Annotated in this window: 59 protein-coding genes and 1 rRNA gene (1 of these 60 only partly in view); 25 read left to right on the top strand and 35 right to left on the bottom strand. The window is 71.4% G+C overall.

What is annotated here, in order from left to right:
* The 8 genes from ACFY4A_RS13795 to ACFY4A_RS13760 all read right to left on the bottom strand — a co-directional run.
* Positions 1-197, bottom strand: partial view of a DUF2516 family protein gene (locus tag ACFY4A_RS13795; RefSeq protein WP_390829755.1) — the 5' portion only. It extends 148 nt beyond the left edge of the window; only the first 197 of its 345 coding nucleotides appear in the window; its start codon is at positions 195-197; its stop codon lies beyond the left edge, outside the window.
* A 144-nt stretch (positions 198-341) separates the two neighbouring features.
* The gene (locus tag ACFY4A_RS13790) at positions 342-1,019 is read right to left on the bottom strand and encodes a hypothetical protein (protein ID WP_390829638.1); all 678 of its coding nucleotides are present in this window, start codon (positions 1,017-1,019) and stop codon (positions 342-344) included.
* A gap of 104 nt (positions 1,020-1,123) precedes the next feature.
* Positions 1,124-1,702, bottom strand: coding sequence for a helix-turn-helix domain-containing protein (locus ACFY4A_RS13785; protein WP_390829637.1), 579 nt, complete (start codon positions 1,700-1,702; stop codon positions 1,124-1,126).
* Between the two features lie 87 nt (positions 1,703-1,789).
* Positions 1,790-2,212: a hypothetical protein gene (locus ACFY4A_RS13780; protein ID WP_390829636.1), complete on the bottom strand. Its 423-nt coding sequence runs from the start codon at positions 2,210-2,212 to the stop codon at positions 1,790-1,792.
* Between the two features lie 380 nt (positions 2,213-2,592).
* Entirely contained in the window at positions 2,593-4,746 is a 2,154-nt protein-coding gene (locus tag ACFY4A_RS13775) for a phosphotransferase (RefSeq protein WP_390829635.1), read from the bottom strand.
* Between the two features lie 290 nt (positions 4,747-5,036).
* Positions 5,037-5,243, bottom strand: a complete 207-nt coding sequence (locus ACFY4A_RS13770; protein ID WP_390829634.1) for a hypothetical protein — start codon at positions 5,241-5,243, stop codon at positions 5,037-5,039.
* A gap of 146 nt (positions 5,244-5,389) precedes the next feature.
* Positions 5,390-6,109, bottom strand: a complete 720-nt coding sequence (locus ACFY4A_RS13765) for an HAD family hydrolase (protein WP_390829633.1) — start codon at positions 6,107-6,109, stop codon at positions 5,390-5,392.
* 29 nt (positions 6,110-6,138) lie between these two features.
* A complete protein-coding gene (locus ACFY4A_RS13760) occupies positions 6,139-7,017 on the bottom strand; it encodes a FadR/GntR family transcriptional regulator (protein ID WP_390829632.1) in 879 nt (292 codons plus the stop codon).
* Positions 7,018-7,200: 183 nt separating this feature from the next.
* Between ACFY4A_RS13760 and ACFY4A_RS13755 the strand changes: the two genes are divergently transcribed.
* The gene (locus ACFY4A_RS13755; RefSeq protein ID WP_390829631.1) at positions 7,201-7,389 is read left to right on the top strand and encodes a hypothetical protein; all 189 of its coding nucleotides are present in this window, start codon (positions 7,201-7,203) and stop codon (positions 7,387-7,389) included.
* A gap of 42 nt (positions 7,390-7,431) precedes the next feature.
* On the opposite strand, the gene ACFY4A_RS13750 is transcribed toward ACFY4A_RS13755, so the two are convergent.
* The 4 genes from ACFY4A_RS13750 to ACFY4A_RS13735 all read right to left on the bottom strand — a co-directional run bounded on the left by ACFY4A_RS13750 (position 7,432) and on the right by ACFY4A_RS13735 (position 11,876).
* A complete protein-coding gene (locus tag ACFY4A_RS13750) occupies positions 7,432-8,340 on the bottom strand; it encodes a winged helix-turn-helix domain-containing protein (RefSeq protein WP_390829754.1) in 909 nt (302 codons plus the stop codon).
* 407 nt (positions 8,341-8,747) lie between these two features.
* Positions 8,748-10,007, bottom strand: coding sequence for a GNAT family N-acetyltransferase (locus tag ACFY4A_RS13745; RefSeq protein ID WP_390829630.1), 1,260 nt, complete (start codon positions 10,005-10,007; stop codon positions 8,748-8,750).
* 89 nt (positions 10,008-10,096) lie between these two features.
* The gene (locus ACFY4A_RS13740; protein ID WP_390829753.1) at positions 10,097-11,131 is read right to left on the bottom strand and encodes an asparaginase; all 1,035 of its coding nucleotides are present in this window, start codon (positions 11,129-11,131) and stop codon (positions 10,097-10,099) included.
* 76 nt (positions 11,132-11,207) lie between these two features.
* Positions 11,208-11,876, bottom strand: coding sequence for an AmfC protein (locus ACFY4A_RS13735; RefSeq protein ID WP_390829629.1), 669 nt, complete (start codon positions 11,874-11,876; stop codon positions 11,208-11,210).
* Positions 11,877-12,048: 172 nt separating this feature from the next.
* On the opposite strand from ACFY4A_RS13735, the gene dtd reads away from it, so the two are divergent.
* A complete protein-coding gene (gene dtd, locus ACFY4A_RS13730) occupies positions 12,049-12,474 on the top strand; it encodes a D-aminoacyl-tRNA deacylase (protein ID WP_390829628.1) in 426 nt (141 codons plus the stop codon).
* Between the two features lie 50 nt (positions 12,475-12,524).
* Here the strand turns inward: dtd and ACFY4A_RS13725 are convergent, their stop codons facing one another.
* The 4 genes from ACFY4A_RS13725 to ACFY4A_RS13710 form a co-directional block, all read right to left on the bottom strand.
* Positions 12,525-13,490: a YgfZ/GcvT domain-containing protein gene (locus ACFY4A_RS13725; protein ID WP_390829627.1), complete on the bottom strand. Its 966-nt coding sequence runs from the start codon at positions 13,488-13,490 to the stop codon at positions 12,525-12,527.
* Between the two features lie 10 nt (positions 13,491-13,500).
* Positions 13,501-13,971: a Fur family transcriptional regulator gene (locus ACFY4A_RS13720; protein WP_390829626.1), complete on the bottom strand. Its 471-nt coding sequence runs from the start codon at positions 13,969-13,971 to the stop codon at positions 13,501-13,503.
* 80 nt (positions 13,972-14,051) lie between these two features.
* Complete coding sequence (locus tag ACFY4A_RS13715) at positions 14,052-14,627, bottom strand: FABP family protein (RefSeq protein WP_390829625.1); 576 nt, start codon at positions 14,625-14,627, stop codon at positions 14,052-14,054.
* Positions 14,628-14,882: 255 nt separating this feature from the next.
* Positions 14,883-15,626: a hypothetical protein gene (locus ACFY4A_RS13710; RefSeq protein ID WP_390829624.1), complete on the bottom strand. Its 744-nt coding sequence runs from the start codon at positions 15,624-15,626 to the stop codon at positions 14,883-14,885.
* Between the two features lie 69 nt (positions 15,627-15,695).
* Here ACFY4A_RS13710 and ACFY4A_RS13705 point away from each other — a divergent pair, with 69 nt between their 5' ends.
* Positions 15,696-16,058, top strand: a complete 363-nt coding sequence (locus ACFY4A_RS13705) for a DsrE family protein (RefSeq protein WP_390829623.1) — start codon at positions 15,696-15,698, stop codon at positions 16,056-16,058.
* A 42-nt stretch (positions 16,059-16,100) separates the two neighbouring features.
* Here ACFY4A_RS13705 and ACFY4A_RS13700 read toward each other — a convergent pair whose 3' ends face one another.
* From ACFY4A_RS13700 to ACFY4A_RS13665, 8 genes are all read right to left on the bottom strand, one after another.
* Positions 16,101-16,358, bottom strand: a complete 258-nt coding sequence (locus ACFY4A_RS13700; RefSeq protein ID WP_390829622.1) for a DUF3099 domain-containing protein — start codon at positions 16,356-16,358, stop codon at positions 16,101-16,103.
* Positions 16,359-16,484: 126 nt separating this feature from the next.
* Positions 16,485-16,772 (bottom strand): DUF1416 domain-containing protein, encoded by a 288-nt coding sequence (locus ACFY4A_RS13695; protein WP_390829621.1) that lies wholly within the window; start codon positions 16,770-16,772, stop codon positions 16,485-16,487.
* A gap of 49 nt (positions 16,773-16,821) precedes the next feature.
* A complete protein-coding gene (locus ACFY4A_RS13690; RefSeq protein WP_390829620.1) occupies positions 16,822-17,667 on the bottom strand; it encodes a sulfurtransferase in 846 nt (281 codons plus the stop codon).
* A 141-nt stretch (positions 17,668-17,808) separates the two neighbouring features.
* Entirely contained in the window at positions 17,809-17,889 is an 81-nt protein-coding gene (locus tag ACFY4A_RS13685) for an Ms5788A family Cys-rich leader peptide (RefSeq protein WP_390829752.1), read from the bottom strand.
* A 205-nt stretch (positions 17,890-18,094) separates the two neighbouring features.
* Positions 18,095-18,838: a DUF2993 domain-containing protein gene (locus ACFY4A_RS13680; RefSeq protein WP_390829619.1), complete on the bottom strand. Its 744-nt coding sequence runs from the start codon at positions 18,836-18,838 to the stop codon at positions 18,095-18,097.
* Between the two features lie 367 nt (positions 18,839-19,205).
* Positions 19,206-20,765 carry a hypothetical protein gene (locus tag ACFY4A_RS13675; protein ID WP_390829618.1) on the bottom strand — a complete coding sequence of 520 codons (1,560 nt, stop codon included), beginning with the start codon at positions 20,763-20,765 and terminating at the stop codon, positions 19,206-19,208.
* Between the two features lie 3 nt (positions 20,766-20,768).
* A complete protein-coding gene (locus ACFY4A_RS13670; protein ID WP_390829617.1) occupies positions 20,769-21,023 on the bottom strand; it encodes a MoaD/ThiS family protein in 255 nt (84 codons plus the stop codon).
* Positions 21,024-21,060: 37 nt separating this feature from the next.
* Positions 21,061-21,951, bottom strand: a complete 891-nt coding sequence (locus tag ACFY4A_RS13665) for an alpha/beta hydrolase (RefSeq protein ID WP_390829616.1) — start codon at positions 21,949-21,951, stop codon at positions 21,061-21,063.
* A 244-nt stretch (positions 21,952-22,195) separates the two neighbouring features.
* On the opposite strand from ACFY4A_RS13665, the gene ACFY4A_RS13660 reads away from it, so the two are divergent.
* From ACFY4A_RS13660 to ACFY4A_RS13615, 10 genes are all read left to right on the top strand, one after another.
* Entirely contained in the window at positions 22,196-22,972 is a 777-nt protein-coding gene (locus tag ACFY4A_RS13660) for a response regulator transcription factor (RefSeq protein ID WP_390829615.1), read from the top strand.
* An 85-nt stretch (positions 22,973-23,057) separates the two neighbouring features.
* Positions 23,058-24,080, top strand: coding sequence for a LacI family DNA-binding transcriptional regulator (locus ACFY4A_RS13655; RefSeq protein ID WP_390829614.1), 1,023 nt, complete (start codon positions 23,058-23,060; stop codon positions 24,078-24,080).
* A gap of 143 nt (positions 24,081-24,223) precedes the next feature.
* On the top strand, positions 24,224-25,342 hold the full coding sequence (locus tag ACFY4A_RS13650; RefSeq protein ID WP_390829613.1) for a S1C family serine protease: 1,119 nt from the start codon (positions 24,224-24,226) through the stop codon (positions 25,340-25,342).
* Positions 25,343-25,401: 59 nt separating this feature from the next.
* Positions 25,402-25,620: a hypothetical protein gene (locus ACFY4A_RS13645; RefSeq protein WP_390829612.1), complete on the top strand. Its 219-nt coding sequence runs from the start codon at positions 25,402-25,404 to the stop codon at positions 25,618-25,620.
* Positions 25,621-25,737: 117 nt separating this feature from the next.
* On the top strand, positions 25,738-26,472 hold the full coding sequence (locus ACFY4A_RS13640; RefSeq protein WP_390829611.1) for a response regulator transcription factor: 735 nt from the start codon (positions 25,738-25,740) through the stop codon (positions 26,470-26,472).
* The gene (locus ACFY4A_RS13635; RefSeq protein ID WP_390829610.1) at positions 26,469-27,926 is read left to right on the top strand and encodes an ATP-binding protein; all 1,458 of its coding nucleotides are present in this window, start codon (positions 26,469-26,471) and stop codon (positions 27,924-27,926) included. The genes ACFY4A_RS13640 and ACFY4A_RS13635 overlap by 4 nt, the downstream gene beginning before the upstream one ends.
* A gap of 51 nt (positions 27,927-27,977) precedes the next feature.
* Positions 27,978-28,898 (top strand): mycothiol synthase, encoded by a 921-nt coding sequence (gene mshD / locus ACFY4A_RS13630; protein ID WP_390829609.1) that lies wholly within the window; start codon positions 27,978-27,980, stop codon positions 28,896-28,898.
* A gap of 629 nt (positions 28,899-29,527) precedes the next feature.
* Positions 29,528-31,927, top strand: coding sequence for an RNA degradosome polyphosphate kinase (locus ACFY4A_RS13625; RefSeq protein WP_390829608.1), 2,400 nt, complete (start codon positions 29,528-29,530; stop codon positions 31,925-31,927).
* Positions 31,908-33,023, top strand: a complete 1,116-nt coding sequence (locus tag ACFY4A_RS13620) for a CHAD domain-containing protein (protein WP_390829607.1) — start codon at positions 31,908-31,910, stop codon at positions 33,021-33,023. The genes ACFY4A_RS13625 and ACFY4A_RS13620 overlap by 20 nt, the downstream gene beginning before the upstream one ends.
* 18 nt (positions 33,024-33,041) lie before the next feature.
* Positions 33,042-33,470, top strand: coding sequence for an NUDIX hydrolase (locus ACFY4A_RS13615; protein WP_390829606.1), 429 nt, complete (start codon positions 33,042-33,044; stop codon positions 33,468-33,470).
* 15 nt (positions 33,471-33,485) lie between these two features.
* Here the strand turns inward: ACFY4A_RS13615 and ACFY4A_RS13610 are convergent, their stop codons facing one another.
* On the bottom strand, positions 33,486-33,677 hold the full coding sequence (locus ACFY4A_RS13610) for a hypothetical protein (protein WP_390829762.1): 192 nt from the start codon (positions 33,675-33,677) through the stop codon (positions 33,486-33,488).
* Positions 33,678-33,865: 188 nt separating this feature from the next.
* Between ACFY4A_RS13610 and ACFY4A_RS13605 the strand changes: the two genes are divergently transcribed.
* Both ACFY4A_RS13605 and ACFY4A_RS13600 read left to right on the top strand, forming a co-directional pair.
* On the top strand, positions 33,866-34,702 hold the full coding sequence (locus ACFY4A_RS13605; RefSeq protein ID WP_390829605.1) for a hypothetical protein: 837 nt from the start codon (positions 33,866-33,868) through the stop codon (positions 34,700-34,702).
* A 128-nt stretch (positions 34,703-34,830) separates the two neighbouring features.
* On the top strand, positions 34,831-35,034 hold the full coding sequence (locus tag ACFY4A_RS13600) for a hypothetical protein (RefSeq protein ID WP_390829604.1): 204 nt from the start codon (positions 34,831-34,833) through the stop codon (positions 35,032-35,034).
* Between the two features lie 38 nt (positions 35,035-35,072).
* Here ACFY4A_RS13600 and ACFY4A_RS13595 read toward each other — a convergent pair whose 3' ends face one another.
* The gene (locus ACFY4A_RS13595; protein WP_390829603.1) at positions 35,073-35,426 is read right to left on the bottom strand and encodes a metal-sensitive transcriptional regulator; all 354 of its coding nucleotides are present in this window, start codon (positions 35,424-35,426) and stop codon (positions 35,073-35,075) included.
* A 215-nt stretch (positions 35,427-35,641) separates the two neighbouring features.
* Between ACFY4A_RS13595 and ACFY4A_RS13590 the strand changes: the two genes are divergently transcribed.
* Genes ACFY4A_RS13590 through ACFY4A_RS13580 form a run of 3 tightly spaced genes read left to right on the top strand, consistent with a single transcriptional unit; the run spans position 35,642 to position 37,500 of the window.
* On the top strand, positions 35,642-36,262 hold the full coding sequence (locus ACFY4A_RS13590) for a DUF47 domain-containing protein (protein ID WP_390829602.1): 621 nt from the start codon (positions 35,642-35,644) through the stop codon (positions 36,260-36,262).
* A 7-nt stretch (positions 36,263-36,269) separates the two neighbouring features.
* Positions 36,270-37,268 carry an anion permease gene (locus tag ACFY4A_RS13585; RefSeq protein WP_390829601.1) on the top strand — a complete coding sequence of 333 codons (999 nt, stop codon included), beginning with the start codon at positions 36,270-36,272 and terminating at the stop codon, positions 37,266-37,268.
* Positions 37,269-37,299: 31 nt separating this feature from the next.
* A complete protein-coding gene (locus tag ACFY4A_RS13580; RefSeq protein ID WP_361420425.1) occupies positions 37,300-37,500 on the top strand; it encodes a DUF5988 family protein in 201 nt (66 codons plus the stop codon).
* Between the two features lie 130 nt (positions 37,501-37,630).
* Here ACFY4A_RS13580 and pstB read toward each other — a convergent pair whose 3' ends face one another.
* The 4 genes from pstB to pstS form a co-directional block, all read right to left on the bottom strand.
* Positions 37,631-38,407 (bottom strand): phosphate ABC transporter ATP-binding protein PstB, encoded by a 777-nt coding sequence (gene pstB, locus ACFY4A_RS13575; RefSeq protein ID WP_390829600.1) that lies wholly within the window; start codon positions 38,405-38,407, stop codon positions 37,631-37,633.
* Between the two features lie 65 nt (positions 38,408-38,472).
* Positions 38,473-39,525, bottom strand: a complete 1,053-nt coding sequence (pstA, locus tag ACFY4A_RS13570; protein ID WP_390829599.1) for a phosphate ABC transporter permease PstA — start codon at positions 39,523-39,525, stop codon at positions 38,473-38,475.
* Positions 39,522-40,529, bottom strand: coding sequence for a phosphate ABC transporter permease subunit PstC (pstC, locus tag ACFY4A_RS13565; RefSeq protein WP_390829598.1), 1,008 nt, complete (start codon positions 40,527-40,529; stop codon positions 39,522-39,524). The genes pstA and pstC overlap by 4 nt, the downstream gene beginning before the upstream one ends.
* A 102-nt stretch (positions 40,530-40,631) precedes the next feature.
* Positions 40,632-41,759, bottom strand: coding sequence for a phosphate ABC transporter substrate-binding protein PstS (gene pstS, locus ACFY4A_RS13560; protein WP_390829597.1), 1,128 nt, complete (start codon positions 41,757-41,759; stop codon positions 40,632-40,634).
* Between the two features lie 466 nt (positions 41,760-42,225).
* Between pstS and ACFY4A_RS13555 the strand changes: the two genes are divergently transcribed.
* Positions 42,226-43,818, top strand: coding sequence for an FAD-binding oxidoreductase (locus ACFY4A_RS13555; RefSeq protein ID WP_390829596.1), 1,593 nt, complete (start codon positions 42,226-42,228; stop codon positions 43,816-43,818).
* Positions 43,819-43,880: 62 nt separating this feature from the next.
* Here the strand turns inward: ACFY4A_RS13555 and ACFY4A_RS13550 are convergent, their stop codons facing one another.
* The 3 genes from ACFY4A_RS13550 to ACFY4A_RS13540 all read right to left on the bottom strand — a co-directional run bounded on the left by ACFY4A_RS13550 (position 43,881) and on the right by ACFY4A_RS13540 (position 46,853).
* On the bottom strand, positions 43,881-44,591 hold the full coding sequence (locus ACFY4A_RS13550) for a phosphatase PAP2 family protein (RefSeq protein ID WP_390829595.1): 711 nt from the start codon (positions 44,589-44,591) through the stop codon (positions 43,881-43,883).
* A 248-nt stretch (positions 44,592-44,839) separates the two neighbouring features.
* Positions 44,840-45,847: an NlpC/P60 family protein gene (locus ACFY4A_RS13545; RefSeq protein WP_390829594.1), complete on the bottom strand. Its 1,008-nt coding sequence runs from the start codon at positions 45,845-45,847 to the stop codon at positions 44,840-44,842.
* Positions 45,848-45,980: 133 nt separating this feature from the next.
* Positions 45,981-46,853 (bottom strand): trypsin-like serine peptidase, encoded by an 873-nt coding sequence (locus ACFY4A_RS13540; protein ID WP_390829593.1) that lies wholly within the window; start codon positions 46,851-46,853, stop codon positions 45,981-45,983.
* A gap of 457 nt (positions 46,854-47,310) precedes the next feature.
* Here ACFY4A_RS13540 and ACFY4A_RS13535 point away from each other — a divergent pair, with 457 nt between their 5' ends.
* The 6 genes from ACFY4A_RS13535 (at position 47,311) to ACFY4A_RS13510 (ending at position 54,585) form a co-directional block, all read left to right on the top strand.
* Positions 47,311-47,619, top strand: a complete 309-nt coding sequence (locus ACFY4A_RS13535; RefSeq protein ID WP_009189392.1) for a hypothetical protein — start codon at positions 47,311-47,313, stop codon at positions 47,617-47,619.
* 225 nt (positions 47,620-47,844) lie between these two features.
* Positions 47,845-48,693 (top strand): hypothetical protein, encoded by an 849-nt coding sequence (locus ACFY4A_RS13530; protein WP_390829592.1) that lies wholly within the window; start codon positions 47,845-47,847, stop codon positions 48,691-48,693.
* A complete protein-coding gene (locus tag ACFY4A_RS13525) occupies positions 48,683-50,020 on the top strand; it encodes a hypothetical protein (protein ID WP_390829591.1) in 1,338 nt (445 codons plus the stop codon). Before ACFY4A_RS13530 ends, ACFY4A_RS13525 begins: the two co-directional genes overlap by 11 nt.
* The gene (locus ACFY4A_RS13520; RefSeq protein ID WP_390829590.1) at positions 50,017-51,576 is read left to right on the top strand and encodes an SCO6880 family protein; all 1,560 of its coding nucleotides are present in this window, start codon (positions 50,017-50,019) and stop codon (positions 51,574-51,576) included. Before ACFY4A_RS13525 ends, ACFY4A_RS13520 begins: the two co-directional genes overlap by 4 nt.
* Positions 51,577-51,590: 14 nt before the next feature.
* Positions 51,591-53,015 carry an ATP-binding protein gene (locus ACFY4A_RS13515; RefSeq protein ID WP_390829589.1) on the top strand — a complete coding sequence of 475 codons (1,425 nt, stop codon included), beginning with the start codon at positions 51,591-51,593 and terminating at the stop codon, positions 53,013-53,015.
* Between the two features lie 13 nt (positions 53,016-53,028).
* Positions 53,029-54,585, top strand: coding sequence for a type IV secretory system conjugative DNA transfer family protein (locus ACFY4A_RS13510; protein WP_390829588.1), 1,557 nt, complete (start codon positions 53,029-53,031; stop codon positions 54,583-54,585).
* A 72-nt stretch (positions 54,586-54,657) separates the two neighbouring features.
* Here ACFY4A_RS13510 and ACFY4A_RS13505 read toward each other — a convergent pair whose 3' ends face one another.
* Together ACFY4A_RS13505 and rrf are read right to left on the bottom strand one after the other, a co-directional pair.
* Positions 54,658-55,224 carry a GNAT family N-acetyltransferase gene (locus ACFY4A_RS13505; protein ID WP_390829587.1) on the bottom strand — a complete coding sequence of 189 codons (567 nt, stop codon included), beginning with the start codon at positions 55,222-55,224 and terminating at the stop codon, positions 54,658-54,660.
* A gap of 69 nt (positions 55,225-55,293) precedes the next feature.
* Positions 55,294-55,383, bottom strand: a 5S ribosomal RNA gene (rrf, locus tag ACFY4A_RS13500); the annotation flags it as partial.

The raw sequence follows: 55,383 nt of genomic DNA, 5'->3' as shown, positions 1-55,383 counted from the left end.
AACGAGAAGATCGAGAACAGGTAGCTCACGGCGAGCGCGATGCCCAGGATGATCAGCCAGAACACCTTGTTCTGCTTGTCGGCCGCGCGGAAGGCGTCCTCGCGCCGGAACGCGGCGTCGAACAGCCCGAAGGCGGCCAGGGCCATCAGGACGATCTTCAGAATTCCCAGGAGCCCCTGGAAGCCCAGCATCAGCATGTTGCCCACCGCCCGTTCTCTCCCGATTCCTACGCGGCCACCGTACCCGTAGAACGGGCCGGACGCCCCAAGGGTGCCCGGCCCGGGTGCCTGCCGTCCAAACGGGTGAGGCGATCCGGCGCGTCGCCGCCTGCCCGGCGCCGCCTACGGGGCGGGCGGGGTGGGCTTCTTCGCCGTGGGCGGGGTCTTGCGCACGGCCGGACCCTTCTTCGCCTGGTTCTTCTTGGCCGTGATGGGCGTGGCCTCGGCGGGCCCGTCCTCCTTGACCACGACCGGCTCCTCCTTCGGCTCGGACTGGGGCTCGACGGCGACGGCGAGCTCCTCGACCTCCTCGGCGATGTCCTCGATGCCCTCGGCGGCCTGGCCGCGCCAGGTCTTCACGGCCTGCTCGCCGTGCTCGGCGACCTTCTCGTAGGTCTCGCGGGCCTTGACGGCGTACTCGGCGGCGACGCCGACGCCGCGCAGGGCGAGGTCCTGGGCGCTCTCGCCGAGCTTCTTCAGGTCGGCGTCGAGGTTGGTGCCGAGCTTCTTCAGGTCGGTGTCGAGGTAGTTCAGGAAGTCGGTGACCTTGGTCTGAAGGGTCTCCTGCGTCTCCTTGACACGGACACCGGCCTCCTTGGCACGGGCGGTGGCCCGCGCCTGGACGGCCTTCGGGTCGGTGTTGCGCACCGCGTCGATACGGGCGGGGGCCTCGGCGCGCAGCTGATCCACCAGGGCGGGCACCTTCTTGGCCTGCTGGAGGGCCAGGTCCGCGGTGCCCGCGGCGAAGTAGAGCGGCGTGGGGTCGCTGAGGGTCTTGCGCAGGTCGTCGGTGATGGCCATGGTGATGGTTCTCCCGGATCGCTTGTGGCTGAGGGTTTTGGGTTTCCGCGGTGGTCGGGCCGGGCGCCCGGCCCGTCCGGGCCGTGACCGTGGGATCACTGGGATCAGCCCGCCGTCTCCCGCGGATCGACGTCACTGCCGCCGGACGTGCGGCGACGGCGCCGCCCTGCGGGGGCGGGCCGGCCGCCGTTCGCCTCGGCGGCGGGGCGGACGGGTATGGAGCCGCCGTCGGCGCCGGGGCCGCCGTCCGCCGCGCGGGTGCCGTGGTCGGTGGTGCCGCCGGTGCCGCCGACCGGGGCCGCACGGGCACCGGAACCGTCCGTCTCGGCGGTCCCGAACCCGTTCTCCTTGCGGAAGGACTCGTAGATCTGGAGCAGCACCTGCTTCTGCCGCTCGTTCAACGACAGGTCGGAGAGGATGACGGCGCGCGTCTCCACGTCGTCCCGGGCCCGCTCGGCGTCGAGGATCCCGGCCCGCACGTACAGCGTCTCGGCGGAGATCCGCAGCGCCTTGGCGACCTGCTGGAGAACCTCCGCGCTCGGCTTGCGCAGCCCGCGCTCGATCTGGCTCAGGTACGGATTGGACACCCCGGCGGCATCGGCGAGCTGCCGCAACGACAACTGCGCGTTGCGCCGCTGCTCGCGCAGGTACTCACCGAGATTGCCGACGTTGAGCGATGCCATGCCTCCACCTTGCACCACTCCTGCTAACAATTGCAAGCAACCCGCTTGCAAGAGTGTGTCTCGACGGCCGGGAACGAGGCTTTCGGGTCAGCGGGGCGGTCGCCGGCGCCAGGGCGGGACCTTGGCGAGGGCCCTGAGGTCGTCGAAGTGCTTGTTCCAGGTGGAGACGGCCACCTCGGCCGCGGCCGTGCCCTCGCGCGACCGGACGTCGAGGTCGGCCTTGAAACCCTTGGGGTCGTGGAACTCCAGGCCCATGTGCTGGAGGCGCATCCGCGCGGAGAGGTCGTACAGGCCGTGCAGGACACGCTGCCGGCCGAAGACGCAGATCTTGTCACGCGGGACGCCGGGGTGGAGGCGGTTCTCGCACTCGACGGTCACCCCGCTGTTCGCGGTGAACTGTTCCGACAGCTCGGACAGGATGCTGTCGTACTCGCGGCAGCGTTCCCCCATGCGCCTGCGGAAGTCGGCGTCGTCCTCCGGGGTGCCGTCGGCACCGACGCGGGACGGCACCGTTGGAGTCCACCAGTGCGCGCGCCGGCGCCCTGACCGACGCGCTCAGCTCCTTGAGCTCGTCGTAGAGCACGTATCCGACGAGGCTGAGGAGGGCGCCGCCGAGGTACGCCTTGCCCTCCAGGGCGTCTCCGACCGGCTTGACGAACTGGGCGACCAGGCCGGTGGCGAAGATGCCGAGCAGCAGAACTCGGGTGATCAGGGGCTCGTGGCGTCCCTGCAAGCGGCGCAGCCGCGCATGCCGCCTTCGGTCGTCGCTCTGGTCCCCTCGGCCATGCACGCCCTCCCCCACACCGTCCTGCCGGGATGTCCGACGAACCTGTCCGACGAGCAGTCAGATCGCCGTGCGCAGACGGGGTTGTGGTACGGCCGTGGTCTCCCTAGGCCATCCCCCGGGCAAGATAGGGGTTCGCGTCCCGGCGGACCGGCAGGCCGAGAGAGCCGGTGGCCGCCGCGAGGGTCATCGCGTAGGACTCGACGGCGCGGCGGACGTTGGGGGCGTCCAGGCTCGCGCCGGTCACCAGGCGGTCCAGGTCCACGTAGGCGGAGCGTACGGTCTCGAGCCGGCGGTACACGGTCCAGTCCTGCCGCCAGCCGGCCGTGTACCCGGCGGGCAGTCGGCGCTCCCAGCGCCGGAACATGCGCTCGCGGATCTCCGGACGGGTCGGGGTCAGGTGCATGTGCCGGACCAGGTCGTACAGCGGGTCGCCGACCAGAGCCATCTCCCAGTCGATGATGGTGAGGGCGAGGGCGTCGTCGCGGCGTACGAGGTTCCACGGGTTGAGGTCGCCGTGCAGGAGGGCCGGCTCGCGTGGGTTCACCCAGTACCGGGACAGGATCTGCCCGAGCCGGGAGGCGTCGGGGAGGCCGAGGAGCCGGGCCAGCTGCTGCGACTCCCTCGGCAGGCCCCCGACCAAAAGCACGAGCTGGTCGCACAGCCAGGTGAAGAAGGTCTCCTTGCCCGCGACCGGGTCGAGCCCTCCGTAGTCCACGTCCGTCAGCGCGCACAACTGGTCGACGAGCCCGTCCGCCTCGTGCGGCAGCAGTCCGTGCACCGGATGGCCGGGCGGTCGGTCGGTGTCGTCGGGCCCGACGTAGGTGTGGATGGCGAACTGCTCCCCCTGGTAGCCGCGGCCCAGGGCGAGGACCTTCGGCGCCGCCACCGGGACCCCCGACTGCTCGATGGCCCGCAGCACGGCGTGCTCGCTGAGGAAGCTCGGCTCGCTGCGGCAGAGGTTGGCCACCTTGCGCCGCACCACGACCGTGCGGTCGGCCTCGGGCACGCGGACGACCGAGTTGAGGTGCGCGGTGCCCTTGAACACCCGCCCGGCCGGCGCCATCCCCTCGGCGACCAGGGCGTGACCGACGGCGGAGGCCGGGAAGTCGGGACGCTCGGGCAGGCGCGGGTCCCACGACCACGGGATCGCCCCGGCCGCCCGGCCCGCGCCGCCGTTCCTGACCACCGTCCGGGCGGCCCGCCAGCGAAACAGGACACGCTCGATCTGCGCCGTGCCCGGAACGTTTCTGAGCCCCAGCGGCTCGGCGGCCGCCTCCAGCGCCCGCCGCACGGACGCCGTCGCCTCGTCCAGGCCCTCCCGGCCGGGGGTGTCCTCCAGGGTCCTCGCCGCCCGCATCACGTCGGGGTAGACGGACTGGGCCCGCTCGAAGGCGACGTAGTGCCGCAGGTCCCTGGCCATCCCGTTGACGGCCGCGGGGCGGATCCGGGTCATGGCCCCGGCCCAGGCGTCGATCGCTTCGTCCCACTGGTGGCCGGGATACTGCATGCGGACCAGGTGCGTCGCGAGGTCGTGCAGGGGATCACCGTAGGTCGCCAGCTCCCAGTCGACGCAGACGAGGGCCGGATCACCGCCGCTCGGCATGATCAGGTTGTCGCGGTGCAGGTCCGCGTGGAGCAGGCTGTACGGCCGCCTGGCCATGGCGGGCACCCGTCGGGCCAGTTGGACCAGGGCGTCCTCCGGAATGCCCAGGGCCGCGAACAGCCCACCGAAAGTTTCCCAGTTGGGCTGCCTGATCTGCCGGTCGGCACGACGTGCCAGCATCCGCAGGAAGGCCTGACCGTCCTTGTCGTTGCGCGGCCACTCCGGTGGGAGCGGGGGCAGTGCCTCCCGCCGGACCTGGGTCATCCGGGCCAGCAGCTCCGCCAGCGCCCTGACGTGCAGCGCGTCGACGGGTTTGCCGTTCGGGCAGACGCTGGAGAGGGGTACACCCTCGACGTGGCCGTGGATCGCGAAGGAGTCCTGGTCGACCAAGCACTCCGGGACACCGGGCAGTACCCCTGCGACCGCGTCGAGGATCTCGGCCTCGCTCTCCCAGGTTCTGATCACCACGGGCAGCGCCTCGGCGCGCTGGATCCGCACGGTGACCGGCGTACCGGCCTCCCTGTGCAGCAGCCGGGCCATGTGTTCCGTCAGGGGGAGCACATGGTTGCGGTGGTGGTGGCCGCCGCCGGCCTGGCCCAGCTCGGCGGCGAGCCGTACGAACGCCTGAACGACGCGGAGGGCGCGTTCCCCCATGAAGGGACGGGGAGGGGGAGGTGCGCCCACGGCCGCTCCAGTTGCTCAAGTGCTCAGGCGAGAACGACGATACGACAAAAGGTACGCCAGGAGTCATAACGGATACGAGCGGAGCGCACCCGACGTCGGCACAACGGGTGGTGTGCCCCTACCAGCGCGTCCGGCCTGCGTCGCACCTGGAGGTCGCCTTGCGCACCACCTCTAGCATGCTGTACGTGTGAAACGGAGCTGTTGCTCACGTGGTGCGGGCATGCTACAGCACGGCCCTGGGGCCGCTGCGACGCTTCTGGTCACTCGGACAGCAGAGTCCACACGGACTCGAACCACGACCGCATCGAGGTCGCGGTGACCGAGCCCGGGGAATCGGGGTCCGCGTCGCGCAGGTGATGGGTGAGGGTCGCCCCGAGCCCCAGCACGTCGATCGCCCTGATCTCCTCACCGGTCTGGAGAACCACGGGTCGCTCGATCACCTCGTACGGCCCGAAGAGGACCTCCACGCCGTTTCCCTGCCACCACCGTCGCCCGCCCGCTCCTCACCCACGACCCGACCGTACCGTCGGTGGCCCGGCAGGGGCGTCCTTTTCGCGACAACCAGTCCTGTTGGCAGGCTGGTTGACCGCTTCGCTGAAGCAGAGCAGGACGCTCAGGACCGATGCCGCAGGATCCGCAGCACCGGCTCCAGGGAGTCCACGATCACGGTGGCGCCCGCCTCCCTGAGCAGCTTCTCCTTGCGGGAGTTGCGGGCGTAGCCGAGGAAGGGCACACCGGCCCGCAAGGAGGCCTCGTGGTCCGTGGGGGTGTCGCCGATCATCAGGGCCTGCGCGGGGGAGGCGCCCGTGGCGGTCAGGGCCCGGTTCAGGCAGTGCGGGTCGGGCTTGAGGTGTGCCAGGTCCTGGGTGCGCCCGTAGACGTGGGGGGCGAAGCAGTCGCCGAGGTCGCGGGCCGCGAGGTACTCGCGCACCACGAGGGGCGAGTTGTTGGTGGCGATGGCCAGGCGCGAGCCCAGGGCCTTCCAGGTCCGTATCAGCGGGTCGGCGTACGGGGTGGGCAGCGCGGAGGCGGCGGCACGCAACTCCTCCTGGGTCAGCCGCGCCTCCAGCTCCGCGACGAGGTCGCTGCCGGGGTGCCGGCGGTCCACCGCGCGCAGGGCGACCTGCGGGTCCAGCGACTGCCGTTCGGACCCGGTCAGCAGGCCGTGCAGGCCCCGGCCCTCCAGCCACCGCACCAGTTCGGTCGCCACCCGCTCCGCCGAGTGCCCGGCGAAGAGCCGGCAGATCGGCCCGTCGAAGTCCCAGAGCACGACACGGGCATCCGCGATCAGGTTCCGCAGTTCCTCGGTCTCGTTCCCGGTCTCAGCTGTCACCGTTTCGGTCTGCGTCGTATCAGAAGTCACTAGGAGAGTGTCAGATCCGACGTGATGGTTTCCCAGAGGGCGTCGAACCACTTCTGCGATTCCGCCACGAACGCGGCGTCGCGCTGCCCGGTCGCCTTCTCGAAGGAGAACAGCAGGGACTCCGTACCGAGGACGTCGTACATGTCCAGCGTCCCGTCGTCCGCCCGCTCCTCGCGCCGGGTGATCATGTAGTACGCGATCAGCGCCTCCGCGCCGTTGAGCAGGTACAGCTTGACCGGCGGGGTGAAGGGCAGCGCGCGGAAGGTGACGCGGACGTCGATGCCGTGGGTGGCGCGCAGGGCTTTGAGGTTGTGGCTCAGGACGTGGCCCTGGGCATTGCGCTGGGCCAGCCAGCGCTGGTGGACCGGGTCGTCCTCGCTCGGCCGGTCCACCGAGATCGGGAAGGCCAGGTCGATGTTGCGGGACGGCAGCAGGATGCGCACGTCGATCGACTCGGGGCGCAGCCGGCCCTCGTGGATCAGGCGCAGGGGCTCGCCGACGGCGACCATCAGGGTCTCGGCCGTGAGGCAGGCCGCGTCGATCCTGACCTGCCGGGCGGAGAAGGCCTCCACGAGCCGGGGCGCGAGGCCGACCATCGTCGGCTGGGGCTCCGCGCGGGCGGCGACGGGCGCGGCGATCCGCGGCGGGCTGCCCTTGGTGACGTTGCTGAGCAGGCCGTCCCCCTGGAGCGCCCGCAGGGCCTGGCGCACGGCGCCGCGCTCCACCCCGAACTCCTCGGCGAGTTCGGCCTGGGTGGGCAGGCGGTCGCCCGGCCGGAGCTCGCCGGTGCGGATCCGCTCCCGCAGGGTCTCGGCGATCTCCTGGGGCGAGCTTCTTCTGCTGCCGTTCACGGCCACGCTCTCCTGGTTCACAACCAAACGCTACAACTTCGATCCATCTAACGGGAGTTGTTTGAAACTTGTTTATAGATAGCAGCCAAGTGGGGACAACTACAGCAGAGTTGGTTACCAACTTGATTGAGTTGGCGGAAGTTTTGCCCTCTCTCCCCGCCAACCCCCCACGCCCGTCCCGGACCGCCACCGCCCGAAGGGGGAATCGCCGTGCCTGCTCTCGCTCTTGTGTCAGCCATCTTCGTCATCGGCTTCGAGGAACTCGTGCAGTGGAAGTACGGCGCGATGGGCATCGTCGGCCTGCTGCTGCTCACCGTCGGCATCAAGGCCAAGAACCCGACCCTCAGCTCCGTGGGCGCCGTGGTGCTGGCGATGCTGCTCGCGGGGCCCGCCCTGTGACACGCGGATCCCCAGCGGCCGGACCGCTCCCCGTGGGGGGCGTCAGCTCGTGAGCAGCAGCTCCGAACTGATCGTCTCCCACAGTGCGTTGAACCACACATGGGACTGCTCGACGAAGGTCGTGTCGCGCGGGTCGGCGCCCTGCTCGAAGGCGAAGAGGATCGACCGGGTGCCCTCAGCGTCGTACAGCTCCAGGAGTTCGTGGTCGATCTCCTGTTCACGCCGCCGCAGCGTGTAGTACGCGAAGAGCGCCTCCGCGCCGTTGAGCAGGTACAGCTTGACCGGCGGGGTGAAGGGCAGCGCGCGGAAGCTCACGCTCACGTCGATGCCGTGGGTGGCGCGCAGGGCCAGCAGGTTGTGCTTGAGCACCTGGCCCTGGGCGTTGCGCTGGGCCAGCCAGCGGCGGCGCAGCCGGCCGGCGTCGGAGGCGTCCACCGGCGCCGGGAAGGCGAGGTCGATGTCCCGGCTGGGCAGCAGCACACGGACGTCGACCTTGGCCGGTTTCAGTCGCCCGGCGTGGATCTGCCGCAACGGTTCGCCCATGGCCAGGGTGAGCGAGATCGCGGTCAGGCACAGGGCGTCGATCTCGACGTGGGAGGCGCCGAAGGCAGCCGCCATACGGGGCGCGAGCGCGGCCGTGGTGGGCAGCGGCGGGGCGGCGGGGCCGGTCAGGGCCCCCACCGGGTCGGCTGCGACGGTGGCCGGGCTCCCCTTGGACACGTTGGTGAGCAGGTGCTCCGACTGGAGGATGCGCAGGGCCTGGCGCACGGCTCCGCGCTCGACGCCGAACTCGTCGGCCAGCTTGGCCTGGGTGGGCATGCGCTGGCCCGGCTGCAGCACTCCGGTCCTGATCCGGTGCCGCAGTTCGTCGGCCACCTCGCGGTGTGACCTCTGTGGCCGCTGTGACCTCTTCCGCCCATTGGCGGAGGCGTGTTCCGGGTCCACGACCAAACAGTACAACTTCCCGCCATCTTCCGGCAGTTCGTTGAAAGGTGGTTATGAGTCGCTTCCAAGCGGAGATAACAGCAGTGGAGTTGGTGGCCAACTTGAGCGACATGGCCAAACTTTCCAAGTGTTGGCCACCAGGGTGACGGTTGGAGTACGTACGACCGTGCTCCCTTCCGGAGGGGAGCCGGGAGCTCGGTCGGCCGGCGCGCCAACGGGGAGCGGCAGCCGGTATCCGGCACCGCACGGCACAGCCACAACTGAACAGCCGGCGCACAGCCGGCACGGTCGGCACAGCCACGACCGAACATGCCGCACAGCCACAACTGAACACCGTCTCGTACAGCCACAACCGAACAGCCAAGCTACGGATGCGTCATACCTGTCACCCCGTCACCGGCAGGAAGGAGCACTCAGAACATGTCCGGGCACCAAGGCCGCCTGGACGTACGCAGCAGGGCGTCGGCCCCTCGGGCGGCGCCCGCTCGTTCTTCCCGGACCCGGCCCAGCGCGGCGAGCCGCACCGCCGACTCGTCGCCGAGCCACAGAGTCGCCAACTGAGCCACGTCCAGCGTCAGATCGGCGCTCTCGGTCGTCGGCGTACAGATCCCTCCGGCGGGCGACGCCTCCAGCCGCCAGCGCCCGCCGGCCATTCCGGCCCGGTCCAGGACCTCCAGCACCAGCGTGCCCGTCCCCTCGTACGTCCGCGCCTCGAGGGCCCGTACGACGTCGAGGATCCGCACCCACAGCCAGTCCGCGTGCGTGGTGGCGGTGGCGGCGCGCGGGTCAGGCAGGAAGTGGGGAAGCAGGTCGTCGGGGGCCCGCCAGCCGCTCTTGACCTTCGTGATCCAGTCGATCGAGCACAGGTGGAGCCACAGCGCGCGCTCGGCGGCCGGGGTCACCGCGATCAGGTTCTTCACCGTGGCCGTGTTCAGCGGCTGCTTGGCGTCCGACCAGGTCTCGTCGCAGTGGTACACCGCCAATCCCTCGACCGTGCCGTCCGCCGCGCGGTAGACGGCGTTGAAGGGCTCGGTCCAGGGGTGGCCCTCCGGGCGCACCGCGCCGGTGGTGATCTGCCACCAGCGTTCGGAGCGGTCGATCGCGCCGGGCTGGGCGCGACGCAGCCGCTCGTGCAGCTCCGGGCCGATCTTGCGTACGTCGTCGACGTCCACGATGTCGACCCGGCCGCCGCCCTCCGGCCCCGCCCGGCGGGGGTCGATGCCGGCCCGGGGTACGTCGATCGTCCACTCGGTCGTCCAGGTGGCCGGTCCGAAGCCGTAGCGGCCGTAGATCGGGTACTCGGCGGCGATCAGGGTCGCCACGACCTCCCCGCGCTCCTTCGCGGCCGCCAGGTCCTGGGCCATCATCCGGGTCAGCAGGCCGCGACGGCGGTGGGTGGCGGTGACGGTGACGTTGGAGATGGCGTCGGCGGGAACGGTCGCGCCGCCCACGGCCGTGAGCTCCTGCGCGAAGGACCGGAACGTCGCCACGCACCGGCCCGCGTCGAAGGCACCGAGGGTGCGCGACGGCTCGATGTACGTGCGCCGGCCGGCGATCTCGGCGTCGGAGACACTGGGCGGACGCAGGAAGCCGGTGTTCAGGGCGCGGACCCAGTCGGGGATCTCGGCGTCGGTGATGGGACGTACGTCGATCTCGGGGCTGGCGGCAGTCATGGGTTGACAGTAGGGGGGCCGGGGGCGGGATGTCGCGGTGTTTTCCTCGCCCCACCGTCACGCCCCCGCTGGGGGCTTCTCCGCCGGGGTCAGAAGGCCGCCCGGATCTCCCCCACCTGCCGGCCACCGCCCAGCAGCGGGGCGTGCCCGATGCGTTCGAGCACCGGGGCGTCCAGGCCCATCAGGGTCAGGGCGCGGGCCAGGACCGGGCCCAGGGTCCTCGTCCCGCCGTCGTCGATCTTGAAGGCAAGGGCGCGGCCGTCCGGGAGGGCGGCGGCCTGGACGGCCTCCGCGCCCATCTTGGACAGGGTGCCCGGGACCTCCCGCATCAGCCAGGTGTCGGGGCGGCGGGTGCCGGCGACGTACTCGGGATGGGCGCGCATGGCGTCCGCGACACGGCGCTCGGGGGTGCCGGGCGCGGCGAGGACGAAGGCGCGGTAGGCGCGGGCCAGGCCCGTCAGGCTGATCGCCGTCAGCGGCGCGCCGCAGCCGTCCGTGCCGACCGCCGCCACCGGCTCGCCCGCCGCCTCCTCCACAACGGTGTGGATGAGCCGCTGGAGCGGGTGCGCGGGGTCGAGGTACGACTCCAGCGGCCAGTCGCGCAGCGCGCACGCCGCCAGCATCGCGGTGTGCTTGCCCGAGCAGTTCATCACCACCCGGTCGCGCACCGACCCGGCGGCCAGGTAGGTCTCCTTCTCCTCCGGGTCCAGCGGCAGGTCCGGCGGGCACTGCAACTGCGCCGGGGTCAGCCCGTGCTCGCCGAGCATCTTGTGGACGAGGTCCCGGTGGAAGACCTCCCCGGAGTGGCTGGCCGCCGCGAGCGCCAGACGCTCACCGGCCAGGTCGAGCCCGGCGCGCAGCACCCCCGCCGCCTGCATCGGCTTGTTGGACGAGCGCGGGAAGACCGGCGCGCTCACGTCCCCCGTCGCGAACTCCACCGAACCGTCCGCGCCCAGCACCACCAGGCTGCCCCGGTGCCGCCCCTCCACGAACCCCGAACGCACCACCTCGGCAAGCACGGGCGGCACCGCCTCCGACGCGCCGGACGCGGACGCCGGGTCGGAGGAGGGGACGGCGGAGGGGACTGTGGACGCGGACATCGGCGGTGGCCTTCCGGGCGACAGGCGGAACAGACGGAGCAGGCGAGAACAAGGGAAACCTGCTCCCCACGCCGGTCCCGGGGTCTCCGCGGCCGTCGCGTCAGACGAGCAGGTCGTCGACTTGTGCTTCCCCTTCACGGTACCTGCGGGCGATCTCCGTGCCGCATCCGTCGGCCGTGCGCTGCAACTGCTGCCGCCGCCCGGACACCTGCTGCTCGTACCGCACCAGCCGCCCCATCGCCGCGCCCAACTCCCGGTCGGTACGCGCCCCGAGGTCCGACAGCTCGACCTCGGCGAGCATCTGGGCGGCCAGCTGCCGGTACTCCTCCCCCTGCGGTGTGCCGAGCGTCACATGCCGCGCGGAGGAGCGCTGCCGGGCGGGCGCGTCCTTGAGGATCTCCGCGAGCCGCTCGACGACGGACCCCTGCTCGGGCGCGGGCACCTGCCCGGCGCCCAGCACGGACTCCGGCCCGCGCCGGGCCAGCTCCGCGCGCAGGATGTCGATCCGCCCCTGAAGCAGCCTCCGTACGTAGCTCAGATCGGCCTCGTCCCGCTGCGCCTGCCGGCGCAGGGCGCGCAGCTCCGGCAGGCTCAGCACGCTCAGGTCGGGATGCCGGGCGTACCCCGTGTTCGAAGAGCTGGGCTCCGGGTCCACAGCGGGCGGCCCGGGGCTGTCGGTGCGCTGCACGGGCGGCCGGTGGGCCTCGGCGACGTCCGCGAGGATCGGCGAGGCCGCCGCCGGGTGCCGCTCGGTACTCGATGTGCTCATGGCGCCTCAACCGTCCCCTCGACCGGCGTGTACGACAGCATCGTGCCACCCTGAGTGGCCAGTATGTGACCGAGTGCCCCCGATCAGCCCCGGATGGGGGGTTACGGAGCTGAAAGAAGCACGATATGGCCCCTCCGCGGCACCCGGACGGCCGAGGGGCATCATGGTCGGCATGCGTGCAGTGGTGCAGAGGGTGGACGGCGCAAGCGTCGTCGTGGACGGCGAGACGGTGGGGGCCATCGAGGGCGAGGGGCTGTGCGTCCTCGTCGGGGTCACCCACGAGGACACCAAGGAGAAGGCGGCCCAGCTGGCCCGCAAGCTCTGGTCGATCCGCATGCTGCACGACGAGAGGTCGTGCAGCGACACCGGCGCCCCGCTGCTGGTCATCAGCCAGTTCACGCTCTACGGCGACGCCCGCAAGGGCCGCCGCCCCACCTGGAACGCGGCCGCGCCCGGCGAGGTCGCCGAGCCGCTGGTGGACGAGGTGGTCGCGCAGTTGCGCTCCCTGGGCGCGACGGTCGCTACGGGCCGCTTCGGCGCGCGGATGCGGGTGTCGCTGACGAACGACGGCCCGTTCACCGTCCTGCTGGAGATGTGAGCCGGGGGTCCTGCCGGAGATGTGAGCCCGCAGATGTGGCCTCGTGGAGGCTACGGCTCCACGACCACTTCCTGCGCCGCCGCCGTCTCGCCGGCCATCAGACGTGCGTCCACCGGCACGTTCCGCTTGACCAGTGCCAGCGCGACCGGGCCGAGCTCGTAGTGCCGTACGGACGTGGTGATGAAGCCGATCTTGCGGCCGTCCGGGCCCTCGTCGGCGAGGCGGATCCCGGTGCCGGGCACCGGCAGGTGGACCTCGCTGCCGTCGAGGTGCAGGAAGACCAGGCGGCGCGGCGGCTTGCCCAGGTTCTGCACCCGGGCCACGGTCTCCTGACCGCGGTAGCAGCCCTTCTGGAGGTGCACCGCCGTGCCGATCCAGCCCAGCTCGTGCGGGATGGTGCGGTGGTCGGTCTCGAAGCCGAGCCGGGGCCGGTGCTGCTCGACGCGCAGGGCCTCGTAGGCGAGGATCCCGGCCGGCGGGCCGGCCTGGACCGCGTAGGCCTCCAGGTCCGCGCGGGGCAGGAAGAGGTCGCGGCCGTAGGCGGTCTCCCGCACGACGACCCCTTCGGGCGCGTCGGCGATCGAACCGGCCGGCAGGTGCACGACGGCGAAGTCGGCGGTCCGGTCGGCGACCTCGACCCGGTAGAAGAATTTCATCGACTCCAGGTAGGCGATCAGCGCCTCCTGGGTGCCGGGCTCCACATGGGCCCAGACCGTCTCGCCGTCGTCGACCAGGTAGAGCGCGTGCTCGATGTGGCCGTGCGCGGACAGGATCAGCGCCTCGGTGGCCTGGCCGGCGGGCAGCTCGCTGACGTGCTGGGTGAGCAGCAGGTGCAGCCAGCTCAGCCGGTCCTCGCCGGAGACGGTGACGACACCGCGGTGCGAGAGGTCGACGAATCCGGTGCCGTCCGCGAGGGCACGCTGCTCGCGGAACAGGTCGCCGTAGTGGGCGGCGACGCCTTCGTCCACGCCCTCGGCCGGGACGGCGCCGGGCAGGGACAGCAGGGGGCTCTTCATGAACACAAGCCTACGACTCTGTACTTGGACTCCTGCCGGCCGAGGCGCCCAAAGCCGCCGCGGCCGTTCGCACGCACTCCGCGCACCGCCCGAAGATCGCGAAGTGCTTCATGTCCGTGTCGAAGCCGAACTGCTCCCGCAGCTTCGCGGTGAACTCGGCCGCCACCGACAGGTCCGCCTCGATGACGTTCGTGCAGTCCCGGCAGACCAGATGGATGTGGTGGTGCCGGTCCGCCAGGTGGTACGTCGGCGCGCCGTGCCCCAGATGGGCGTGGCTGACCAGCCCGAGCTCCTCCAGGAGCTCCAGGGTGCGGTACACGGTGGAGATGTTGACCCCCGACGCGGTCTTCCTCACCTCGCCGAGGATGTCGTCGGGTGTCGCGTGCTCCAGGCTGTCGACGGCTTCGAGCACGAGTTGCCGCTGCGGGGTCAGCCGGTAGCCACGCTGCCGCAGATCGCTCTTCCAGTCGGTGCTCACCACACCCCAAGTCTAGGGTCTTTCGTTTGGATCGGTCCGGCATGATCCAAACGAGAGACCCTGGGGCTGTGACCCGCCCGGGCTCACTTGAAGAAGGCGATGCCGTCGTCCGGGAGGTCGTCCGGGAGGGCCTTGGCCCAGCGCTCGACCTGCTCGGGGGTGACGACCTTCTTCAGGTGGGCGGACATGTAGGGGCGCAGCTCGACCTCGGGGGTCTGCTTCTCGCCGACCCACATGAGGTCGCTCTTGACGTAGCCGTACAGCCGCTTGCCGCCGGTGTAGGGGCGGGAGGCGGCGGTCCGGGCGACCGCGTCGGTGGCCAGCTCGATCTGCGGCTTCTTGTGGGCCAGCTCGCCGTACCAGATCTCGATGACGCCGTCGTCGCGGGTCATCGTGACCTCGACCTTGCGGTCGGCGTCGATCCGCCAGAAGCCGGACTCGGACTCCAGCGGCTTCACCTTGTTGCCGTCGTTGTCCAGCACCCAGGTGCGGGAGTGGTACTCCAGGAAGTCCCGGCCGTCGTGGGTGAAGCTGAGCTCCTGGCCGAAGTTGCACTTCTCGGCGCCCGGGAAGTCGTGCACGCCGGCACCGGCCCAGTCGCCGAGCAGGAAGGCGAGGGGGACCAGGTCCTTGTGGAGGTCGGACGGGATCTCGATCATGAGCAGCTGTTCCTGGATGTCGTCGTCAGCGCTGGCCCTGGTACAGCTTCTTCACGGTCAGGTAGGCGAAGGCGAGAACGCCGACGCAGACCAGGACCAGCAGGGTTTCGAAGAAGATCTCCACGGGGTGCTCCTTGTTGAGCGCGGTGCGGTACGTACGTACACAGGGCCGGACCCCAGCTTAGTCGGCCGGGGCCCGGCCCTCCCTGCGGGTGCTCCGCGACGGGCGTCAGCCGAGCAACTGACTCTGAAGGGTCACGGTCTGCTGGAAGGGGGCGGCATCGGCGCTGCGGTGCCCTTGCGGGACTGGACGATCACGCCGATGGTGTCACCGGCCGAGAGGTACGCCTGCCTGACCTGCTCGGCGCCGTACGGCTTGCTCTCCACGTAGGGGTTGCTCTCGACGTCGTCGACCTCCGCGCGCGGCGGGAAGTCCTCGTCCCGCTCGGACACGTCGGCGCCGCGCACCGGGTAGGACGGGGAGCTGTGGTTCGTCAGCTTCGCGGTGAACAGTTCGTCCGCGACGGCCGCGGTATTGAACTGGAGCAGGTAGATCCGGGTGCGGGTGCCGTCCGGTGTGGTCCAGCCGCGGGCGGTGATGTGCCGCAGGCCGTAGTCGGTCAGCAGCTGTGCGATCGTGCCGCGTTCCGTCTCGTCGGCGTACTGGGCGAGGAACGTCTTCGTCGGCAGCCAGCCGTACTTGCCGCGCAGTGCCGCGTCGGCCTTGGCGCCCTCGGGGGCGGGCAGCAGCAGCTTGCGCAGGTCCGCGTAGTGGGCGCCGGCCTTGTCGGGGTCGGCGAACGGCGCGGGGCTGCCGGACTGCAGCGGCGGCCTGACGAGGGTCGGATAGTCCCAGCGCCCGTCCGACTCGGTCGCGAGGCCCGGTACGTCGGTGCGCTCCATGCGGGTGATGCCGTACGCGGCGGACGCGCCGACGGCCCCGAAGACCACCACGGCGGCGGTCCACCGCAGGACGCGTTGCCGCCCCCTGGTGCTCACACCGAAGCCCGCTCCCGCACCTCACCACACTGTGATGACTCTGCTCGCGGGCCTACTAACCTTCCTCACATGGCGAAGAAGCTCGTGATCAAAGTGACAGCCGGGACCGACGCGCCCGAGCGTTGCTCCCAGGCGTTCACCGTCGCCTCCGTGGCCGTGGCCAGCGGAGTCGACGTGTCCTTGTGGCTGACCGGGGAGTCCTCGTGGTTCGCGCTGCCGGGGCGGGCCGCCGAGTTCGAACTGCCGCACGCGGCCCCGCTGCCGGATCTGCTGGACGCGATCCTGGCGGGCGGCCGGGTCACCCTGTGCACGCAGTGCGCGGCCCGCCGGGACATCACGGAGAAGGACGTCATCGAGGGCGTACGGATCGCGGGCGCGCAGGTCTTCGTCCAGGAGACCCTGGGGGAAGAGACGCAGGCGCTCGTCTACTGAACTGACCGATCTGCTGAACGAACCGATGGGCGCCCTCGGGAGCTACCGCCGCTTCTTGCCGTCCAGCTCGTCCCACCACTCGTCGGACTTGGGATCGCCGGACGGGTCGTCCCACCAGCGGTCCTCGGGCCCGCGCCGGTTGGCGACCATGGCCGCGACCGGCGGGATCACCATGGCGACCAGGCACATGCCGACGGCCGCGGTAACCGACCAGATGCGCACGACACCCCACGCCAGGACGAACAGCCCGATGCAGACACCCATCATGGCGAAGTACACATGCCGACGTCGTGCGTACATGCCTCCAGGGTAGGTCCGCACGAGCCTGCCGTGCCGGGGCGGGAACGCCGGAAGGGCCGCACCCCGGGTGTCCAACCCGCGGGGTGCGGCCCTTCGGCCGTACCGTGCCCAGACCGCTCAGGCCGCTCAGACCGCGATCGCGACCTCCGCGAGGCAGCCCTGCTGGGCGACGACCGTGCGGTCGGCGCTGGCGCCGGGGACGAGGGCGCGGACGGTCCAGGTGCCCTCGGCCGCGTAGAACCGGAACTGGCCCGTGGCGGAGGTGGGGACCTCCGCGGTGAACTCGCCGGTCGAGTCCAGCAGACGGACGTAGCCCGTCACCGGCTCGCCGTCGCGGGTCACCTGACCCTGGATCGTCGTCTCACCGGGCTTGATCGTCGAGGCGTCCGGGCCGCCGGCCTTCGCTCCACACATGTGCTTCTCCAGAGGTTCGATGAGGTCGAAACGGTCTGAACCGTCTTGCTTACTTGCCGGCGCCGAGCTCGATCGGCACGCCCACCAGGGAGCCGTACTCGGTCCAGGAGCCGTCGTAGTTCCTGACGTTCTGCACGCCGAGCAGCTCGTGCAGCACGAACCAGGTCAGCGCGGAGCGCTCACCGATGCGGCAGTAGGCGATGGTGTCCTTGGCCAGGTCGACGTCCTCCTTGACGTAGAGCTCCTTGAGCTCCTCGTCGGACTTGAAGGTGCCGTCGTCGTTGGCGTTCTTCGACCAGGGGATGTTCTTCGCGGTCGGGACGTGGCCCGGGCGCTGGGACTGCTCCTGCGGCAGGTGGGCCGGGGCGAGCAGCTTGCCGGAGAACTCGTCGGGCGAGCGGACGTCGACCAGGTTCTGCACACCGATGGCCTGCACCACGTCGTCGCGGAAGGCGCGGATGGAGGCGTCCTGCGGCTTGGCCTTGTACTCGGTCCTCGGGCGCTCCGGCACGTCGGTGCCGTCGACCAGCTCGCGGGCGTCCAGCTCCCACTTCTTGCGGCCGCCGTCGAGGAGCTTGACGTTCTCGTGGCCGTACAGCTTGAAGTACCAGTAGGCGTACGAGGCGAACCAGTTGTTGTTGCCGCCGTAGAGGATCACCGTGTGGTCGTTGGCGATGCCCTTGTCCGACAGGAGCTTCTCGAAGCCGGCCTGGTCGATGAAGTCACGTCGGACCGGGTCCTGGAGGTCCTGGGTCCAGTCGATCCGGATGGCGTTCTTGATGTGGTTCTTGTCGTACGCGGACGTGTCCTCGTCCACCTCGACGATGGCGATGCTCGGGTCGTCCAGGTGTTCCTGGACCCAGTCGGCGTCGACCAGGACGTCGCTGCGGCTCATGCTCAATCTCCTCCGGGGCAGGTACGGCGGGGCGTGCGAGTGCGAGGGGGCGCGCGGGTACGCGTTCGGATGCCGGCGTACACGGCGTGCGGGCGGGCCCCGGGTCGTTACGGGGCGGGGGATACGGGAGAGGGCTCCCGCTCAGGAAGGGCGACAGAGCATGGCGGCAACGCGGCACAGGTCCACTGCCCGCCGCTTCGTGAGATCCGCCTGTCGCTGCATGGGGTCGATCGTAGGTAGGGACGGGCGGGCATGTCACCGGCGTGTCGGATATTGAGACATGATCGTCCGAGATGTGGGAAGGAGGGAGCGTTCGGGTCGTCGCCGTACGACCTCCGGGCGCTCGCGTCCCTTCTCGGCCGTGCAGACATCTGCGGTGCGGACGAGGGCGTCTCGCCAGTCGGACAATCCTTCGTTCACCGCATGTCTACCCGGCCAGCTTGACGTCCGAACCCTTCAGCGTGATCTCGACACCGTCCGCGGCCGCCCGGACCGAGTCCAGCTCCACCCCGGCGGGGAGCCGGTCGATCGCCTGCTGGAAGTCCGTGATCGACCGGACCCGGCCCTCGGGGAGCCGCACGCCACCGACCATGGGCAGGTTGTCGGCGCGCACCTCCACCTTGTTGCCCCGCACGGCGGCCGAGCTGAGCAGGGAGAGCGTCCTGCGCTGCTTGATGCCCAGCACCGTGGCCTCGACCTCGACGTCGACCTTGATCTTGCCGTCACCGCCGTCGGACAGGCCGACCACATGGGCGGTGACGCCGGGGGCGACCTGGGCGGAATCGGACTTCGCGGCCTTGAGCAGCTGGTCGTAGGCGATGGTCGCGGTGCCGGTGGCGGTGGCGGCGGTGGCGGAGCCGTAGTCGCCGGAGAACCGCACGCCCCTCATGTCCGCCGAGAGGTCGTCGATGCGGATCTTCCGGGCGCCGTTGCCGGTGGCCACCTCGTAGTCCTTGATGCCGACCTCGACGTCGTCCAGCTCGCCGCTCGCCAGCTGGGTCAGGTAGGGGAAGCCCTTGATGGACACGTCGGGGGTGCTCGCCAGGTTCTCGGTCGCCTTCAGCCGGTCGGCCGCCTGTCCCTCCGCGAGGCGCACCGCGACGCGGTCGACCACCACGAACAGCACGCCCAGGATCATGACGAAGATCAGAAGTATTCGCAGCGCGCGCATGCGGTGATCCCCCTCGGCTCGGCGACCCGACGACCGGCGGGCCGTCAGGCGCGAGGGTAACCCGGCCGCCCGATCCGGCCGGGAAACTGTCGATCACCTGTGACAGGCGGGGCGGGCGCACCGACCCACCGCCGGCGGCCCCAGGCCTGGGGTCTTCCGTTTGGATCAGGGCGGATCAGGGAGCGGGGTTTGGTGCTGGTGGCACCTCCCACGCCCTTCAGACAGTGGGGGAGCACCGCGAGGGGAGGAGGCCGGCAGGGCTCCGCCCTGCCGACCGACGACAACGCGGCTGGGGGTCCCCCCTGCTCGAAGAGCTTGGGGAGCGTTGCCGGACCCCGCGAGCCCGGCATGCTCCAAACGAAAAACCCTAGCCCAGTGCCCGTCCCAGCATCCACACCACCGGTGCCGCGGCCGACAGCGGCAGGGCGACGCCGGCCGTGAAGTGCACGAAGCGCGAGGGGTAGTCGTAGCCGGCGGCGCGGTGTCCGATCAGCGCGCACACCGCGGCGCCCGCGCCGAGCAGGGCGCCCTTGGCGCCCAGGTCCGTCATGCCTCCGACCGCGATGCCCGCGCCCGCCGCCGCGAGCAGCGCGACGACCACCGAGGCCGCCGCGGGCAGCGGCAGCGCCCGCGCCAGGACGGCCACCGCGACCGCCGCCGCGCCGACCGCGACCGCCTCCGGCGGGGCGGCCAGGTAGCCGGTCGCCACGATCGCCAGCGCCGCCGCGGCGACGGTCGCCATCAGGCCGTACATCCGCTCGTCCGGGTCGGCGTGGGAGCGCAGCTGGAGGACGAGGGAGAGCAGCACCCACACCCCGAGCGTGCCCAGGATCGCGGCGGGCGCGTGCTCGCGGCCCGCGGCGAGCACCGCCACGTCCGCGGCGAGCGCGCCCGCGAAGCCGAGGGCGATGCCCTGCCGGGCGGGCCACATGCCGTTCAGCCGGAACCAGCCCGCGGCCGTCACCCCCTGGAGCAGGACCAGCGGCACGAGCAGCCCGTAGACGCCGAGCTCCGCCGTACCGGCCAGCAGCAGCCCCAGCAGCGCCGTGAGCGCGGCCGGCTGCATTCCGGGCTCGATGATCGGCGAGCGTCCCTCGGCACGGGCCCGCTGAGCGTCGGTGATCCGGGCGTTGCCGGCGAGGGTGGCGGGACCGTAGTCGGGCCCGTCCCCGGCGGGTTCGGCAGCCGTCGCGGCGGCGGCCGGGGCGGCAGCCTGCGGCTGCGGCGCGTGATGCCCCACCGGGGGCAGGTACGCCGTCTCCGCGGCGGCGGACGAGGCCGGATCCTGCGGCTGCGGCGCGTAGGAAGGCGCCTGCGCGCCATGGCCGCCGCCACCCTGGGCTCCGTGAGACGCGACCGGACCCTGGTGCTGCCCCACCGGGGGCAGGTACGCCGTCTCCGCGGCGGCGGACGAGGCCGGATCCTGCGGCTGCGGCGCGTAGGAAGGCGCCTGCGCGCCATGGCCGCCGCCACCCTGGCCTCCGTGAGACGCGACCGGACCCTGGTGCTGCCCCACCGGGGGCAGGTACGCCGTCTCCGCGGCGGCGGCCGGTGGCCGGGCGTGCGTCTGGCTGTCCCAGGTTCGCCCCTGCCACTGCTGCGTGTACTGCTCGGCGGCGTGCGGGTCCTCGTAGGCCTGCTGCTGCGCGGGCCACGCCTGCGGCTGGGCGGGCGGCGGGTAGGCCTGCTGCGCGGCGGGTGCCTGCGGCTGGCCGTGGTGCGGGTACGGCTGCTGCGCGGCGGGTTCCTGCGGCTGGCCGTGGTGCGGGTACGGCTGCTGCGCGGCGGGTTCCTGCGGCTGGCCGTGGTGCGGGTACGGCTGCTGCGCGGCGGGCTGCTGGGGGTACTGCCCCGCGTACGGGTCGTACCCGCTGTAGGGGTTGTCGTACGACGACCCGGGAGGCCCCTCATACGGCCGGTCGGTCATCGCTCACCCTCCTGCGAACGGGGGGAGCACCTCGACCGTGCCGCCCTCAATCAGCCGTACCGTCTCATGCGCGCGCGTCCCCACCGGGTCACCGTCGATGAGGAACGAGCACCGCCGCAGAACGCGGTCCAGCTCACCGGGGTGCCGCCCGCGCACCGCGTCGAGCATTTCGGCGAGCGTCTCCGCCTCGTACGGCTCCTCGGCGACCCCGGCCGCGGCCTTCGCCGCCGCCCAGTAGCGCACCGTGACCTTTGCCATCCCGTCCCTCGATCACTCGTCCATGAACAGGGTCAGGCTAGCCCGCCTGTGCGACGGTCCAGCGCGCGATGCGGTGCAGGAGTTCGTCGGCGGCGGCGTTCTCGGCGTGGCCCATGCCGGGCTCCAGCCACAGTTCGCCGTGGTCACCGGCGGCCGCGGCCAGCATCCGGGGGTGGTCGAGGGGGAAGTAGCCGTCCCGGTCGCCGTGCACGATCAGCAGGGGGGTGGGCGCGATGCGTGAGGCCGCCCGGAACGGCGGCAGCGGGACGGGGTCCCAGTCGCGGTGGTGGATGCGGGTGCGCAGCCCGTAGCGGCCGAGCAGGCGGCCCTCGGGGCGCGTGACCAGCCAGTGCAGCCGGCGCATGGGGGCCGTGCCCCGGTAGTACCAGCGCGCGGGCGCGCTGACGGAGACCACGGAGTCCGTACGCGTGTCCGCGCGCCCCTCGTCCGGTGCGGCGTCCTCGGGGCCGCCGTGCAGGGCCGCGTGCCGCAGCACCACCGAGCCGCCCATGGAGAAGCCGACGGTCGCCACGCGCGCGTGCCCGAACCCGCGCGCCCAGGCCACCGCCGCCGCCAGGTCGAGCACCTCGCGGTCGCCGACGGTCGAGCGCCCGCCGGAGGCCCCGTGGCCGCGGAAGGAGAAGGTGACCACGGCGCCGTAGCGCGCCAGGGCCCGCGCCACCCGGCGCACGTGCGGCCGGTCCAGGTCGCCGGTGAAACCGTGTGCGATCACGAACACGAGGTCGGCGCGGCCGCCGCCGGAGGCGTCGTGCGCGGCCGCACACGGCTCGTACACGGCGTCGAGCGCCACCCCGTCCGCCGTGCGCAGGAACGTCCTGACCACGCCCCCGACGCCCGTGCCCGGCGGTGTCCCGTCCCCCGGAACGCCCGTCGAACGCGCCACACGACCTGCCGATCCCGACCTCATATCGGCTATTCTGCTGCGAAGAGGACTCGGGCAGCGCAGCCCCCGGGTCCTTTTGTGCTTTCGGGAGCGTTGTATACGGCGCGGGAAACCGCAGGTGTACGGCCCGTCGATCGCGCAGTGGGCAGGGACCCGAGGAGGAACCAGACGCCATGGACGAGCGAACGGTGCACGCACATACGACGACGGCCCGGGCATGGGGGTCCCCCCTGCGCGAGCACGGCCGGGAGCCCGGGGGAGGGGCGCGATGAGTTCGCTGCTGCTGCTGACCAACGCCCTCCAGCCGTCGGCCGAGGTGCTCCCCGCCCTCGGCCTGCTGCTGCACAACGTGCGGGTGGCTCCGGCGGAGGGGCCCGCGCTCGTGGACACCCCGGGCGCCGACGTCGTCCTGGTCGACGGGCGGCGCGACCTGCCGCAGGTGCGCGGCCTGTGCCGGCTGCTGCGCTCCACCGGCCTCGGCTGCCCGCTGATCCTCGTGGTGACCGAGGGCGGCCTCGCGGCCGTCACCGCCGACTGGGGCATCGACGACGTGCTCCTGGACACCGCGGGACCCGCCGAGGTGGAGGCCCGCCTCCGGCTGGCGATGGGCCGCCAGCAGATCGTCAACGACGACTCCCCCATGGAGATCCGCAGCGGCGACCTGTCCGTGGACGAGGCGACCTACAGCGCCAGGCTCAAGGGCCGGGTGCTGGACCTCACCTTCAAGGAGTTCGAGCTGCTGAAGTACCTCGCGCAGCACCCGGGCCGCGTCTTCACCCGCGCCCAGCTGCTCCAGGAGGTCTGGGGCTACGACTACTTCGGCGGCACCCGGACCGTCGACGTCCACGTGCGGCGGCTGCGGGCCAAGTTCGGCCCCGAACACGAATCGCTGATCGGGACTGTCCGCAATGTCGGTTACCGATTCGTTACCCCCGAGAAGGCCGACCGCGCCGCGGACACCGCGGACGAGAAGAAGGCCGGGGCCGCCCGGCCAAAGCCGGAGAATCCGGACACCGTGGCGAGGCGGGCCCGCGCGGAGAGGTGAGACGCGCTCCCACGGGCATGTCTCACGGACGTCCACGCTCCGGTACGCCCTGCCGGGAGCGGATCCATCCGCGTAGACTCCGCGCGTGGCCAAGGTGACTCGGGACGACGTGGCGCGGCTGGCAGGGACATCGACTGCCGTCGTCAGCTATGTGATCAACAACGGACCCCGGCCGGTCGCCCCGGCCACCCGCGAGCGAGTCCTCGCCGCGATCAAGGAGCTGGGGTACCGGCCCGACCGGGTCGCCCAGGCCATGGCCTCGCGGCGCACCGACCTCATAGGCCTGATCGTCCCGGACGCCCGCCAGCCCTTCTTCGGGGAGATGGCGCACGCCGTGGAGTGGGCCGCCGCCGAGCGCGGAAAGATGGTCCTCGTCGGCAACTCCGACTACGTGGGCGAGCGCGAGGTCCACTACCTGCGGGCGTTCCTCGGTATGCGCGTCTCCGGCCTGATCCTGGTCAGCCACGCGCTGAACGACCTCGCCGCCGCCGAGATCGAGGCCTGGGACGCCCGGGTCGTGCTGCTGCACGAGCGGCCCGAGGCCATCGACGACGTGGCCGTGGTCACCGACGACCTGGGCGGCGCCCAGCTCGCCGTACGGCACCTGCTGGAGCACGGCTACGACTACGTCGCCTGTGTGGGCGGCACCGCCGAGACGCCCGCCGTGGGCGACCCCGTGTCCGACCACGTCGAGGGCTGGCGGCGCGCCATGGCGGAGGCCGGCATCCCGACGGAGGGACGCCTGTTCGAGGCGCCGTACAACCGCTACGACGCCTACCGGATCGGCCTGGAGATCCTCTCGGGCCCGAACCGTCCTCCGGCGGTCTTCTGCTCCACCGACGACCAGGCGATCGGCCTGCTGCGGGCCGCGCGCGAGCTGCGCATCGACGTCCCCGGCGAGCTCGCGGTCGCGGGTTTCGACGACATCAAGGAGGCGGCGCTGACGGACCCGCCGCTGACGACGGTCGCCTCGGACCGGTCGGCGATGGCCCGGGCGGCGGTGGACCTGGTGCTGGACGACGGGCTGCGGGTCGCCGGCTCGCGCCGGGAGCGGCTGAAGCTGTTCCCGTCGCGGCTGGTGGTGCGCAGGTCCTGCGGCTGCGCCTAGCCTCTCCCCCGCTTCGCAGCTCCTCGGCTCCCCGCCGCGGGGCCTCTCCCGAGGAACGTACTTATATCGGGCATACGAGGTTCTGTCGGGCTTCTCAGCGGGGACTCAGGAAGCTCTCATGATCCCGGGACACTCTCAATGTCATGAGCGAGAGCATCCGCCGCAGCGGCGAGTACGAACACCCCCAGGGTGACGGGAAGGCCCCGGCCGCCGACTCCGTGCAGTCGGCGGACCAGGGGCAGGCCTCCGCCCCGGTGAATCCGGAGTGGCCGCCCCCGCCGCCGTACGCCCCCGCGCAGCCGTTCGCGGCCGGGTCGGGCGCCTACGGCGGTCAGGGCGGCGGTGGCACCGCCGCCTTCCCTGCCGTCCCGGCGGGAGCCGCGCACGCCTCCGCGTCGCGCAAGCGCGCCAGGGGCCCGCTCGCCCTGCTCGCCGCGGTGGCGATCGCCTCGGCCGTGGTGGGCGGCGGTACCGCGTTCGCCTTCCAGGAGCTGACCGGCACGGACACGGTCGCCTCCAGCAGCACCACCACCAACGTGGTGGCCTCCAGTCAGCGCGGCAGCATCGCCGCGATCGCCAAGGCGGTCACCCCGAGCGTCGTCGAGATCAACGCCACCCTCGACAACGGCACGTCCACCGGCTCCGGCGTGATCGTCACCGGCGACGGCGAGGTCGTCACCAACAACCACGTCATAGCGGGCGCCTCCTCGATCAAGGTGCGCACCAGCGACGGCACCTCGTACACCGCGCAGGTCGTGGGCACCGACAGCTCCAAGGACCTCGCCCTGATCAAGCTGCGGGACGCCTCCGGCCTCAAGGCGGCGGCCCTCGGCAACTCCGACGGGCTGACGGTCGGCGACCAGGTCGTCGCGATCGGCTCCCCGGAAGGCCTGACCGGCACCGTCACCAGCGGTATCGTCTCCGCCCTGCACCGGAACGTGACGGTCTCCACCAACGAGAACCAGGGGCAGGGCGACGGCGGCTGGCCCTTCCAGTTCGGCGGCCGCCAGTTCAACGGCGACACCGGCTCCTCCACCACCACCTACCAGGCGATACAGACCGACGCGTCCCTCAACCCGGGCAACTCCGGGGGCGCGCTGATCGACGCGAGCGGGAACGTCGTCGGCATCAGCTCGGCGATGTACTCGGCCGCGTCGGCCTCGGACTCGTCCAACGCCGGCAGCGTCGGCCTCGGCTTCGCCATCCCGATCAACACCGTCAAGTCCGACCTCGCCACACTGCGCTCCGGCTCCCAGAGCTGAGGCGCGGCACCGGCAGGCGCCCGGACAGCGTCCGGCACCGTTCGACAAAGGAGTACGACATGATCCAGCACGTTGTGCACGAGACGACGGACACCCTCGACGTGACCGCCCCCGCCGGCTTCACCCTGGCCCGCGCCGTCGCCAAGGAACTGCACGGCCCGGCGCACCGCGTTCCCGAGGCCGTCGCGGTCCCCCAGCTAATGGGCCTGCGCACCTCCGCCGAACGCCCGCACCGGCACAAGGTGCCGCTGCGGCGGATCACGGCGATCGCGGCCTGAGCTGCGGCGCGCGACCCGCGCGCCGCACCCCGCCGCACCGAAACATGCGAGGCTGAGAGCGTCCAGCCCGGGGCCGACCGGCCCCCGCGGCCCCAGCGACCCGAGGAACGACGACCGATGAGTCCCGCCGATGGCGACCGTGATCCCCAGCGCATCCTGATCGTCGACGACGAGCCGGCGGTACGCGAAGCACTCCAGCGCAGCCTCGCCTTCGAGGGGTACGAGACCGAGGTCGCCGTGGACGGCGCGGACGCGCTGGGCAAGGCGGCCTCGTACCAGCCCGACCTGGTCGTCCTCGACATCCAGATGCCGCGGATGGACGGCCTGACCGCCGCCCGCCGCATCCGGGGCGCCGGAGACACCACCCCCATCCTGATGCTGACCGCCCGCGACACGGTCGGCGACCGGGTCACCGGCCTGGACGCCGGGGCGGACGACTACCTGGTCAAGCCCTTCGAGCTGGACGAGCTGTTCGCCCGCATCCGGGCACTGCTGCGCCGCAGCACCTACGCGGCGGCCGTGGCGGGCGCGGCCCAGGAGGACCAGGCTCTCACCTTCGCCGACCTGCGCATGGACCTCGCCACCCGCGAGGTCACGCGCGGCGGCCGGCAGGTGGAACTGACCCGCACGGAGTTCACCCTGCTGGAGATGTTCATGGCCCATCCCCGCCAGGTGCTCACCCGCGAGCAGATCCTCAAGGCGGTCTGGGGCTTCGACTTCGAACCCTCGTCGAACTCCCTCGACGTCTACGTCATGTACCTGCGCCGCAAGACCGAGGCCGACGGCGAACCCCGCCTCGTGCACACGGTGCGCGGGGTGGGGTACGTACTGCGGCAGGGCGGCGCGGAGTGAAGAAGGCGCTGCGTCGTTTCCGCGCGCTGCCGATCCGCTCCCGGCTGGCGCTGCTGGTGGCGGCGGCGGTGGCGTTCGCGGTGGCGGCGGTCTCCCTCACCTGCTGGTTCATCGTCCAGGGAAAGCTGTACGACGAGGTCGACAGCCGGCTCGCGAGCTACGGCAGGGTGACCGCCACCACGGCTTCGGCGATGGCGGCCAACTGCTCGCAGACGACGGACGACTCGCCGGGCGACATGCAGCGCTCGTATCTCTACGTGCAGTTGGTGACGGCCCAGGGCAAGTTCTGCGTGGACAGCCGGTCCCCGGGCGTCATCAAGGTCACGGCCCTGGACAAGGAGGTGGCCGCCGACCCCGATGTGCGCGAGCGCACCTTCCACACCACCACCGACACCCAGGGCAACAACGTCCGCGTGGTGATCGTCGCCGTCCCGACGGGCCCCGGCCCCAACGCCCAGGCGTACCCGGGCATCGCCTTCATGCTCGGCCTCTCCCTGAAGGACACCGAGAACACCCTCAACGACCTGGCCCTGCTGCTCCTCTTCGTCTCCGGCGTGGGAGTCTTCGGCGCCGGAGCCGCCGGCCTCGCCGTGGCCCGCGCCGGGCTGCGCCCCGTGGACAAGCTCACCGAGGCGGTGGAGCACGTGGCGCGCACCGAGGACCTGACGATCCGCATCCCCGTGGAGGACGACAGCGAGGACGAGATCGCCCGCCTGTCCCACTCCTTCAACTCCATGACCTCCGCCCTGGCCAGTTCCCGGGACCTTCAGCAGCAGCTGATCGCGGACGCCGGTCACGAACTGCGCACCCCGCTCACCTCACTGCGGACGAACATCGAACTCCTCACCCGCAGCGAGGAGACGGGCCGCCCGCTCCCCGAGGCCGACCGCAAGGCACTGCTCACCTCGGTCAAGGCGCAGATGACCGAACTGTCCTCCCTGATCGGCGACTTGCAGGAGCTGTCGCGCTCGGACGGGCAGCGGGGGGAACGCGTCCAGGTGATCGCCTTCCAGGACACCGTGGAGGCGGCGCTGCGCCGCGCCCGGCTGCGCGGCCCGGAGCTGACCATAACGGCGGACCTGGACCCCTGGTACGTACGGGCGGAGCCGTCCGCGCTGGAGCGGGCGATCGTCAACGTCCTCGACAACGCGGTGAAGTTCAGCCCCGAGGGCGGCACGATCGACATCGTCCTGGAACAGGGCGTCCTCACCGTCCGCGACCACGGGCCCGGCATCCCCGCGGACGAACTCCCCCACGTCTTCGACCGCTTCTGGCGCTCCCCGAGCGCCCGTGCCCTGCCCGGCTCGGGGCTCGGCCTGTCCATCGTCGCCCGCACCGTCCAGCGGGCGGGCGGCGAGGTCACCCTGACTCCGGCCGAGGGCGGCGGCACGGTGGCGACCGTACGGCTGCCGGGCGCGCCCGTTCCGCCCCCGGAGGCGCCCGGCGTCGCCTGAGGCTCGGTGAAGGCCCGCTCACTCCCAGGGGAACCCCTTACCCTCATATCCATGACCAGCGACGACACCGCACCGACCGCCCGCTCCCTGGAGACCCTCGCCGAGCTCACACCGGACCGGGCCGAAGCCGTACTCGGGCTGCTGGAGGCGGCTGCCCGAGCCGACGGACGGCAGGCGGTGTCCGAGCAGGGCCGGCTCCAGTTGCGGGGCGGAGCCCGCGAGGGGGTGTCCCATCTGCTGCTGACCGTCGACGGCGAACTCGTCGGCTACGCGCAGCTGGAGGACACCGATCCGGTGGAGGCGCCCGCCGCCGAGCTGGTCGTGCATCCGGCGCACCGCGGGCGCGGGCACGGGCGGGCGCTCGGGGCCGCGCTGCTGGCCGCGTCCGGCAAACGGCTGCGGGTGTGGGCGCACGGGGGGCAGTCCGCCGCGCGGCATCTGGCCCAGGTCCTCGGGCTCACCCTGTTCCGCGAACTGCGGCAGATGCGGCGGCCGTTGACGGACCTCGACCTTCCCGAGCCGGCGCTGCCGGAGGGCGTGACGGTACGGACCTTCGTGCCCGGCCGGGACGACGCCGCATGGCTCGCCGTGAACGCGGAGGCGTTCGCGCACCACCCCGAGCAGGGCTCCCTCACCCAGCGCGACCTGGACGACCGCACGGCGCAGCCGTGGTTCGACCCGCAGGGGTTCTTCCTCGCCGAGCGCGAAGGCCGGCTGGTCGGCTTCCACTGGACCAAGGAGCACCGGGAGGAACGCCTCGGCGAGGTGTACGTCCTCGGTGTCCGCCCCGGTGCCCAGGGCGGCGGCCTCGGCAAGGCCCTCACCCTGATCGGCCTGCGCCACCTGGCCACGCAGGGCCTGCCGACGGCGATGCTGTACGTCGACGCCGACAACAAGGCGGCGGTCTCCGTCTACGAACGCCTGGGCTTCACGACATACGAAACCGACCTGATGTACCGCACAGAAACCTGACAGACCCCGCCCCCGGCCACCCCGCAAACCACCGGCACGCCCCCGTACGCCCACCATCCACGGCCGGCCGACCACCGCCTGCGGGCCGCGCCGCCCGCCTCGTCCGTCATCCCCGCCCGTGGGCTGCCCACCGCCCGCGCGCCCCCCACCGAGCAACCGCGCGCCCGCCGCATCCGTCCCCCGGCACCCAGGCGGGCCACCACCGGCGTGGCCGCCCTCACCGCCCGCGGGTCCACCGCCCACGCGCTCGCCACCGGCCACCCGCACGCCGACCGGCCACCTCCCACGGACCGGCTGGCCACCTCTCGCGCGCCCCCAGCCACCGACCGGCCAGCCACGACCCGCCGGGTCCGTCCTCCACCGGCGCGGAGGCAGCCCGCCGCGCGCCGCATTCGTCGTCTCGGCCCGTAGGCGGCCGGCCGCCCGCCTCCCACGCGGCCGCCAACCACCGCCCACGCGCCCGCCGCACACCCGCGCGCACCCCACCCGGCCCCCCGCCGTCCCCGAGCCGGTTTCCAGCACCGCGTGCCCCGTGGAGGCCCGTATCGTCCCCGGTGGGCCGCTCCCCGGTGTCCCGCACGTCATGTGGCCGTAACCGTTGGTTCAGACGGTCTTGCGACGCTCGGGCGGTGAAGCCCGCCGCGTCCGAGCCCGAGCCGCCCCGCGAGGGGACCGCCGCCGCGCTCCCGCGCGCGCCTTTCGACGCGCCTGTCCCGCCGCACGCGCGGAAGAATAGGTTCATGAGCCAGCCAGACACCCAGGCAGCGCAGACCCCGCCGGCTCCCACCACCCTCGTGGGAGGCCCAGCGGGCCCCGCCACCGCACAGAACCCGCAGCCCTCCGTGGGCTCCATCGCCGCGCACCGCCCGCACACCGTGGCGGCCACGGTCTCCGACCTGGCACCGGACATCGACGCCGACCTCGACGGATACGTGGAGGCACCGGCCGAGGGGGAACAGCTGCCGCAGGGCCGTTTCCTGGACCGGGAGCGCAGCTGGCTCGCCTTCAACGAGCGCGTTCTCGAACTCGCCGAGGACCCCGCCACGCCCCTGCTGGAGCGCGCGAACTTCCTCGCGATCTTCGCCAGCAACCTGGACGAGTTCTTCATGGTCCGGGTCGCCGGCCTGAAGCGCCGTATCGCCACCGGCGTCGCCACCCAGTCCGCCTCCGGACTGCAGCCGCGCGAGGTGCTGGAGATGATCTGGGCCCGCTCGCGCGAGCTCATGGCCCGGCACGCCGCCTGCTACCACGAGGACGTCGCCCCCGCGCTCGCGGAGGAGGGCATCCACCTGGTCCGCTGGAGCGAGCTCACGGAGAAGGAGCAGGCCCGCCTGTTCACGCTCTTCCGGCACCGCATCTTCCCCGTGCTGACCCCGCTGGCGGTCGACCCCGCGCACCCCTTCCCGTACATCTCCGGCCTGTCCCTGAACCTGGCCGTCGTCGTACGCAACCCGGTCACCGGTCACCGCCACTTCGCCCGTGTCAAGGTGCCGCCGCTGCTGTCCCGCTTCCTGGAGAGCTCCCCTGGCCGCTACGTCCCCCTCGAGGACGTCATCGCGGCCCACCTGGAGGAGCTGTTCCCGGGCATGGAGATCCTGGAGCACCACACCTTCAGGCTCACCCGCAACGAGGACCTGGAGGTCGAGGAGGACGACGCCGAGAACCTGCTCCAGGCCCTGGAGAAGGAGCTCATGCGGCGCCGCTTCGGGCCGCCGGTGCGCCTGGAGGTCGAGGAGTCCATCGACCGCGAGGTGCTCGACCTGCTGGTGCGCGAGCTGAAGATCAGCGAGGCCGAGGTGTACCCGCTGCCCGGCCCCCTGGACCTCACCGGCCTCTTCCGCATCCACGGCCTCGACCGGCCCGAGCTGAAGTACCCCAAGTTCGTGGCCGGCATCAACCGGGAACTGGCGGAGGTGGAGTCCGCCTCGGCCCCCGACATCTTCGCGGCGCTGCGCAGCCGTGACGTGCTCCTGCACCACCCCTACGACTCCTTCTCGACCTCCGTGCAGGCCTTCCTGGAGCAGGCCGCCGCCGACCCGGACGTCCTCGCGATCAAGCAGACCCTGTACCGGACCTCGGGCGACTCCCCCATAGTCGACGCGCTCATCGACGCCGCCGAGTCGGGCAAGCAGGTCCTCGTCCTGGTCGAGATCAAGGCCCGCTTCGACGAGCAGGCCAACATCAAGTGGGCGCGCAAGCTGGAGGAGGCCGGCTGCCACGTCGTCTACGGCCTGGTCGGCCTGAAGACCCACTGCAAGCTGTCCCTGGTGGTGCGCCAGGAGGGCGACGACACCCTGCGGCGCTACAGCCACGTCGGCACCGGCAACTACCACCCGAAGACCGCCCGCCTCTACGAGGACCTCGGCCTGCTCACCGCCGACCCGCAGGTCGGCGCGGACCTCTCCGACCTCTTCAACCGCCTCTCCGGCTACTCCCGCCGCGAGACCTACCGCCGGTTGCTGGTCGCCCCCAAGTCCCTGCGCGACGGGCTGATCTCCCGGATCAACAAGGAGATCCAGCACCACCGCGCCGGACGCCCCACCGCCATCCGCATCAAGGTGAACTCGATGGTCGACGAGGCCGTCGTCGACGCGCTCTACCGCGCCTCCCAGGCCGGCGTGCCGATCGACGTGTGGGTGCGCGGCATCTGCGCCCTGCGCCCCGGCGTGCCCGGCCTGTCGGAGAACATCCGCGTCCGCTCGATCCTCGGCCGCTTCCTCGAACACTCCAGGGTCTTCGTCTTCGGCAACGGCGGCGAGCCCGAGGTGTGGATCGGCAGCGCCGACATGATGCACCGCAACCTCGACCGCCGTATCGAGGCCCTGGTCCGGGTCACCGACCCGGCCCACCGGGCAGCCCTCAACCGGCTGCTGGAGACCGGCATGTCCGACACCACCTCCTCCTGGCACCTCGGCCCGGACGGCGAGTGGACCCGGCACGCGACCGACTCGGACGGCCAGCCCCTGCGCAACATCCAGGAGATGCTCATAGACGCCCGGAGGCGCCGGCGTGGCACAGCAACATCTTGACCCGACGGACTCCACGGCCGGAAGCTCCCCCGAGCTGCCGACCGCGCTCGAGCAGAGCGGTGTCCCCACCGCCGAAGCCCTCGCGTGCTATCTGCGGGCCCAGGCCACGGAGTTCCTCCGCGCCCTGCGCCTGCACCGCGAGACCGGCGGCGCGGGGCACGGCACGGAGGAGTCCGTCGACGCCGCGCGCGCCCTGCGCCGCTCGGCCCGCCGCATCAGCGGCAGCCTGCACACCTTCCGCCCCCTGCTCGAGGAGGCCTGGTCGGCGGAGCTGTGCCCGGAACTGGCCTGGCTGTCCGGCACCCTGGCCCGGGAACACGCCTGCCAGGCCTGCCTGGAACGGCTGCTGCTGGCCCTGCACCGGCTCTCCGGGACGGCGGTCCTCCCGGCCCAGCCCACCGAGGAGGCCGCGGGCGGCCGCGCCGCGGACCGCAGCAACCTCACCGTGGGCGCGGCGAAAGCGGGCGCCCTGCTGGAGCGCCAGCTCGGCCTGGCCCGGAGCCGGGCGCACTCGACCGCCCTCCAGGCGCTGGGCTCCGCGCGCTTCCACGCCGTCGCGGACAAGGTGGCGGTACTCGCCAGCGACGTCCCCCTCACCCCCACCGCCGCCACCGCGGACCTGACTCCCCTGGCCGCCGCCGCCCGGGAGCGTCTGACGGACGCCGTCGCCGCCCTGCCGCTCGTCACCGCCGGCAGCCCGTACAACGCGGAGGCCCTGGTCCACGGCCTGTCCCCGGACCCGTCCCCGCACCCGCAGGACGCCCCCTGGCACCAGGTCCGCCTGCTGCTGCGCCTGCACCGGTACGCCCGCGAGGTCATCGACGGAGCTGGGGGTCCCTCCCTGCTCGAGCGGAGCCGAGAGCTTGGGGGAGCGCCGGTGGACGTCCGTCTGCTGGCGGCCGGCCAGGCCCTCGACCGGCATCGCGACGCCTCGGAGGCGGCGGCCGCCGCGGCCTCGGCGGCCCGCACCCCTCGCATCGCTCCGGCGACGGCGTACGCGCTCGGCGTGCTGCACGCCGACCAGCGGCACGAGGTGGAGGCGGCCAGGTTCGCCTTCCAGCAGTCGTGGCAGAAGCAGGCCGTCGGCGCCGGCTGACAGGACGGATGAGCACCGTTGCCCGACCTCGACCTGAACGACACGCCCGTCCTGGCGGCCGGCTGCGTGCTGTGGCGCCGCTCGCCGCTGGACGGCACGCTCCAGCTGTGCCTGGTCCACCGGCCGAAGTACGACGACTGGTCCCACCCCAAGGGCAAGCTCAAGCGCGGCGAGGACCCGCTCGCGGGCGCCCTGCGCGAGGTGGTGGAGGAGACGGGCTACGTCGCCGTTCCCGGCGCCGAACTGAGCACCGTGACCTACATGGCGGGCGGCCGGCCCAAGCAGGTCCGCTACTGGGCCGCCGAGGTCACGTCGGGCCGCTTCACCCCCAACAAGGAGGTGGACCGCGTCCTGTGGCTGTCCCCGGCCGAAGCCCGGCGACGGCTGACCCAGTTCCGCGACCGTGAGCTGGCCGACGAACTGCCGCCGGCCCTGCGCTCCGGCTGAGCGCGCCGGTGCCCCTCAGGCGCCGCCCTCGTGCCCCAGCGCGTCCGTGCGGGCCAGGCTGCGGGCCCGGCGCGCGGGACCGCGCCAGCCGCAGCCGCAGCGGGCCAGGCAGAAACGGCCCTGTTCGACGGTCGTCGCGCGGTGTCCCACGGCGTCCCGGCTCCTGCGGTCCTCCTGGACGGGGCTCAGGCCCTCATGCTGCACCACGACGACGAACGTAGCCACGCCAGGTGAACGGCGCGTTAAGGCCACCTGTCGATCGGGTGCGTGCGTGACGGGGGCCACCCACTCGTCGTTGACCGGACGACAGGGGCCCGTGACGGACGTAGCAGCTGGGGGTAGGCAGGGCGATGGCGGTGCGGCGGCGGCTGGGTGTCCCTCCTGCTCGTGCCCGGGTGAGGCCGGGCACGCGGGCCGGGACGGGCGGCGCGGTGCTCGCGGCGGCCGTCCTGGCCGGCGCGTGCGCCACCGGCTGCTCCGGCGGCGGCGCGGCCGCCGAGGACGCGCGCGCCGCGACCGATCCGGTGCAGACCCTGCGTCAGGCGCCGGACGTGCTGCTGGAGGCGGGCAGCGCGCGGACCCGTACGTCGATGGAGATGGCCACCGGCGGGACCCGCGTGACGATCCGCGGCGAGGGCGGCTACGACTTCCGCGGGCAGCGCGGGCGGCTGACGCTGGTGCTGCCGCAGGACCCGGCCGGGGCCGACGAGCACGTGCCGATCACCGAACTCCTCGCACCGGGCGCCCTGTTCATGAAGAACAGGGGAGCGGGCGTGCCGGCCGACAAGTGGGTGCGGGTGGACACGGCCACGCTCGTCGACGGCAATCTGGTCACCGGCGGCGCCACCGACCCGTTCGCGGCCGCCGAGGTGCTGCGCGGCACACGCACGGCGACGTATGTGGAGAGGACCGAGGTCGCGGGTGTCCCGGTGCGGCACTACCGGGGCACCGCCGATCTCGCCCTGGCGGCGAAGAGCGCCACGGCGGCCGACGAGGCGGCGCTGAAGGCGGCGGCGAAAGGGTTCGCCACGGCCTCGGTCCCGTTCGACGCCTACCTCGACGACCAGGGGCGTATCCGCAAGCTCCGGCAGAGCTTCGCCTTCGTCAACGGACAGCTGGGACGCACCGTCGCCGTCTTCTCCACGACGCTGCTGTACGCCTTCGGGACCCCGGTGACCGTGACGCTGCCGCGGCCGCAGGACATCTACACCGGGCGGATCGCCGAGCCGTGAGCCGGACAGGACCCGAGTGGGCCGGGAAATGACCGGCGAACTAGCCCTTTGGTGCCATGCGCCGCGCGCAGACCGCTCCCTACCCTGGGAAGCCTGCAGCGGCAGACGGCAGAGAAGAGGTGACGCACATGGCTCCGCTCGGCGGTACGGCAGTTCAGGACCACGTGGCCCTCGCCGAGATAGAGCTGTGCGGCGAGCTGATCATCGCGGCCTCGGCCGCCGAGGAGCGGCTCAGCCTGGAGAGCATCGACGAGGTGCTGCGGGTGGCCGAGGAGCGCGAGGCCGGCACGGGCCGGAGACCGTCGGGTCCCCGGCAGCCGCCCGGCCGGTGAGCCTCACGTACCCGGGCAGCCGCCCGGGCCAATGAGCCTCAGGTGCGCAGCAGCCGCCCGATCGCCTTCGTGGCCTCCTCCACCTTCGCGTCGATCTCCGACCCGCCCTTGACGGCCGCGTCGGCCACGCAGTGCCGCAGGTGCTCCTCCAGCAGTTGCAGGGCGAAGGACTGCAGTGCCTTGGTGGAGGCGGACACCTGGGTGAGTATGTCGATGCAGTAGACGTCCTCGTCGACCATCCGCTGGAGCCCGCGGATCTGGCCCTCGATCCGGCGGAGCCGCTTGAGGTGCTCGTCCTTCTGCTTGTGGTAACCGTGCGTGACGGGCTCGTTTCCGGTGATTCCCCTCACGTTCTCGGAGGGCGCCGTCGCGCCGGCCTCGGTGGTCGTCATCGCGTCCTCGCTCTCGGAATTCTCGGTACACACCGAGGAGACATACCCCTAGTGGGTATATCGTAACGAATCCTGCCGGGTAGCAGCGGCCTTGGCATGCCCCCGTGCGGAGCACGGCGGCTCATGGGCGACACTGGGGGACGGCCCCTTAGCCGTGGCCGGATGATGCGCTTAACATCACCCTGACCCGAACCGAAGCACCCCGAGGACCCCACGTGCGCTTTCGTCTGACCCCCAGGGAGACGAGCTTCTACGACATGTTCGCCGCGTCCGCGGACAACATCGTCACGGGCTCGAAACTCCTGATGGAACTGCTCGGGGCGGACGCTTCCGCCCGGGCCGAGATCGCAGAGCGTATGCGGGCCGCGGAACACGCAGGTGACGACGCCACGCATGCGATCTTCCACCAGTTGAACTCCTCGTTCATCACGCCCTTCGACCGCGAGGACATCTACTCCCTCGCGTCGTCCCTCGACGACATCATGGACTTCATGGAGGAGGCCGTCGACCTGGTCGTCCTCTACAACATCGAGGAACTGCCCAAGGGCGTCGAACAGCAGATCGAGGTTCTGTCCAGGGCGGCGGAACTGACGGCCGAGGCCATGCCGCATCTGCGGACCATGGACAACCTCACCGAGTACTGGATCGAGGTGAACCGCCTGGAGAACCAGGCGGACCAGATCCACCGCAAGCTGCTCGCGCACCTGTTCAACGGCAAGTACGACGCGATCGAGGTGCTGAAGCTCAAGCAGATCGTGGACGTGCTGGAGGAAGCCGCGGACGCCTTCGAGCACGTGGCGAACACGGTGGAGACCATCGCGGTCAAGGAGTCCTGAGGCGTCCATGGACACCTTCGCTCTGATCCTGACCATCCTGGTCGCACTCGGCTTCGCCTACACCAACGGCTTCCACGACTCCGCCAACGCCATCGCGACCTCCGTGTCGACCCGGGCGCTCACCCCGCGCGCCGCGCTGGCGATGGCCGCCGTGATGAACCTCGCCGGCGCCTTCCTCGGCAGCGGGGTCGCCAAGACCGTCAGCGAGGGCCTGATCCAGACGCCCACCGGCGGCAAAGGGATGGGCATCCTCTTCTCCGCCCTCCTCGGGGCCATCGTCTGGAACCTGATCACCTGGTACTTCGGCCTGCCCTCGTCCTCCTCGCACGCCCTGTTCGGCGGCATGGTGGGCGCGGCCCTCGCGGGCGGTACGACGGTGTACTGGTCCGGCGTGCTGGACAAGATCGTCACCCCCATGTTCCTGTCCCCGGTGGTCGGCCTGGTCGTCGGCTACCTGGTCATGACGGCGATCATGTGGATCTTCCGCCGGACCAACCCGCACAAGGCCAAGCGCGGCTTCCGCATAGCGCAGACGGTGTCGGCGGCCGGCATGGCGCTCGGACACGGCCTTCAGGACGCCCAGAAGACCATGGGTGTCGTGGTGATGGCCCTGGTCATCGCCGATGTGGAGAACTACGGAGACCCGATCCCGGTATGGGTGAAGCTGGTCTCCGCGCTCATGCTGTCGCTGGGCACCTACGCGGGCGGCTGGCGCATCATGCGCACCCTGGGCCGCAAGATCATCGAACTCGACCCGCCGCAGGGTTTCGCCGCCGAGACCACCGGCGCGTCGATCATGTTCGCCACCGCGTTCCTCTTCAAGGCGCCGATCTCCACGACCCATGTGATCACCTCGGCGATCATGGGTGTGGGCGCGACGAAGCGGGTCAACGCCGTCCGCTGGGGCGTGGCGAAGAACATCGTCCTGGGCTGGTTCATCACCATGCCGGCCGCGGCGATCGTGGCGGCCTGCGCCTTCTGGCTGATCAGGCTGGCGTTCCTGTAGCAGCCGGGCCCGGTGTGGTGACACTGGAACCATGACGAGCAAGGCACTCCTCGAAGGCGGGCCGGAGGACCTCGCGGGCACCGTGGTGCCGGTGGTCCCTCCCGGACAGGAACTGAAGATCCCGCACCTCGGGGGATACGAGCACTACAAGGTCACCTCGCGCCACGAGGACAGCAAGGAAGGACAGGTCACCGTCTACCAGTGGTGGGAGCGCACCGAAGTCGCCGAGTGAGCGGCCGGGCGCACACCCCGGCCGGTGAATCGCGCGGGCCCGCCCCCGGGAGCCAGGGGCGGGCCCTTCTGCGACCTCGCGGTGGCACCGCCATGCAGCACCGCGAGGGATCTGTGGGAGGACCGGCGGTCTAGCCGAAGCGGCCGGAGATGTAGTCCTCGGTCGCCTGCACGGACGGGTTGGAGAAGATCCGCTCGGTCTCGTCGATCTCGATCAGCCGGCCGGGCTTGCCCACGGCCGCCAGGTTGAAGAACGCCGTACGGTCCGAGACGCGCGCCGCCTGCTGCATGTTGTGCGTCACGATGACGATCGTGAAGCGCTCCTTCAGCTCGCCGATCAGGTCCTCGATGGCGAGCGTGGAGATCGGGTCCAGGGCGGAGCAGGGCTCGTCCATGAGCAGCACCTTCGGCTCGACCGCGATGGCGCGGGCGATGCACAGACGCTGCTGCTGACCGCCGGAGAGGCCCGAGCCGGGCTTGTTCAGGCGGTCCTTGACCTCGTTCCAGAGGTTGGCGCCCTTGAGCGACCTCTCGACGATGTCGTTCAGTTCGCTCTTGCGGTAGTTGCCGTTCAGCCGCAGTCCCGCCGCCACGTTGTCGAAGATCGACATGGTGGGGAACGGGTTCGGGCGCTGGAAGACCATGCCCACCTCGCGGCGCACGGCCACCGGGTCGACCCCGGCGCCGTAGAGGTCCTCCTCGTCCAGGAGCACCTTGCCCTCGACCCGGCCGCCCGGGGTGACCTCGTGCATGCGGTTGAGGGTGCGCAGGAACGTCGACTTGCCGCAGCCGGAGGGGCCGATGAACGCCGTCACCGAGCGCGGCTCGATCGTCATCGAGATGTCCTCGATCGCCTTGTGGGCGCCGTAGTAGGCGGTGAGCCCGCTCACATCGATTCGCTTGGCCATGACTACTTCACTTCCAAAAGTCCGGGGGTCGCTGACAGGCCCCGCGCGGCAGCAGCCGCAGATCGTTAACGGGGGGCCTTCCAGCGGGCGATGCCGCGGGCCACGAGGTTGAGGATCATCACGAAGGCGATGAGGGTGAGCGAGGCCGCCCACGCACGGTCGTACGCCGCACCGGAACCCGCACTGTTCGTGTACTGCTGGTAGATGTACAGCGGCAGCGAGGACTGCGCCCCCTCGAAGGGGTTCGTGTTGATGAAGGGGTTGCCGAAGACCAGCAGCAGCACGGGGGCGGTCTCACCGGCGATACGGGCGATGGCCAGCACGATGCCGGTCGTGATGCCGCCGATGGAGGTGGGCAGGACCACCCGCAGGATCGTGCGCCACTTCGGCACGCCCAGGGCGAGGGACGCCTCACGCAGCTCGTTCGGTACGAGCTTGAGCATCTCCTCCGTGGAGCGGACCACGACGGGCATCATCAGGATGGCCAGGGCCAGCGAACCGGCGAACCCGAACGGCTGCATCTTGAAGATCAGCATCAGGCTGAGGATGAACAGGCCCGCGACGATCGACGGGATGCCGGTCATGACGTCGACGAAGAAGGTCACGGCCCGGGCGAGGCTGCCGCGCCCGTACTCCACCAGGTAGATCGCGGTGAGCACGCCGATCGGCGCGCCGATCAGGGTGGCGAGGCCGACCTGCTCGAGGCTGCCGATGATGGCGTGGTAGATGCCGCCGCCCGGCTCCGTGTCGGCGACCAGGCCCATCGAGTGGGTCAGGAAGTAGCCGTCCAGGACCTTCACACCGCGCTGGACGGTCGTCCAGACCAGGGAGACCAGCGGCACCACGGCGAGCAGGAAGGCGACCCAGACCAGACTGGTCGCGACCCGGTCCTTGGCCTGGCGGCGGCCCTCGACGCGGGCGGCGACGCCGTAGGTGCCGAGGACGAAGAGGACCGCGGCGATCACTCCCCACTGGATGCGGCTGTGGAGGCCGCCGGCCAGGCCGATGACGACCGCTGCGACCAGGGAGCCGAGGGCGATGGCCCACGGGGACCACTTGGGCAGGCTGGCGCCGCGCAGACTGCTGGGGCGCTTGTCGGCGATGGCTGCGTGGCTCATGCGTTGGCCCCCGAGTAGTCCTTGCGGCGGGCGATGATCAGGCGGGCCGCGCCGTTGACCAGCAGAGTGATGACGAACAGGACCAGACCGGAGGCGATCAGCGCGTCACGGCCGTACTCCGTCGCCTCACTGAACTTGCTGGCGATGTTCTGGGCGAAGGTGCCGCCGCCCGGGTCGAGCAGGCTGGCCCGGATGGTGAAGGTCGGCGACAGCACGGTGGCGACGGCCATCGTCTCGCCGAGCGCGCGGCCGAGACCGAGCATCGAGGCGGAGATCACGCCGGACCGCCCGAAGGGCAGCACCGACATGCGAATGACCTCCCAGCGCGTGGCGCCGAGGGCCAGGGCCGCCTCCTCGTGCATCCGCGGGACCTGGCGGAACACCTCGCGGCTGACGTTGGTGATGATCGGCAGGATCATGATCGCCAACAGGATGCCGACGGTGAGAAGCGAGCGGGGGGCGCCGCCCTCCCAGGAGAAGATCCCGGTCCAGCCGAGGTAGTCGTTCAGCCAGCCGAACAGGCCGTCCAGGTGCGGGACCAGGACCAGCGCGCCCCACAGACCGAACACGATGGATGGCACGGCGGCGAGCAGATCGATCACGTACGCGATGGGGCCGCTCAGCCGGCGCGGGGCGTAGTGCGTGAGGAAGAGCGCGATGGCGACCGCGACGGGAACGGCGATGACCATGGCGATGATCGAGGAGACCACCGTGCCGAAGGCCAGCACGGCGATGCCGAAGACCGGCGGCTGGAGGCCGGTGTTCCACTCGAAGGTGGTCAGGAAGTTGCCGTGGTCCTTGCTGATCGCCAGGGAGGCACGGTAGGTGAGGAAGACCGCGATCGCGGCCATGACCACGAGCAGCAGGATGCCCGACCCACGGGTGAGACCGAGGAAGATCCGGTCTCCGGGGCGGGTGGCACCGCGGGCGGCGCGCTTCTGCTCGGCCGCGGTCGGCTGAGGGGAAGGCGCGTCGGCGCCTGTCGTATGCGTTGATATGTCCATCGGGATCTCCGGTCTGCGGAGACGTACGCGGCGTACGGCTCCTGGCGGCGGTGCACCGGACGGTGCGGCCCGGACCCCGCTGGGGGCCGGGCCGCACTCGGATCAGCTCAGGCCGTCGATGGTGGTGCGGACCTTGCTGATGATCGCGTCAGGGATCGGCGCGTAGTCGTTCTCGGTGAGGATGCTCTGGCCCTCCTCGCTGGCGATGTAGCGCAGGAACGCCTTGGTGGCCGGCAGGGTGTCGGCCTTGTTGCCCTTGTCGCAGACGATCTCGTACGTGACCAGGACCATCGGGTAGGCACCCTCGGCCTTGGTGTTGTAGTTCAACTGCAGCGCCAGGTCGTTGCCGGTACCGACGACCTTGGCGTCCGCGATGGCCTTGGTGGCGTTCTCGACGGTGGCCTTGACCGGGGCGGAGGCGCCCGTGTCGATGTCGACCGTCGACATGCCCTTGGCGTACGACAGCTCGAAGTAGCCGATCGCGCCGTTGGTCTGCTTCACCTGCTGGGCCACGCCGGAGGACTGCGGAGCAGCCTGACCGCCCTTGGCCTGCCAGGCCTTGCCGCCCTCGTACTTCCAGTTCTCGGGGGTGGCGGCCTTCAGGTACTTGGTGAAGTTGTCCGTGGTGCCGGACTCGTCCGAGCGGTGGAACGCCTGGATCTTGAGGTTGGGGAGCTTGGCGTCGGGGTTCAGCTTCTTGATCGCCGCGTCGTCCCAGTTCTTGATCTTGCTGTCGAAGATCTTCGCCAGGGTGGGAGCGTCGAGGACCAGGTTGTCCACGCCCGGGACGTTGTAGCCGACCGCGATCGGGCCGCCGACCATCGGCAGGTCGATGCCCTGACCGCCGGTGCAGATCTTCTTGGAGGCGGTGACCTCCTCCGGCTTCAACGCCGAGTCGGAACCGGCGAAGGCCACCTGGCCCTGGGTGAACGCCGTGACACCGGCACCGGAGCCGCCGCCCTTGTAGTTGATCTGCACGCCACAGGCCTGGCTGAACTGCTTCACCCAGGCGTCGATCGCGTTCTTCTGCGCCGAGGAGCCGTCGGCGAGCAGCTGGCCCTTGGCGTCGTCACACTTGATCGAGCTGTTGGAGGCCGTGGTGCTGCTGCCGCCGCCGGCGTTGTTCTTGCTGCCGGTGTCGTCGGAGCCGCACGCCGTGAGGGCCAGGGCGCCGGAGACGGCGAGTGCGCCGAGAGCGAGTGCCCGCCGGGTCTTGCGCTGAAGCTTCACTTGAGTTCCTTCCAAGAGCCGCCGTCCTGATCGGCGGCGTGCGAGGGTGTGGGCGACACCGATGCGCCGAGCTGCGCACCAGCACCGGGTAAGGCCGAAATTAGGCAGAACAGGTGAAGCCGCCGATTGCCGGAAGTGAACGAGGGGTGAACCCCTGCCGACGGTGCGGTGAGGTCACGGAATGCTTACGTCGAGGCCACGGGGGAGACATGGCCGGCGGAAGGCTGGTCGCCACGGGCACGGGGCACGCCGGACCCCGGGGAGTCCGCCGTGTCCCCCACCACTCCGCCGTGTTCCCCACCACGCAGACTGCACCGTGTCGGCGGCCCGCGCGACCGAAGCGGCCCGCGCTCGCGTTTCGGTGACGCCCCGACCGCCGTACTGTGGCAATCCTGCGGCGCGGTTCCCCGGAACCCTCCGGGCCGCCTCGTCGTCCCGTTCCGCAGGAACGACAGGAGGTGCGGGCATGGAACGGCGGACTTTCCTGGGAGGCGGCGCGGCGGCGATCGCCACGGTCGCGACGACCGCGTGCAGCGGCGGCAGGGGCGTGTCGGCCCGGGCGGCGACGGCCCTGACGACCGCCTCGGAGATGTCGGCGGCTTCCGGCACGGCCTCCGCGAGTACGGCACTGAGAACCACCAGCACCCCGTCCCCCACCGGCTGGGCCGCGCTCGCCCGCTCCCTGGACGGCAGCCTGGTCCGCCCCGGCGACGCCTCCTGGACGACCGCCAAGCAGCTCTACAACACCCGCTTCGACAGCCTCAAGCCCGCCGCGGTCGCGTACGTGGCCCACGCCGAGGACATCCGGACCGTCCTGTCCTACGCCCGCGCCCACCACATCCGCGTCGCCCTCCGCAACGGCGGCCACTCCTACGGCGGCTGGTCCTCCGGCGACGGCCGGCTGATCATCGACGTCTCGAAGCTCAGCCAGGTCCGGGCGAGCGGCTCCACGGCGGTGATCGGCGCCGGCGCCAAGCTCATCGACATCTACCGCGCACTCACCGCGAAGGGCGTGACGATCCCCGGCGGCTCCTGCCCGACCGTGGGCATCTCCGGCCTGGTCCTGGGCGGCGGACACGGAGTCGTCGCCCGCGCCTACGGCCTGACCTGCGACAGCCTGACCCGGGCCACCCTCGTCACCGCGGACGGCAGGCAGCTTACCGCCGACGCCACCGAGAACAAGGACCTGTTCTGGGCGCTGCGCGGCGCGGGCAACGGCAACTTCGGCGTCGTTACCGAACTGCGGTTCAGGACCCACCCCGCGCCCCAGGCCGTGTCGGCGTACCTGACCTGGCCGTGGGCGAAGGCGGCGGCGGTGGTGAAGGCCTGGCAGGAGTGGGGGCCCGGCCAGCCGGACGAGGTCTGGTCGTCCCTGCACCTGGAGAAAACGGCGGGCGGTGCGCCCACCGTGTCCGTGGCCGCCTTCTCCCTGGGCACCTACGGCGCGTTGCAGAACGCGGTGGACCGCCTGGCCGCGGCGATCGGCGCCCCGGCGTCGCGCGTGTCACTCCGGCGCCACTCCTACGAGCAGGCCATGGAGGCCTACGCCGGCTGCTCGTCCTTCCCGGTGGACGCCCAGTGCCACCTGCCGGGCACGACACCCGGCCGCTCCCCGCAGGGCAGACTCGGCCGCGAGACCTACGCGGCCCGCTCGGACTTCTTCGACCGCTCTCTGTCCTCGGCCGGCATCCAGACGCTGCTGGCCCAGTTGCGCTCGGTGCGGGGCGGTGCGGGCAGCGTCGCGTTCACCGCGCTCGGCGGGGCGGTCAATCGGGTCTCGCCGACGGCGACGGCCTTCGTCCACCGCCGCTCACGCATGCTGGCCCAGTACGTCGCCTCCTGGCGCCCGGGCACCACCGGCTCGGCGGCCCAGTCCTGGCTGACGTCGGCGCACGACGCCATGCGGCCCTACGCCTCCGGCGCGGCCTACCAGAACTACAGCGACCCCACCCTCAGGAACTGGCGCACGGCCTACTACGGCGACGCGGCGCCCCGCCTGGCCAAGCTGAAGCAGCAGTACGACCCGCGGGGCTTCTTCTCGTACCCGCAGGGCCTGTGAGACCCGGCCGCCGACGGCCGTAGCGCGAGGTGCCACGACGAGGCCCCCAGGGGGAGCCCCCGCTACGCCGCCAGGTCCCGCACCTCCGCCGACGCCCGCTCGTCGGCGGGGCGGTCGGAGACCACCGCGTCGCCCGCACCGGCACCGGCAGCCCGCGCACGCACCAGCCGGCCGCCCCACGCCGACCTCTCGACCGCCTTGAGCAGCGGCGTGAGCAGGGCCATGGCCAGGGGGGAAAGCAGCAGCGCGACAGCCGTGCCCAGCGCGAACCCGCCGACCACGTCCGTCGGATAGTGCACCCCCGTGTACACCCGGCAGAACCCCTCGAGCAGCGCCAGCCCGATCCCCACCAGACCGAAGCGCCGGTCGACGACGAACAGCGCGACCGCCATCGCCATGGTGATCGTCGCGTGATCGCTCACGAAGGAGTAGTCGGTCTTCCCCTGCACCAGGACGTCCAGCCCCTGGTGGTCCAGGAAGGGCCGGGGCCGCTGCACGAAGCCCCTTATCGGCACGTTCACGAGCACCGCGAGACCGGCCGCCAGCGGCACCCACACCAGCGCGGCGACGGCGGGCGCCGCCCCCTCGCCGCCCCGGCGCCGCACGCACCACCAGCACCACAGCACGAGCAGCACCATGGCGAGCAGCAGCCCGTACTCACCGACGTGCTCCACGACCCGGTCGAACCAGCGCGGCGCGTCCTTGGCCAGGCTGTTGATGTCGTAGAGCAGGTCGACGTCGGGGTTCGACCCGGATTCGGCGAGTCCAGCCATTCTGCTGAGGCCCCTTCGTCGTGTCGTCGCGGGCGCACCCGGCGTGCGCCGCCCCTGCCCACCCCCGTGGTCGTAGATCCGCTTCCGCTGCACGCGCGCAGGACACGCACGCACCGGACATCCACTTGGCTACGTCATCAGCAACGCACGACCCCGATCGATGCGTTCCGAACTCCACCGAATGATCACGCAGACGTTATCGAAGAGAGACTCGTCGCCGCAGCTCAGGGGGTTGGCTCACCGTCCGTTCACACTGCGGAGGGGAGCGCTTTCGCGCCATCCTCGGTGACCCTGGTGGCCCCGAAGTAGTCGGGTGTGTCGATGGGATCGAAGCGGATCACGGCACCCGGCCTCGGTGCGTCGATCATGTACCCGCCGCCGACGTAGATGCCGACGTGCCGGATGGCCCGCGAGTTGGTCAGGTCGTCGGAGAAGAACACCAGATCGCCCGGCAGCAGTTCGTCCCGCTCGGGGTGGGGCCCGGCGTTGTACTGGTCGTTGGCGACCCGCGGCAGCGTGACCCCCACGCTCTCGTAGGCGGCCTTGGTCAGCCCCGAGCAGTCGAACCGTCCGCCCTGCTCAGCGGTGCCGTTCCCGCCCCACAGATAGCGGGTGCCGAGCTTGCCCTGCGCGAAGGAGATGGCCGCGGCGGCCTGTTTGGAGGGGTCGACGCGGGTCACGGGGGCGGCGAAGCTCTTCTCCAGGGTCGTGATCGTCTTCACGTAGTTCCGGGTCTCCGCGTACGGCGGCACGCCGCCGTACTTGATCACCGCGTAGGCCCCCGCGTTGTAGGCCGCGAGCATGTTGTGCGTGACGTTGCCCGGCACGTCCTTGACGTACGACGCGAGTTCGCAGTCGTAGGACGCGGCCGACGGAATCGCGTCATTCGGGTTCCAGACGTCCGCCTTCCCGTCGCCGTCGCCGTCGATGCCGTGCGAGGCCCAGGTGCTCGGGATGAACTGCGCTATCCCCTGCGCCGCGGCGGGGCTACTGGCGTTCGGGTTGAACCCGCTCTCCTGATACAACTGGGCCGCCAGCAAAGCCGGGTTGATCGCGGGGCAGAGGTTGCCCCACCTCTGCACCAGGGACTGGTACGCGGCCGGCACGGCGCCCTTGGCGAGCCCCACGGCCCCGCCGCCCACCCCGCCCGCGATGTTCCCCGCGACGACGTACACGCCGACGACGAGCAGGATGACGAAGCTGAGCCCGGAAGCGACGGCGGCGACCGCCACGATCCATGCCTTACGCACCGTCAACCGCCCCTCACCCCACGGGAGTCCGCCGTCGACAGTGTAGGGGCGCCCGCTGCGCTTTTGAGGTGATCACACACGGGCGCAGGGCAGCACGGCGGCCGGCCGGCGTGCAACCCCGCCAAGAGCGCGGCGCGGATCAGGGATCGGCGGACGCGTCCTTGTAGAGCTCCGCCGCGGCGGTCCCGAGGACCACGCTGTACGACGTGTCCGCCGTCGAGCCGCCCTGCTCGTGGCCGCCGAGCACGCCGACGACCTCCTGGTCATGGTTGATCCACGGGCTGCCGCTGGTGCCGCCGGTGAACTCCGGGCAGTCGATGCGCTGCTGGGTGCCACTGTGGGCCTGCGGCCTGTTGGTGCAGCTGATGGGCACCTCACGGGAGTCCGGATAGCCGGTGACGGTGACCGCGCTCACCCCGGTCGACGCCCCGGTGACGAGGCGGTTGGCGCCGACGACGTCCTCGACACCCTTGCCGTCCTGCGGGGCGATCACGGCGAAGGCCATGTCGCTGTCCTCGTCCTGGTGCGCGGACCAGTCGTTGGGCAGGAAGCGCCGCTTGACCGTCCACACGCCGTAGGGTGCCTGGCCGTCCCGGTACCCCGGCACGAACACCAGGTCGGAGTCCCCGCTCAGGCAGTGGGCGGCGGTGACGACGAGGTTCCGGTGGGGACTGTGCACCACCGAGGCCGTGCAGAAGTGGTTGCCGGTGAGATCGCCGGCCTTGTCCGCGCCGAACAGCGCCCCGACCCGGGCGCTCTGCGGGGTCTTCGACGTGACGCCGGTCACCCCGAGCGGACCGGTCACCCCGAGCGGACCGGTCACCCCGAGCGGACCGGTCACCCCGAGCGGACCGTTCACCCCGAGCGGACCGGGCCCGTCGTGCGCGGCCGCGACGGAGGCCGAGGCCACGGCCAGCAGCACCAGAATGGCGAACAGCGCCCGCGCACCGGCCCGGCGGGGCCCGGGACGTGCGCGATCAGCGGGGCTCTTGATACCTGAGGTGCGCTTCATCAGGCTCCACTGTGACGGACGGGGGTGAGAATCGGACCCCGACTTCTCTGAGATTCTCCTGTGAAACGCCCGTTCATCGTATGACCGGCCTCACACCGCTCTCCCGACGCGTCCCTCCTGACGCGCCCCGCTCGACGCCGGAGCCGCCGGACGCGGGAACGCGGTGCCGCAGCGGAAAAGCGTGAGACCATCGGCCACGGGCGACCGCTCACCCGACTGGTCGTCAGAAACCGCGCCGGCACGGAAGAAACGTCAACGACGGAACCACACCACGGGTTGCGGTCGGACTTCATTGCCCGGCGTGACCTGCCGTGATACACAGAGTGACCATACGTACGAAACCCACCAGGCAATGCCGCCAAGTCGACATACGGCGGCGTCATTGTCGGCGAGAATGGGCCTGACCTCTGCACGAGGACAGGGGACGCGGAACTACCCAACAGGGGCGGTGACTTACATGCTCTTTGCGGCCGACAAGGGAGACATCAACACCATCATCGGCGGGATCGCTCCGAACTGGGGGCCCTTCGGCAGCCTGGGCAACGAGGCGAAGGTGATGATCGAGGTGGTGATGGCCGTGGCCATCCTGCTCTGCCTCGGCATCGCCGTCTGGGGCGCCGCCAAGCAGCGCATCGGCGCCACGGCCCTGCGCGACACGTTCAGCGCCGAACAGGGCAAGGGCCTGATCATCGCCGGTCTGACGGGCGTGTTCATCATCGGCTCGCTCGGCACGCTCTTCACCATCGTGTACGGCATGGCCGTGTAACCGGCGCACACCCGCGCATGCCGCGCACGGTGCTCCGTGCGCACCGCCGGTCGGACCCTCCGGGCGCGCCCGGTGCCCCCGCTGCCCCTACCCACCCACCGTGCCCACCGGCTGAGGTTGCGTTTCCCTGATGTCGAGTCACCACACCGCGTCCACGCGGGAACCAGCACGGCTACCGTCGTACTTCCACGCATTCCGGTACGAGGTCGAGGGGGCGTACGGGGCATGAGTCGCTCAGACGGGCACGGGTACGGCGATTCGGCGCGCGCCGACGACGGGCCGTACGCGGGCGGGCAGACCCGCACCCGGCTCCCGGACCGGCCCGGCGACCCCTACGGAGGCGCGCGGCGCGGCGGCCGCTCGTCCTCGCGCAGCCTGATCACGGTGGTCGCCGTGGTCGTCCTCCTCATCGCCGCGATCGCCTTCGCGAACCGCTCGGGAGGCCGCTCCCCCGCCGCCGGCGGCAACGCCGACAAGCCGAAGGCGGCGGCGACCGCGGCGACCGGCAAGCAGCCGGTGCACACGAAGACGGGCGGAATCCCCTCGGGCTTCGCACACGACGAACAGGGGGCGCAGAGCGCTGCCGCGAACTACGCCGTGGCCCTCGGCTCGACCGGCATGTTCAAGAAGGACACCCGGCACACCCTCCTGGACCTCCTCTACACCCCCGACGCGGCGGCCAGGCTCCAAGGACCCATGGACCAGGCCTACTCGGCGGACTTCCTCGACAGGATGGGCCTGGACGCGGACGGCAACCCACCCGCCGGCAGCACGTTCGTCTCACGCGTGGTGCCGGTGGGCACCACCGTGAAGCAGTACAGCGACGGCAGCGCCGAGATTGCGGTCTGGTACATGGGGCTCATCGGCATGTCCGCGGAGACCTCCACCGACCCGGTCACCTCGTCCTGGAAGACGTGGACGTTCGAACTCCAGTGGTCGAGAGGCGACTGGAAGATCGTCTCCGACTCGCAGGAGGACGGCCCCGCCCCGGTCCCCGGTGACGACAAGGCCGCCACCTCCGACGAGATCCGCAAGGCCATCGAAGAGTACGGAGGGTTCACGTATGCCCGGTAGCAAGCAGCGCCTGCTCGGGCTCACCGGAGCCGTGGCAGCCGTGCAGACCTCGGCCGTGCTGCTGGCGGCCCGTGCCGTCGCCGCGCCCTCACCCAGCCCGACGCCGTCGCCGAGCAACAACAACTGCGACCTCATCGTCGGCCGGGCCAGGCAGTACTGCGAGCGTGGCAACGGCACCAGCGGCGGCAATTCCCGGGCCCCCGACCCCACTTCCACCCTCGACCCCCTCTCCTCCCTCGCCAAGGGCTGTGCCGACGCCGCCTCCTGGACCGTCACCAAGCTCAGCCAGGCCGTGCAGGAGACCGCGAACGTCGACTTCACCAACCAGAAGTTCCTCCAGCAGTACGCGGTCGTGTTCGCCGCGTCGACCGTGCTCACGCTGCTGCTCTGGCTGCTGGCCGTGGCCAAGCGGGCCGTGCGCGGTGTGCCGCTGGCCACCGCCATCTCCGAGGCGGTCGGCTTCCTGTGGCTGACCGTGCTCGCCTCGGCCTTCACCCCGCTGATCCTCTACACGGTCGTCTCGGCCACCGACGGCGTCTCCGACGTCCTCGCCAAGGCGACCGGCGACCAGGCCGACACCTTCTTCGGCACGTTCTCCGCCGCGCTCGCCAAGGGCGAGAACATCGGCGGCGGACCGATCATGCTGATCGTCGTCTCCCTGGTCTCCATCCTCGCCGCCGGCGTGCTCTGGCTGGAACTCGTCATCCGCGCCGCCCTGCTCTACGTCGGCGCCCTGCTCGGCACCGTCGTCTACGCCGGGCTGGTCGACAAGAACCTGTGGGGGCACGTGCGCCGCTGGGCCGGAATCATGATCGCGGTGATTCTGGTGAAGCCGGTCATCGTGATCGTGCTCGGGCTCGCCGGGGCGCTCTCCTCGGGCGACAACGGACCCGGCGCCTTCTCCGCGGTCGTCTCCGGCCTCGCGATCATCCTGCTGGCCATCTTCGCCAGCGCCATGATCTACCGGTTCGTCCCGGGCTTCGGCGACGAGATCGCGGCCGGCCGCAACAACCGCATCATGCGGGGCGCCGAGGGCAAGGCCGCCGCGGTCATCAGCTCCCCGGCCACCCTGGTCGCGCAGGGCATCAAGACCCACAGCACCCGGGCCGACAGCAACGGCGGTGGCGGCGGCCAGTCGTCCGCCCCGCGCCCGGCCAACCCGGCGTCCGGAGGCGTCGCCGCGCACAGCGCGCGCGTCCCGGACGGTGGCGGCGGATCTGTCCCCTCCGCCGCACCCGCTCCCCGCGCACCCAGCCCGGTGAACACCCCCCACGCCGGAAGCACCCGCAACAGCAGTACCAACCGCACGGGAGGTGAAGGGCGTTGACGACCGATTCCCACGTGTCCCACGCGGTCACGCCCCGCCGTACATATCTGATCGGCCGCGCCCGGCCGAACGCTATCGTCGGCCGCAACCGCGAGACCGGCGAGATCGCCCTGATCATCGCGGGCGCGTTCATCGGCATGATGTGCGGCCTTCTGGTCCCGGTGCTGCCCCTGCGCATCGTGCTGCTGACGGGCTTCCCGCTGCTGTCGCTGGCCGCGGTCTACGTGCCGTACCGGCACCGCACGTTCTACAAGTGGTTCGAGATCAACCGCAGTTACAAGCGCACCGTCAAGCGCGGCGCCGTCTATCGCTCGGGCGTGATGGAGGCCGGAACGGACCTGGACGGGCGGGAGGTCGAGATCGGGCCGCCGCCCGGCATCGGCCGGATCACCTGGCTCGCCGCGCCGTTCGGGCCGGACGAGATCGCCGTACTGCTGCACGCCGACCGCAAGACGGTCACCGCCGCCATCGAGATCGAGGGCCCCGGCGTCGGCCTGCGCGACTCCGAGGACCAGGAGGCCCTCGTCGACCGCTTCGGCACCCTGCTCAAGCACGTGGCCAACGGCGACGGCTTCGTCACCCGCCTGCAGATGCTCGCCCGCACCCTCCCCGCCGACCCCGACGCCCACGCCAAGGACGTCGTCGTACGTGGGGACGAGCGGGCGCCGCAGTGGCTCCAGCGGTCCTACGACCAACTGCAGTCCATGGTGTCCACCAGCAGCGAGCAGCACCGCGCCTACCTCGTCGCCTGCATGCACTACACCCGCGAACTCGCCGCCGAGGCCCACGCCATGGCGCGGGCCGCCCGGCCCCACGCGGGCCGCAAGCTGGACCGGGACGCCGGACTCGCGGTCGTCATGGCCCGCGAGCTGACCGACATCTGCTCCCGGCTCCAGGAGGCCGACATCCGCGTACGGCAGCCGCTCGGTCAGGGGCGGCTGGCCTCGCTGATCCACTCCATGTACGACCCGGACCACCCGATCGACCACATCCAGGCGATGACCAAGCGCAACGCCTGGCCGGCCGAGCTGGACGCCATGGAGCCGACGTACCTCCAGGCCAAGACCCGCGAGTCGGCGACCCGCGAGCCCTGGTGCCACGCCACCGCCTGGATCAAGGAGTGGCCGATGACCCCGGTCGGCGTGAACTTCCTCGCGCCCCTCCTCGTCCACACCCCGGACGTCATCCGCACCGTCGCCGTCACGATGGACCTCGAACCCACCGAGGTCGCCATCGAGCGCATGCTGACCGAGAAGACCAACGACGTCGCCGAGGCCAGCCGCGCCGCGAAGATGAACCGCACCGTGGACCCGCGCGACGTGGCCGCCCACAGCCGCCTCGACCAGCGCGGCGAGGACCTCGCCAGCGGCGCGGCCGGCGTCAACCTGGTCGGCTACATCACCGTGTCCTCCCGCTCCCCCGAGTCCCTGGCCCGCGACAAACGGACGATCAGGGCCTCGGCCGGGAAGTCCTACCTGAAACTCGAGTGGTGCGACCGCGAGCACCACCGCGCCTTCGTGAACACGCTCCCGTTCGCCACCGGAATCCGACGGTAGGGGCTGATGCTCTGATGCGGGACCCGCTGACCGCACTCACGGACGCCTTCACATCCTTCCTGTTCGGGAAGGTGGAGACGACCCGGCTGCCGGTGAGAACGTCCACGGGCCAGGCCCAGGCGGTCTACCTGCCCACCGCCGCGCCCGGCCTCGGCGACTCGGGCGTCATCATCGGCCGCGAGGTGTACTCCGGGAAGGGCTACATCTACGACCCCTTCCAGCTGTACGGCCAGCAGCTCCCCGCCCCGCACTGGCTGGTCCTCGGCGAGTCCGGCAACGGCAAGTCGGCGCTGGAGAAGACCTACGTCCTGCGCCAGCTCCGCTTCCGCGACCGCCAGGTCGTCGTCCTCGACGCCCAGGGCGAGGACGGGGTGGGCGAGTGGAACCTCATCGCGGAGGAGCTGGGGATAACGCCGATCCGGCTGGACCCGATGGCGGCCCTGGACCACGGCATCCGGCTCAACCCCCTGGACCCGTCGATCACGACCACGGGCCAGCTGGCGCTGCTGCGGACCATCATCGAGGTGGCGATGGGACACAGCCTGGACGAGCGCTCCGGCTTCGCGCTGAAGGTCGCCCACGCCTACGTCAACGAGACGATCGTGGAACGCCAGCCGGTGCTGTCGGACATCGTCGAGCAACTCCGGCACCCCGAGCCGGAGTCGGCCGAGGCGATGAACGTCGCCACAGACGACGTGCGGGCCTGGGGCCTGGACGTGGCCCTGGTCCTGGACCGACTGGTCGACGGTGACCTGCGCGGCATGTTCGACGGTCCCACCACGGTCGGCATCGACCTGGACGCGCCCCTGATCGTCTTCGACCTGTCCCACATCGACCGCAACTCCATCGCCATGCCGATCCTGATGGCGATCGTCGGCGTGTGGCTGGAGCACACCTGGATCCGCCCCGACCGCAAGAAGCGCATCTTCCTGGTCGAGGAGGCCTGGCACATCATCAACAGCCCGTTCGTGGCACAGCTGTTCCAGCGGCTGCTGAAGTTCGGCCGCCGGCTGGGTCTGTCGTTCGTCGCCGTCGTCCACCACCTGTCCGACGTGGTGGACGGAGCGGCGGCCAAGGAGGCCGCCGCGATCCTGAAGATGGCCTCCACCAGGACGATCTACGCCCAGAAGGCGGACGAGGCGAGGGCGACGGGACGGGTGCTCGGCCTGCCCAGGTGGGCGGTCGAGATCATCCCGACGCTCACCCCCGGTATCGCGGTGTGGGACGTCAACGGCAACGTCCAAGTGGTCAAACACCTGGTCACCGAGACCGAGCGGCCGCTGGTCTTCACCGACCGCGCCATGACGGAGTCCTCCAGCGACCGCGTCTCCGACGACGCCCTGCGCGCCGCGGAGTTGGAGGCCGAGGAACGGGCGGCGGCCTTCATGGGACAGCACATCGCCGACCTGGACGGCTCCTCAGAGTCGACGGTGGCCTAGGGGGAACGCGCGCGTGAGACCGGACGACCGCGACCACGGACAGGGCCGCCAGGGCCGGCGGGACGGCCAGGGCGGCGTTCCCGACGGCCTGCTGGTCGGCGTCCTGGCCTTCCTGCTCGGCATGACCCTGCTGGTGTGGACGGCCACCGGACTCGCCGGCCTGTTCGCCCACGACTCCTGGCCCTCCGGGGTCGCCTTCGCCCGTACGCCACTCGCGATGCGCCACCTCATCGCCGACCCGCACGACATCCCCGGCGCCTGGCCGGACACGCCGCCTGAGCGGCTGTCGGGGTACGGGCTGTTCTGGGGCCTGTTCATCGGCCAGCTGATGGTGCTGTTCGTGCTGACCGTGTTCGTGCTGGGCACGGTGGCCCGGTGGAGAGCCGGGAGACTGCGCAGACGGGCGGAGAGAGCGGCGGCCCGGGAGCGGGTGGCGGCGCCGGCACCCCAGGAGGAGCCTGCACCGGTCCCCCACGAGGTCCCCACCCAGCGGACCGCCCCGGAGCCCGGACGGCCGCTCGTGGCCGGCCGGCAGCCGGCGGAGGTCCCCCAGGAGGCCCCGCAGGACCGGGCGGGCCCCGCGGCGGCCCTCGCGCCGCACCCCGTGCCCCTCGCCGCCGGCAGCCGTGGTGGGCCGGTCGGCGGACGGGAGAAGATCCTGGTCGCCCCGCGGGAAGCCCGGCAGGTGGCCGCGGCGCAGGCGATCCGGGACGCGGCGGGCCCGGCTCTCGTCGTCACGTCGAACCCGGCCCTGTGGCAGGAGACGAAGGACTCCCGGGCCAAGCTGGGCCCGGTTCTCCTCTACGACCCCGCCCACCTCTGCGACACCCCGGCCCGCCTCCACTGGTCCCCCACGGCGGGCTGCGAGGACAAGGCGACGGCGGCCACCAGAGCCGCCGCACTGCTCGCCCCGGTCCGCCCCACCGCCAAGGTCGACCAGGCGACCGGCGACACCGCGGAAACCCTGATGCGCAGCTTCCTGCACGCCGCCGCCATAGACGGCCGCGCCGTCCGCCACGTCCATCGCTGGGCGCAGGGCGCACAGGTCCAGGAGGCCGTGCGAATCCTCCGCACGAACCCCAAGGCCGCCGCCGGATCGGCCGGCGAGCTCGAGGCCTCGCTCACCTCGTATCCCGAACGGCGTGACATCGCACAGGAGTTGACCAGTCGCGCACTGGCCTCACTGTTCGCGGTGAACATCCGCGAGGCCTGCACTCCAAACCGAACTGATGCCGTCGCCTTGGATTCCTTCGTGAACGAAGGGGGCACGCTTTATGTGGTCGGCGAATCCCTCGAGGATCCCCGGACCAACCCGGGTGCGATGCCCCTCCTGACGGCACTCGCCTCAAGCGTGGTCGAGCGCGGCCGGCGCATGGCCGAACGGTCATCCTCCGGTCGCCTCGACCCACCACTCACGCTGGTCCTGGACGACGTGGCCGCCGTCGCCCCGCTTCCCCAGGTCCCGGAGCTGCTGGCCGCCGGAGCCGACCAGGGGCTGCCCACGCTGGCCCTGCTCCGCTCCCGCGAGCAGGCCCGCGCCCGCTGGCCGCACGACGAACTCCCGGCGTGACATCCGCCTTGTGCCGCCTTGCGCCCCTCCGGGGCTGAGGCTCAGGACCGCTCTCTGGGCTGTCCAGGAGGCTCAGGGGCGTTCGAGGACGTACTCCAACTCGGACTCCGCCGAGCCGGCCGTCAACGGCACGGTGACCCCGCTCGGCAGGAACCCAATCCTGCGGTAGAAGCGCAGGGCCCGCCCGTTGTCCTCGTGCACGATCAGCCGCACCCGCTCCACGCCGGTCTCCCAGGCCCATTGCAGGGCCTCGTCGAACAGCACCTCGGTCAGTCCGCACCCGCGGTGCTCGGGCCGCACATAGACACCGACGACGTGTCCCTGCCGCCGCTCGATCGGGAACCCGGCCCAGTCCGTCGTGCCGTCCTCCTCCACGAGCACGGTCGCGCTTCCGACCCACTCGCCGTCCAGTCCCTGCACGATGAACTGCCGAGCGTCGCTCGACCCCTCGGCAACCCCGGCCGTCCGCTCCTGCCAGAACGAGTCCGGCCTGGCCGCGGCGTCGTCGTACGTCTCCAGAAAGGCGAGGTGGGCCACCGGGTCCTGGAGCGCGACGAGCCGCAACGCCTTCGCGGCGGGCCACTCGTCGGTGCGTACGGCACGGACGACGTACTGCTCAGTGCTGCTGGGGCTGCTCATGGGGCCACGGTAATGCACCAAAACGAAAGGGCCCACACCTTTTCGGTGTGGGCCCTTTCTTCAAAATTTGTTCGGCGGCGTCCTACTCTCCCACAGGGTCCCCCCTGCAGTACCATCGGCGCTGTAAGGCTTAGCTTCCGGGTTCGGAATGTAACCGGG

This window comes from Streptomyces sp. NPDC001292, assembly GCF_042896465.1.
GTDB lineage: Bacteria > Actinomycetota > Actinomycetes > Streptomycetales > Streptomycetaceae > Streptomyces.
This window is presented reverse-complemented; position numbering and strand designations above follow the sequence as displayed.

Coding starts and splice junctions, on each gene's coding strand:
- ACFY4A_RS13670 (WP_390829617.1), bottom strand. CDS start 21,023: ATGGCAAAGGTCACGGTGCGCTACTGGGCGGCGGCGAAGGCCGCGGCC.
- ACFY4A_RS13535 (WP_009189392.1), top strand. CDS start 47,311: ATGCTCTTTGCGGCCGACAAGGGAGACATCAACACCATCATCGGCGGG.
- mshD (WP_390829609.1), top strand. CDS start 27,978: ATGACCAGCGACGACACCGCACCGACCGCCCGCTCCCTGGAGACCCTC.
- ACFY4A_RS13705 (WP_390829623.1), top strand. CDS start 15,696: ATGGCGAAGAAGCTCGTGATCAAAGTGACAGCCGGGACCGACGCGCCC.
- pstB (WP_390829600.1), bottom strand. CDS start 38,407: ATGGCCAAGCGAATCGATGTGAGCGGGCTCACCGCCTACTACGGCGCC.
- ACFY4A_RS13580 (WP_361420425.1), top strand. CDS start 37,300: ATGACGAGCAAGGCACTCCTCGAAGGCGGGCCGGAGGACCTCGCGGGC.
- ACFY4A_RS13585 (WP_390829601.1), top strand. CDS start 36,270: ATGGACACCTTCGCTCTGATCCTGACCATCCTGGTCGCACTCGGCTTC.
- ACFY4A_RS13715 (WP_390829625.1), bottom strand. CDS start 14,627: ATGATCGAGATCCCGTCCGACCTCCACAAGGACCTGGTCCCCCTCGCC.
- ACFY4A_RS13700 (WP_390829622.1), bottom strand. CDS start 16,358: ATGTACGCACGACGTCGGCATGTGTACTTCGCCATGATGGGTGTCTGC.
- ACFY4A_RS13540 (WP_390829593.1), bottom strand. CDS start 46,853: ATGAAGCGCACCTCAGGTATCAAGAGCCCCGCTGATCGCGCACGTCCC.
- ACFY4A_RS13650 (WP_390829613.1), top strand. CDS start 24,224: ATGAGCGAGAGCATCCGCCGCAGCGGCGAGTACGAACACCCCCAGGGT.
- ACFY4A_RS13675 (WP_390829618.1), bottom strand. CDS start 20,765: ATGACCGACCGGCCGTATGAGGGGCCTCCCGGGTCGTCGTACGACAAC.
- pstA (WP_390829599.1), bottom strand. CDS start 39,525: ATGAGCCACGCAGCCATCGCCGACAAGCGCCCCAGCAGTCTGCGCGGC.
- ACFY4A_RS13725 (WP_390829627.1), bottom strand. CDS start 13,490: ATGAAGAGCCCCCTGCTGTCCCTGCCCGGCGCCGTCCCGGCCGAGGGC.
- ACFY4A_RS13745 (WP_390829630.1), bottom strand. CDS start 10,007: ATGACTGCCGCCAGCCCCGAGATCGACGTACGTCCCATCACCGACGCC.
- ACFY4A_RS13695 (WP_390829621.1), bottom strand. CDS start 16,772: ATGTGTGGAGCGAAGGCCGGCGGCCCGGACGCCTCGACGATCAAGCCC.
- ACFY4A_RS13550 (WP_390829595.1), bottom strand. CDS start 44,591: ATGGCTGGACTCGCCGAATCCGGGTCGAACCCCGACGTCGACCTGCTC.
- ACFY4A_RS13735 (WP_390829629.1), bottom strand. CDS start 11,876: ATGAGCACATCGAGTACCGAGCGGCACCCGGCGGCGGCCTCGCCGATC.
- ACFY4A_RS13665 (WP_390829616.1), bottom strand. CDS start 21,951: ATGAGGTCGGGATCGGCAGGTCGTGTGGCGCGTTCGACGGGCGTTCCG.
- ACFY4A_RS13640 (WP_390829611.1), top strand. CDS start 25,738: ATGAGTCCCGCCGATGGCGACCGTGATCCCCAGCGCATCCTGATCGTC.
- ACFY4A_RS13505 (WP_390829587.1), bottom strand. CDS start 55,224: ATGAGCAGCCCCAGCAGCACTGAGCAGTACGTCGTCCGTGCCGTACGC.
- ACFY4A_RS13555 (WP_390829596.1), top strand. CDS start 42,226: ATGGAACGGCGGACTTTCCTGGGAGGCGGCGCGGCGGCGATCGCCACG.
- ACFY4A_RS13680 (WP_390829619.1), bottom strand. CDS start 18,838: ATGCGCGCGCTGCGAATACTTCTGATCTTCGTCATGATCCTGGGCGTG.
- ACFY4A_RS13775 (WP_390829635.1), bottom strand. CDS start 4,746: ATGGGGGAACGCGCCCTCCGCGTCGTTCAGGCGTTCGTACGGCTCGCC.
- ACFY4A_RS13595 (WP_390829603.1), bottom strand. CDS start 35,426: ATGACGACCACCGAGGCCGGCGCGACGGCGCCCTCCGAGAACGTGAGG.
- dtd (WP_390829628.1), top strand. CDS start 12,049: ATGCGTGCAGTGGTGCAGAGGGTGGACGGCGCAAGCGTCGTCGTGGAC.
- ACFY4A_RS13685 (WP_390829752.1), bottom strand. CDS start 17,889: ATGCAGCGACAGGCGGATCTCACGAAGCGGCGGGCAGTGGACCTGTGC.
- ACFY4A_RS13785 (WP_390829637.1), bottom strand. CDS start 1,702: ATGGCATCGCTCAACGTCGGCAATCTCGGTGAGTACCTGCGCGAGCAG.
- ACFY4A_RS13525 (WP_390829591.1), top strand. CDS start 48,683: ATGCCCGGTAGCAAGCAGCGCCTGCTCGGGCTCACCGGAGCCGTGGCA.
- ACFY4A_RS13660 (WP_390829615.1), top strand. CDS start 22,196: ATGAGTTCGCTGCTGCTGCTGACCAACGCCCTCCAGCCGTCGGCCGAG.
- ACFY4A_RS13690 (WP_390829620.1), bottom strand. CDS start 17,667: ATGAGCCGCAGCGACGTCCTGGTCGACGCCGACTGGGTCCAGGAACAC.
- pstC (WP_390829598.1), bottom strand. CDS start 40,529: ATGGACATATCAACGCATACGACAGGCGCCGACGCGCCTTCCCCTCAG.
- ACFY4A_RS13515 (WP_390829589.1), top strand. CDS start 51,591: ATGCGGGACCCGCTGACCGCACTCACGGACGCCTTCACATCCTTCCTG.
- ACFY4A_RS13790 (WP_390829638.1), bottom strand. CDS start 1,019: ATGGCCATCACCGACGACCTGCGCAAGACCCTCAGCGACCCCACGCCG.
- ACFY4A_RS13530 (WP_390829592.1), top strand. CDS start 47,845: ATGAGTCGCTCAGACGGGCACGGGTACGGCGATTCGGCGCGCGCCGAC.
- ACFY4A_RS13645 (WP_390829612.1), top strand. CDS start 25,402: ATGATCCAGCACGTTGTGCACGAGACGACGGACACCCTCGACGTGACC.
- ACFY4A_RS13600 (WP_390829604.1), top strand. CDS start 34,831: ATGGCTCCGCTCGGCGGTACGGCAGTTCAGGACCACGTGGCCCTCGCC.